Source organism: Psychrosphaera sp. F3M07, assembly GCF_018860345.1.
GTDB classification, from domain to species: domain Bacteria; phylum Pseudomonadota; class Gammaproteobacteria; order Enterobacterales; family Alteromonadaceae; genus Psychrosphaera; species Psychrosphaera aquimarina.
On sequence record NZ_JAHKPJ010000011.1, the window covers coordinates 115344 to 173014 of the forward strand.

General features: G+C 37.8%; 55 protein-coding genes and 1 tRNA gene (2 of these 56 cut by a window edge). 16 read left to right on the forward strand and 40 right to left on the reverse strand.

Translation table 11 applies throughout. The features are described 5' to 3' along the window. A protein-coding gene (locus KO505_RS04170; RefSeq protein ID WP_216054188.1) for a DUF3820 family protein crosses the window boundary here: on the forward strand, positions 1 to 37 show its end. It extends 185 nt beyond the left edge of the window; the window shows 37 of its 222 coding nt (coding positions 186–222); its start codon lies off the left edge, out of view; the stop codon is at positions 35 to 37. A 19-nt stretch (positions 38 to 56) separates the two neighbouring features. Here KO505_RS04170 and KO505_RS04175 read toward each other — a convergent pair whose 3' ends face one another. The 19 genes from KO505_RS04175 to KO505_RS04265 form a co-directional block, all read right to left on the reverse strand. Continuing rightward, a complete protein-coding gene (locus KO505_RS04175; RefSeq protein WP_216054189.1) occupies positions 57 to 1772 on the reverse strand; it encodes a tetratricopeptide repeat protein in 1716 nt (571 codons plus the stop codon). Then, positions 1772 to 2689, reverse strand: coding sequence for a lipoprotein NlpI (nlpI, locus tag KO505_RS04180; protein WP_216054190.1), 918 nt, complete (start codon positions 2687 to 2689; stop codon positions 1772 to 1774). Before nlpI ends, KO505_RS04175 begins: the two co-directional genes overlap by 1 nt. Before the next feature lie 175 nt (positions 2690 to 2864). Further along, positions 2865 to 3398, reverse strand: a complete 534-nt coding sequence (locus KO505_RS04185) for a DUF3750 domain-containing protein (RefSeq protein ID WP_216054191.1) — start codon at positions 3396 to 3398, stop codon at positions 2865 to 2867. A gap of 29 nt (positions 3399 to 3427) precedes the next feature. Then, complete coding sequence (locus tag KO505_RS04190) at positions 3428 to 3802, reverse strand: Fis family transcriptional regulator (RefSeq protein WP_216054192.1); 375 nt, start codon at positions 3800 to 3802, stop codon at positions 3428 to 3430. An 11-nt stretch (positions 3803 to 3813) separates the two neighbouring features. Next, on the reverse strand, positions 3814 to 4305 hold the full coding sequence (locus KO505_RS04195; RefSeq protein WP_216054193.1) for a YcgN family cysteine cluster protein: 492 nt from the start codon (positions 4303 to 4305) through the stop codon (positions 3814 to 3816). Positions 4306 to 4338: 33 nt separating this feature from the next. Continuing rightward, entirely contained in the window at positions 4339 to 5016 is a 678-nt protein-coding gene (locus tag KO505_RS04200) for a fumarylacetoacetate hydrolase family protein (RefSeq protein ID WP_252731637.1), read from the reverse strand. 24 nt (positions 5017 to 5040) lie between these two features. Continuing rightward, positions 5041 to 6063 carry a lytic transglycosylase domain-containing protein gene (locus KO505_RS04205; protein WP_216054194.1) on the reverse strand — a complete coding sequence of 341 codons (1023 nt, stop codon included), beginning with the start codon at positions 6061 to 6063 and terminating at the stop codon, positions 5041 to 5043. A gap of 41 nt (positions 6064 to 6104) precedes the next feature. Further along, a complete protein-coding gene (locus tag KO505_RS04210; RefSeq protein ID WP_216054195.1) occupies positions 6105 to 6386 on the reverse strand; it encodes a YcgL domain-containing protein in 282 nt (93 codons plus the stop codon). Between the two features lie 31 nt (positions 6387 to 6417). Next, the gene (gene rnd / locus KO505_RS04215) at positions 6418 to 7560 is read right to left on the reverse strand and encodes a ribonuclease D (RefSeq protein WP_216054196.1); all 1143 of its coding nucleotides are present in this window, start codon (positions 7558 to 7560) and stop codon (positions 6418 to 6420) included. A gap of 75 nt (positions 7561 to 7635) precedes the next feature. Next, complete coding sequence (gene fadD / locus KO505_RS04220; RefSeq protein WP_216054197.1) at positions 7636 to 9288, reverse strand: long-chain-fatty-acid--CoA ligase FadD; 1653 nt, start codon at positions 9286 to 9288, stop codon at positions 7636 to 7638. Positions 9289 to 9379: 91 nt separating this feature from the next. Further along, positions 9380 to 10234, reverse strand: coding sequence for an alpha/beta fold hydrolase (locus tag KO505_RS04225; protein WP_216054198.1), 855 nt, complete (start codon positions 10232 to 10234; stop codon positions 9380 to 9382). 3 nt (positions 10235 to 10237) lie between these two features. Further along, entirely contained in the window at positions 10238 to 11059 is an 822-nt protein-coding gene (locus KO505_RS04230; protein WP_216054199.1) for a class I SAM-dependent methyltransferase, read from the reverse strand. Between the two features lie 58 nt (positions 11060 to 11117). After that, positions 11118 to 11702: a Slp family lipoprotein gene (locus KO505_RS04235; RefSeq protein ID WP_216054200.1), complete on the reverse strand. Its 585-nt coding sequence runs from the start codon at positions 11700 to 11702 to the stop codon at positions 11118 to 11120. Between the two features lie 42 nt (positions 11703 to 11744). After that, positions 11745 to 12344 carry a TetR/AcrR family transcriptional regulator gene (locus KO505_RS04240; RefSeq protein WP_216054201.1) on the reverse strand — a complete coding sequence of 200 codons (600 nt, stop codon included), beginning with the start codon at positions 12342 to 12344 and terminating at the stop codon, positions 11745 to 11747. 135 nt (positions 12345 to 12479) lie between these two features. Next, a complete protein-coding gene (tsaB, locus tag KO505_RS04245) occupies positions 12480 to 13163 on the reverse strand; it encodes a tRNA (adenosine(37)-N6)-threonylcarbamoyltransferase complex dimerization subunit type 1 TsaB (protein ID WP_216054202.1) in 684 nt (227 codons plus the stop codon). A gap of 1 nt (position 13164) precedes the next feature. Beyond that, complete coding sequence (locus KO505_RS04250; protein ID WP_371819950.1) at positions 13165 to 15090, reverse strand: ATP-dependent DNA helicase; 1926 nt, start codon at positions 15088 to 15090, stop codon at positions 13165 to 13167. An 11-nt stretch (positions 15091 to 15101) separates the two neighbouring features. Continuing rightward, a complete protein-coding gene (locus KO505_RS04255; RefSeq protein ID WP_216054203.1) occupies positions 15102 to 15698 on the reverse strand; it encodes a DNA-3-methyladenine glycosylase I in 597 nt (198 codons plus the stop codon). A gap of 48 nt (positions 15699 to 15746) precedes the next feature. Further along, positions 15747 to 16973 (reverse strand): NADH:flavin oxidoreductase/NADH oxidase family protein, encoded by a 1227-nt coding sequence (locus tag KO505_RS04260; RefSeq protein ID WP_216054204.1) that lies wholly within the window; start codon positions 16971 to 16973, stop codon positions 15747 to 15749. 202 nt (positions 16974 to 17175) lie between these two features. Further along, positions 17176 to 17781 carry a peroxiredoxin gene (locus KO505_RS04265; protein WP_216054205.1) on the reverse strand — a complete coding sequence of 202 codons (606 nt, stop codon included), beginning with the start codon at positions 17779 to 17781 and terminating at the stop codon, positions 17176 to 17178. Between the two features lie 241 nt (positions 17782 to 18022). Here KO505_RS04265 and KO505_RS04270 point away from each other — a divergent pair, with 241 nt between their 5' ends. From KO505_RS04270 to bfr (KO505_RS04280), 3 genes are all read left to right on the forward strand, one after another. Further along, a complete protein-coding gene (locus KO505_RS04270; RefSeq protein ID WP_216054206.1) occupies positions 18023 to 18217 on the forward strand; it encodes a (2Fe-2S)-binding protein in 195 nt (64 codons plus the stop codon). Positions 18218 to 18378: 161 nt separating this feature from the next. Next, positions 18379 to 18843 carry a bacterioferritin gene (bfr, locus tag KO505_RS04275; RefSeq protein WP_216054207.1) on the forward strand — a complete coding sequence of 155 codons (465 nt, stop codon included), beginning with the start codon at positions 18379 to 18381 and terminating at the stop codon, positions 18841 to 18843. A 21-nt stretch (positions 18844 to 18864) separates the two neighbouring features. Further along, positions 18865 to 19332: a bacterioferritin gene (gene bfr / locus KO505_RS04280; RefSeq protein WP_216054208.1), complete on the forward strand. Its 468-nt coding sequence runs from the start codon at positions 18865 to 18867 to the stop codon at positions 19330 to 19332. Between the two features lie 75 nt (positions 19333 to 19407). Here bfr (KO505_RS04280) and KO505_RS04285 read toward each other — a convergent pair whose 3' ends face one another. The 10 genes from KO505_RS04285 to KO505_RS04330 form a co-directional block, all read right to left on the reverse strand. Beyond that, the gene (locus KO505_RS04285) at positions 19408 to 19602 is read right to left on the reverse strand and encodes a helix-turn-helix transcriptional regulator (RefSeq protein ID WP_216054209.1); all 195 of its coding nucleotides are present in this window, start codon (positions 19600 to 19602) and stop codon (positions 19408 to 19410) included. After that, positions 19599 to 20042 carry a hypothetical protein gene (locus tag KO505_RS04290; RefSeq protein ID WP_252731638.1) on the reverse strand — a complete coding sequence of 148 codons (444 nt, stop codon included), beginning with the start codon at positions 20040 to 20042 and terminating at the stop codon, positions 19599 to 19601. The genes KO505_RS04285 and KO505_RS04290 overlap by 4 nt, the downstream gene beginning before the upstream one ends. A 177-nt stretch (positions 20043 to 20219) precedes the next feature. Continuing rightward, a complete protein-coding gene (pnp, locus tag KO505_RS04295) occupies positions 20220 to 22328 on the reverse strand; it encodes a polyribonucleotide nucleotidyltransferase (RefSeq protein WP_216054210.1) in 2109 nt (702 codons plus the stop codon). 298 nt (positions 22329 to 22626) lie between these two features. Beyond that, positions 22627 to 22896 carry a 30S ribosomal protein S15 gene (rpsO, locus tag KO505_RS04300; protein WP_216054211.1) on the reverse strand — a complete coding sequence of 90 codons (270 nt, stop codon included), beginning with the start codon at positions 22894 to 22896 and terminating at the stop codon, positions 22627 to 22629. Between the two features lie 161 nt (positions 22897 to 23057). Continuing rightward, positions 23058 to 24008, reverse strand: coding sequence for a tRNA pseudouridine(55) synthase TruB (gene truB / locus KO505_RS04305; RefSeq protein ID WP_216054212.1), 951 nt, complete (start codon positions 24006 to 24008; stop codon positions 23058 to 23060). 2 nt (positions 24009 to 24010) lie between these two features. Then, complete coding sequence (gene rbfA / locus KO505_RS04310; protein ID WP_216054213.1) at positions 24011 to 24439, reverse strand: 30S ribosome-binding factor RbfA; 429 nt, start codon at positions 24437 to 24439, stop codon at positions 24011 to 24013. Between the two features lie 137 nt (positions 24440 to 24576). Beyond that, the gene (infB, locus tag KO505_RS04315; protein WP_216054214.1) at positions 24577 to 27213 is read right to left on the reverse strand and encodes a translation initiation factor IF-2; all 2637 of its coding nucleotides are present in this window, start codon (positions 27211 to 27213) and stop codon (positions 24577 to 24579) included. A 24-nt stretch (positions 27214 to 27237) separates the two neighbouring features. Next, the gene (nusA, locus tag KO505_RS04320) at positions 27238 to 28734 is read right to left on the reverse strand and encodes a transcription termination factor NusA (protein ID WP_216054215.1); all 1497 of its coding nucleotides are present in this window, start codon (positions 28732 to 28734) and stop codon (positions 27238 to 27240) included. Positions 28735 to 28757: 23 nt separating this feature from the next. Continuing rightward, positions 28758 to 29216, reverse strand: coding sequence for a ribosome maturation factor RimP (gene rimP / locus KO505_RS04325; protein ID WP_216054216.1), 459 nt, complete (start codon positions 29214 to 29216; stop codon positions 28758 to 28760). Between the two features lie 214 nt (positions 29217 to 29430). Then, positions 29431 to 29507, reverse strand: a tRNA-Met gene (locus tag KO505_RS04330). 299 nt (positions 29508 to 29806) lie between these two features. Between KO505_RS04330 and KO505_RS04335 the strand changes: the two genes are divergently transcribed. Continuing rightward, positions 29807 to 30877: a cysteine synthase A gene (locus KO505_RS04335; RefSeq protein WP_216054217.1), complete on the forward strand. Its 1071-nt coding sequence runs from the start codon at positions 29807 to 29809 to the stop codon at positions 30875 to 30877. An 87-nt stretch (positions 30878 to 30964) separates the two neighbouring features. Here the strand turns inward: KO505_RS04335 and KO505_RS04340 are convergent, their stop codons facing one another. From KO505_RS04340 to KO505_RS04355, 4 genes are all read right to left on the reverse strand, one after another. Continuing rightward, entirely contained in the window at positions 30965 to 31597 is a 633-nt protein-coding gene (locus tag KO505_RS04340; RefSeq protein ID WP_216054218.1) for a FecR domain-containing protein, read from the reverse strand. A 164-nt stretch (positions 31598 to 31761) separates the two neighbouring features. Further along, positions 31762 to 32832, reverse strand: coding sequence for an SMP-30/gluconolactonase/LRE family protein (locus KO505_RS04345; RefSeq protein WP_216054219.1), 1071 nt, complete (start codon positions 32830 to 32832; stop codon positions 31762 to 31764). A 652-nt stretch (positions 32833 to 33484) separates the two neighbouring features. After that, a complete protein-coding gene (locus KO505_RS04350; RefSeq protein ID WP_216054220.1) occupies positions 33485 to 34411 on the reverse strand; it encodes an electron transfer flavoprotein subunit alpha/FixB family protein in 927 nt (308 codons plus the stop codon). After that, the gene (locus tag KO505_RS04355) at positions 34408 to 35160 is read right to left on the reverse strand and encodes an electron transfer flavoprotein subunit beta/FixA family protein (protein WP_216054221.1); all 753 of its coding nucleotides are present in this window, start codon (positions 35158 to 35160) and stop codon (positions 34408 to 34410) included. Before KO505_RS04355 ends, KO505_RS04350 begins: the two co-directional genes overlap by 4 nt. A gap of 419 nt (positions 35161 to 35579) precedes the next feature. Between KO505_RS04355 and KO505_RS04360 the strand changes: the two genes are divergently transcribed. Next, a complete protein-coding gene (locus KO505_RS04360) occupies positions 35580 to 37376 on the forward strand; it encodes an acyl-CoA dehydrogenase C-terminal domain-containing protein (RefSeq protein ID WP_216054222.1) in 1797 nt (598 codons plus the stop codon). 104 nt (positions 37377 to 37480) lie between these two features. Here the strand turns inward: KO505_RS04360 and KO505_RS04365 are convergent, their stop codons facing one another. Further along, positions 37481 to 38308 carry a DHHA1 domain-containing protein gene (locus KO505_RS04365; RefSeq protein ID WP_216054223.1) on the reverse strand — a complete coding sequence of 276 codons (828 nt, stop codon included), beginning with the start codon at positions 38306 to 38308 and terminating at the stop codon, positions 37481 to 37483. Positions 38309 to 38528: 220 nt separating this feature from the next. On the opposite strand from KO505_RS04365, the gene KO505_RS04370 reads away from it, so the two are divergent. The 6 genes from KO505_RS04370 to KO505_RS04395 all read left to right on the forward strand — a co-directional run bounded on the left by KO505_RS04370 (position 38529) and on the right by KO505_RS04395 (position 45815). Next, positions 38529 to 40655 (forward strand): TonB-dependent siderophore receptor, encoded by a 2127-nt coding sequence (locus tag KO505_RS04370; RefSeq protein WP_216054224.1) that lies wholly within the window; start codon positions 38529 to 38531, stop codon positions 40653 to 40655. Between the two features lie 202 nt (positions 40656 to 40857). Further along, entirely contained in the window at positions 40858 to 41409 is a 552-nt protein-coding gene (locus KO505_RS04375; protein ID WP_216054225.1) for a GbsR/MarR family transcriptional regulator, read from the forward strand. A gap of 42 nt (positions 41410 to 41451) precedes the next feature. Further along, on the forward strand, positions 41452 to 42816 hold the full coding sequence (locus KO505_RS04380; RefSeq protein WP_216054226.1) for a cytochrome ubiquinol oxidase subunit I: 1365 nt from the start codon (positions 41452 to 41454) through the stop codon (positions 42814 to 42816). Next, complete coding sequence (gene cydB / locus KO505_RS04385) at positions 42809 to 43807, forward strand: cytochrome d ubiquinol oxidase subunit II (RefSeq protein WP_216054227.1); 999 nt, start codon at positions 42809 to 42811, stop codon at positions 43805 to 43807. The genes KO505_RS04380 and cydB overlap by 8 nt, the downstream gene beginning before the upstream one ends. 205 nt (positions 43808 to 44012) lie before the next feature. Continuing rightward, the gene (locus KO505_RS04390) at positions 44013 to 44828 is read left to right on the forward strand and encodes a hypothetical protein (RefSeq protein WP_216054228.1); all 816 of its coding nucleotides are present in this window, start codon (positions 44013 to 44015) and stop codon (positions 44826 to 44828) included. A 105-nt stretch (positions 44829 to 44933) separates the two neighbouring features. Continuing rightward, positions 44934 to 45815, forward strand: coding sequence for a chemotaxis protein (locus KO505_RS04395; protein WP_216054229.1), 882 nt, complete (start codon positions 44934 to 44936; stop codon positions 45813 to 45815). Positions 45816 to 45935: 120 nt separating this feature from the next. Here KO505_RS04395 and KO505_RS04400 read toward each other — a convergent pair whose 3' ends face one another. Both KO505_RS04400 and ylqF read right to left on the reverse strand, forming a co-directional pair. Then, the gene (locus KO505_RS04400; RefSeq protein ID WP_216054230.1) at positions 45936 to 46358 is read right to left on the reverse strand and encodes a thioesterase family protein; all 423 of its coding nucleotides are present in this window, start codon (positions 46356 to 46358) and stop codon (positions 45936 to 45938) included. 59 nt (positions 46359 to 46417) lie between these two features. Then, on the reverse strand, positions 46418 to 47350 hold the full coding sequence (gene ylqF / locus KO505_RS04405; protein WP_216054231.1) for a ribosome biogenesis GTPase YlqF: 933 nt from the start codon (positions 47348 to 47350) through the stop codon (positions 46418 to 46420). A gap of 201 nt (positions 47351 to 47551) precedes the next feature. On the opposite strand from ylqF, the gene KO505_RS04410 reads away from it, so the two are divergent. From KO505_RS04410 to KO505_RS04425, 4 genes are all read left to right on the forward strand, one after another. Beyond that, positions 47552 to 48214: an SDR family oxidoreductase gene (locus KO505_RS04410; RefSeq protein WP_216054232.1), complete on the forward strand. Its 663-nt coding sequence runs from the start codon at positions 47552 to 47554 to the stop codon at positions 48212 to 48214. Between the two features lie 126 nt (positions 48215 to 48340). After that, positions 48341 to 48835: a peptidylprolyl isomerase gene (locus KO505_RS04415; protein ID WP_216054233.1), complete on the forward strand. Its 495-nt coding sequence runs from the start codon at positions 48341 to 48343 to the stop codon at positions 48833 to 48835. Between the two features lie 116 nt (positions 48836 to 48951). Continuing rightward, positions 48952 to 49674, forward strand: a complete 723-nt coding sequence (locus KO505_RS04420) for a UDP-2,3-diacylglucosamine diphosphatase (protein WP_216054234.1) — start codon at positions 48952 to 48954, stop codon at positions 49672 to 49674. Positions 49675 to 49763: 89 nt separating this feature from the next. Then, on the forward strand, positions 49764 to 51440 hold the full coding sequence (locus KO505_RS04425) for a Zn-dependent hydrolase (RefSeq protein WP_216054235.1): 1677 nt from the start codon (positions 49764 to 49766) through the stop codon (positions 51438 to 51440). Between the two features lie 78 nt (positions 51441 to 51518). Here the strand turns inward: KO505_RS04425 and KO505_RS04430 are convergent, their stop codons facing one another. From KO505_RS04430 to KO505_RS04445, 4 genes are all read right to left on the reverse strand, one after another. Next, positions 51519 to 54056, reverse strand: a complete 2538-nt coding sequence (locus KO505_RS04430) for a TonB-dependent siderophore receptor (RefSeq protein WP_252731639.1) — start codon at positions 54054 to 54056, stop codon at positions 51519 to 51521. Between the two features lie 284 nt (positions 54057 to 54340). Further along, a complete protein-coding gene (locus KO505_RS04435) occupies positions 54341 to 54979 on the reverse strand; it encodes a DsbA family protein (RefSeq protein WP_216054236.1) in 639 nt (212 codons plus the stop codon). Between the two features lie 128 nt (positions 54980 to 55107). Beyond that, positions 55108 to 56142, reverse strand: coding sequence for a DUF4340 domain-containing protein (locus tag KO505_RS04440; protein WP_216054237.1), 1035 nt, complete (start codon positions 56140 to 56142; stop codon positions 55108 to 55110). Between the two features lie 56 nt (positions 56143 to 56198). Further along, a protein-coding gene (locus KO505_RS04445) for a GldG family protein (RefSeq protein WP_216054238.1) crosses the window boundary here: on the reverse strand, positions 56199 to 57671 show its 3' portion. Its footprint extends 423 nt past the window's final position; only the last 1473 of its 1896 coding nucleotides appear in the window; the start codon falls outside the window, past its right edge — the gene reads right to left on this strand; the stop codon is at positions 56199 to 56201.

A 57671-nucleotide genomic window follows, 5' to 3' on the forward strand; every position in this document is an offset into this window, starting at 1 on the left:
AGGCATGTTAAAGCCATTAATTGACGACAAACGATAATGTTAAATCTAGTGTTTGTTTATAGGGTAATATTTAATGCATTTAATCGCTTACTAGCAAGTTTATTACCCAATGATTTAGATTGTTGGTAATAATCTAAGGCCTTTTCAAGAGAAAACTCACAGCCCCAGCCCATTTCGTGGCACTTAGCATAAAAATATAAACCGTAAGGGTCTTTTAGTTTAGCCGCCTGTTGATACCAATAAGCTGACTTAACAATATCCTGTGGCAACCAACTACCGTCAAGATAACCGTGACCTAATAACAATTGAGCATTAACATTTCCCAGCTCTGCGGATTTTAACAATAAATTATAAGCATCTGTGTTTTGGCTATTTTCAATATGTCGTTGTGCTAACAGGGTCATTGCCGGCGTGTATTGTTGTTCAGCAGCTACTTCAAGCCACTTCACATACTCAATATCTAATAATTCAATTTGTGATTGTTCTGTTGCACGGCTTTTATTATTTAAATAATAAACCCAAAAGTTCATCGCGACAGGCAGTGTTTTTGTGTAATCGAGTGTCTGTTTTATGGTTTGTGCATATTCTGACGACAAAGGTAAATCTAAAAATTCCATAAAACTAGAAGATGCGTACTTTTTATACGCGTTAAACTCAGAACCAACACACGTTTTTGCGGGGAATAATTTATGACCCACCAAGCTTTCTAGTTGGTTTACACTCAACTTTTTTGGTGCAACAAACAAATTAGGACTTATCCATTTAGCTTCAGATACTGAACACAATTGCTGTTGTTGTTTTGCTTTTAGTTGATACTCATCAACCAACCCAAGCCAATGCGCTAATTCGTGTATAAATACACTGTCATTATCGAGTTTATCTAAATACATCAAACCACCTCGAGTATTAGCATCTCCTTGATCCACTATCACCATAAGATGGGTATAGTTAACAGGTGCAACATCGATAACATTGGTTAATGTTTGCGCTAACTGGTTTAAGTTACATTCAATCCGGTTATAAATATCAGGCTGACAAATAATTTGCAGTTCCATTGTCACTTGTGGTGGTAAAAAACAAATCGACAAATCACTCAAAGCGGAACGGGACAATGCCGTTTCAAACTGTTTGGCTTTACTTAGTAACGCAGTTGATTCCACTATCGCTTGGATTGTTATTTTACACTTGAGCTTAGGAATAACCTGGATTGCCTTATGGACAATAGTTTCTGACAGGTTTTCATTTAATGTTACTGCCACATTCCCAGAAGATTTGTTTAGTTCTGAACGGTCAAGAAATATAGATAATAAATTTTGTACTTGTTGATATTGTTGCGTTAACGACCCACCTAATCGGTTTAATACATTTAAATGTAATTGTTGAAAATCATATGCCGATTGCCATTGTTTTGCGTTCACTAATAGTTGGAGTTTTTCTAACGTTGCTTGTTTATGACCAAGGTTAATTGCTTGTTGTAACCAAACGTGTTGATTGTTGTTATTTTGTGCTTTTAATACGGAATACCATGAATATAGGCCATCAATATGATTTAAACTGGCGGCTTTTTTTAACCACAGTTCATCCTGCGTGAGTAAAAATAGTTGGTAGTTGGCATCGGCATTATCTAACTTTGCCGCGGTATAAATATATGATTGTGACTGAGTGAAATGATAATTGATTAATGAGGTAGAAAAAATAATGCTGTCGGCTTGCACCAACAGCAAAAATAGTAGGTTTACCAATAACCTGAAAGCAAAGATTACTCCATCCATTATTGGTTAGTAGGTAACAAGCCTAAATATTGTTGTTTATCTTTTTTATATAATTCATTTAACTCTAATCGAGCGTATTTGTGTTCCACAAATTCATGAACATTCGTAGACAACACAAGCCTAAAATAGTTTTTCGCCGATTCTATTTGATTGTTGATTAACTTCAACTTAGCTAAATAAAAATACCCTTCACATAAACGATCCACTAGCTGTCTACCGTCTGTAAGGTTTTCACCCATATTATTAATAAAGTCTTGTTCACTTAGGTTTCCTAAGTACAAAGCAACAATGTCATTTGCCCATTTAGATTTATCCAACATTTTGGAGTTACCCATCAAACGTAATCTGGCTTCTTTTGGATTACTTTCATATTCAGCTAAATATAACCAAATTGCTCTGTATGGGTCAGTCTGATCTTTGATAAAAAATAATTCTAAGTCTTCTATGGATAACCCATTTCGACCATAATAATGTAATGCAATCCCTCTATTTAGATGGGCATAACTATGATCAGGTTCTATCTCTAGTGCCGAATCGAATGCTTCAAATGCTTGGCTATACTGGCCAATTAAGGTCATGTGTATGCCAATGAAATTATACGCATCTGCATGATCTGGTTTTAATTCTAATGCTCTACGAAAATCTAATTGCGCTAAAGAACGTAACCCTAAACTGTCATATATTACGCCACGGTCATATAACATTTGTGCTAGTTTATCTTGATCTAATTTAACGTGATTGATGATTTGTGTCAGTTTGGCAATTGCCAATTCACTTTTATAATCAACAGCAAGCGGTTCTGTAATAACAACATTGTTTACAATATGGGGTTGGCTATTATCCAATACCTTAGGTTGAGTGGCACATCCAGCCAACAAACTTGTTGCGACAATTACAGCCAACAAAATGGGTTTCATATTCTCTCCTACCTATAGAAACCTATTAATAACATAAATTTTCTATGGTAATAAGTACTAAATCGCATCGGGTTCAATATGATACAACTTAGGGTTAAATGTTAACTTTTTAGTTAAACGACTAGTGTAAAGAAAGACAAGAAACTTAAGAAATCGTTCATCGTCCTTTATTGTTTTAATTAGAAGCAAATCCACTGCCAATCGCTCTAAATGGCATATCTAAATTCAACTCTGGAATTTGTAAGCCTATCCAAGTCGGAAACGTATTGCTGTTAGGTCCAGGGAAAAGGGTATATTCATTCGCCCAGGGATAACGCTTTACCGCCTCTTTGATTTTAGGAATTAATTTCGCAGCTTTATCTCCGCTAATAGATAATATTTTTTCTGGTTTTGCTCCATACCAATACCTATCTGGCGTTGCAGTTGTATATTCACGTAAAGCTGGCAAGCCTCTATTCACTCGCCAACCGGTAACCTCATATACGGTATATTCGCTAGCATCTTGTTCTTTTACTGCCACCCAGGTATGGATAGCAAACCAACCTCGCCAGCTAAACGCATCCGCCCCATAAAACTCGATAATCGCTTGTTTTTCTATATTGGGCTTGGCGGCAAGCCCAGATGATTCTCTACTCGCTGTTTGCCAATTCGTATTTGTACAAGCGGATAACAAACTAAGTAATAAAGTAATGAACACAAGTTTAGGCATAACAACTTCCATTTTAGATAGTAGATATATTAGGAGAATGAATAACGAGCTTTGATACGCTCTGCCCAATGACCATGATTATCATGTAAACAGCAATCTTCACTGTCATATTGGATCAGCTTGTCGAGTTTCTTCGTGTTAATTCCAATCGCATTAAGCTGTTTATTTAAAACGGATAGCGCCGACAATGGATTTACTTTAACTTGATTATCCAATGATAAAAAATGCGCTACTTGCTGTTTACTTTCGAACACACAGATCACCCGAAGGCTATTGGGGAAAGAGGCATAATTAACCACATGCGTTAACCATTTAAAACCAGGTACGTCTTCGAAATAGACTTCACATAATTCAGTTAAGATAGCTCTAATTTGATTGTCGATTTTTTTATCAGATTTACGCATACAAAGTTTATCTAATCAACATCCTGTAAAGGCCAAACAACGATAAAGTCTTCGTATTGCTGTTCTTCTACTAAGTTATCAAACACAACTTTGCCTCTTACAGACATACCCGCTTGATGCATTTTAGATTTTTTACCTTTGTGTAATAACGGGTGCCAACTCGGTAAACCTCGACCTTCTTGTAATCGTCGATAGCTACAACTACTTGGCATATAAAATACTTGATCTAAATTGTCCTGAGTTAATTGTACACAGCTAGGCACTAAGGTGGTACGTTCTGGATACACAGTACATTCACACTTTTTATCATTTAAAAACTGACAAGCAACAGAGGTAAAATGTAATTGTTCTGAATCCGACATAACATTGGTATCGACCATTTGGTCTTGCTCGTCATCGTCAATTAATTTATGTAAACAACATTTGGCACACCCGTCACATAATGACTCCCATTCGCTACGAGTCATTTGTTGTAATGATTTAGTTTTCCAAAACGGTTCCATCTTTTCTCTTTCTATACAAAGTTAAATTTAAATTCAACGTACAACTGAAGCAAATTGCCAAGTTTTCTCACCAGAGGATATCGTTAACGTTAATTGGTCACTATTTTTTAACGGTCCAACTCCAGCCGGAGTTCCCGTTAATACAACATCGCCAGGCATTAATGTAAAATGTTGACTCATCTGTGCAATCAGTTCATTTATAGGCCTGATCATATCTTTGCTATTACCGTTTTGACGGATTTGTTGGTTTACCGTTAATACTAAGTCACTATTTTGAGGGGATGTTATTTCTGATTTGTTAATAAATGGTGATATAGGACAAGCCCCGTCAAAACCTTTCGCTAGCTCCCAAGGTCGACCTTGCTGTTTTAACTTTGATTGAACGGTTCTTAAAGTTAAGTCTAAAGCTAACCCGTATCCCCAAATAGCATCTTGAACTTTGTTTGCTGTCACTTTTTTTAATGGTTTAGAGATTAACACTGCTAATTCCAACTCATTATGGCAAGGACCAGCTTGTTTAGGGATCTCAAAGCTAGGTTCAACTGAACACAAGGCGCTATTAGGCTTGATGAAAAATAGGGCCTCTGGACGTGTGACACTGTTTAATTCTGCAATATGATCAGCGTAGTTTTGCCCGATGCACACTACCTTCCCTGCTGGAAAAGGTAGGTACTTTCCTTGTATATCTTTATGATGATAAATCTGTTCCATAACAAACGTCCGATAGAAGTTGAGTTATAAAATTTTAGGGTAACCAATTCTATCAGCTAACGTGCCTACAGAAGTTACAAAGTAATATGAACGATTCCAATGCATCAAAGATTTATAGTTATCATAAGCAAGATATATACGACCTTGAGCGTCATCTGGTGTAATCAATACCGCGTCAATATCAACACTTGGTAACGCACTACCATCCATTCTTGTTACCCCTAATTCACGCCAATTTACCAATGATTTTTCCGCACCTTTCCAGTTATCTAACCATTGCCTACGACCTTTACTGCCTTTTGGCATGATCAATGACATATCAAAGCCGCTAGGAAGCTTCACTTGACGGCCCCAAGTTTTATTGTCGGACCAACCTTCCGATTTCAAATAATTGGCAATTGAAGCAAAAACATCAGCTTTATTATTCCAGATGTCTTTTTTACCATCGCCATCGCCGTCTGCGGCATAGGCTAAAAATGACGTTGGGATAAATTGACATTGACCCATCGCTCCAGCCCATGAACCTAAAAATTTATCTTCACTAATATGGCCTTGTTGTAAAATAGTTAACGATGCCCACAACTGATTTTTAAAGAATGTTTCTCTACGTCCGTCATAGCTCAAGGTAACCAACGAATCTATAATTGGCATTTTCCCTTGGATGCGACCAAAATTGGTTTCTAATGCCCACAGTGAAACAATAAAACGGGGTTGAACGCCATACTGTTCACTTATCTTGGTTAATAAAGGAAGGTTTTCTTTATATGCGTTTCTGGCCTTGGTAACTTTCCATTCAGGTACGCGTTTTGGTAAATAAGTATCTAATGTTTCAACAAACTCAGGTTGGTTTTTATCTGCTTTAACCACTCGTTTAAGGTAGTTTAAATCTTTTAATGTTTCATTAACAAAGTCGGAAGAGAAACCTTTAGCAACCGCTTCTTGTTTCAAATTTTCCACATATTGATCAAAACTTACTTTTGCAGCAAAACTGCTCGTTGTAGCTGATACAGAAAAAAACAAACCAGCTAACCAAAATTTAATTTTCATAATTCATCTCTATTTAATTTGTAACCATTACACTATGACGACTAATCTGAATAACCGTTCAACTCTTTATATTGATCTAATAGATTTTTTTCTGGCGGCGGCAATTGCAGGTAAAAACCATTATCAGTTAACTCACTTTTTACCTTAGCTAAGTCAGCTTGCCCTAATTTTTTTCTACCATCTAAATCTAACGTCATAAATAATTTAGGCGTTCCGATCAATGTCCTCAACGCTTCTGGCACTTTAGAAAAATCATCTGCTTTTTCAACATATAAAAATGCATCTGCTTTTTTTGAACATTTATAAATTGTACAAAGTTGCATCTAACCTCCTCACCTACTCTAGATTAACTATTTATAATGAATGCTGTTCATTCCACTTAAGAAGAACAGGCTTTAATAACTCATAACGCCATGATAATTCAAAGTCGGATACTTCAGCATAAGGTACTTGCCAAACCCACTTAATCCACTGATTTAACTGTTTCTTTGTGGCCAGTAACTCCATTGGTACATTTAATTCTACAGACCTTTGAGTGATCATTTGTTTCAGTGTTTTAAAACTTTGTTTATACGTTGGGTAGTCAGTTAGTCGTGGCACTTTTACAGGCCAAGATCCCTCAGGTATTTGCTTCGCTTTATCAACGCATAAAATGAGTGCTTTTCCATGAATACGCGTTTCATGAGGATTCAAGTCAGGGATCTTTTTTAAGATATTAATATCTGATGGGCGACGCTGTGCAACACTAAATAACGTTGCATCTTTTACCACAAACCCCAGTGCTAAATCTTTTTCTTGCGCAACACTTAATCGCCAATAAGCAAGTTCTTGTAGTGTCGCTAATTCTCTTGAGCTTAATTGCCAAGCATTACCAAAATCGAGAAACAACTGGTCAGTTTTTTTATCTTGCCATTTTTGTTTAACTTTTAAATTGGCTTCATCCAAGTTGTATTGTTGAAGACCAGCCTCAATCAATTGCTCGTTTAACTTATGATAAAGAGGCAGCAAATACTTCACATCGTTCATTGCATAATGTAATTGATTATCAGTAAGAGGACGTTTTAACCAATTGGTTCTAGCTTCGCCTTTATCTAACTCAACACCTAATTCTTGTGCAACCATAGCACCAAAGCCTAGCACTTTTCCTTGAAACAGAAATTGCCCTGCAATTTGTGAATCAAACAAAGGAGTCGGTAATCGTTTGGCATAATATTTAAAAACTTCTAAATCTTCATGACACGAATGTAATACTTTAACAATTGACTCGTCTGATAACAGCTGCCAAAAAGGTTCTAGGTCTAAATCGCATAGAGGATCGATTAAGGCTATTTCTCTGCCATCAAAAGCTTGGATTAATCCTAAGTGTGAACGGAAAGTTCTAGTGCGGACAAATTCGGTATCTAAGGCGAGTACATCGGCCTGTTTTGCTAACTGACAATATGTATTTAACTGCGCTTGGTCTTTTATATACAGATATTCACTATTCAACTTGTTCACACTATTTCCATCTAGAAACAAAAAAGCTGACATCAGCCAGCTTTTTAAAATTAAACTCAAAGTAGTATCGAGTTATCAATCTTTTAACAATCGGCGTAAAATTTTGCCAACGTTAGATTTTGGCAATTCGTCTCTGAATTCTATCACTTTAGGTACTTTATATCCCGTTAATCTTTCACGACAATGGGCAATTACATCTTGCTCAGTTAGTGATTGGTCTTTTTTAACGACAAATAATTTAACTATCTCACCAGAGGCTTCATTTGGTATACCTACAGCGGCACACTCTAAAATTCCCTCATGGGTGACAGCAATATCTTCAATTTCATTTGGGAATACATTAAATCCAGACACTAAAATCATGTCTTTTTTACGGTCTACAATGTACAACAGGCCTTGCTCATCGAGTTTAGCAATGTCACCTGTTGCGAACCAATCACCATGCATAACATGAGCAGTGTCTTCAGGTCTGCCTAAATAGCCTTTCATTACTTGAGGACCTTTTACCCATAACTCGCCAGCTTCACCTATAGCGACATCTTCACCTTCATCAGACATTAATCTAATATCGGTTGAAGGTGCTGGAACACCGATGCTTCCAGTGTATTTACCAATGGTATAAGGAACAAAGGATACAACAGGAGCACACTCAGTTAAGCCATAACCTTCAAGTAGATCACATTTAGTAGCTTCTAACCAACGTTCTGCTACAGCACGTTGAACTGCCATTCCACCGCCAATACTTAATTTTAATGACGAGAAATCTAATTCTGAAAATCCTGGTGTATTTAACAAACCGTTAAACAAAGTATTAACGCCACTAATTGCAGTAAATTTATACTTACTTAATTCTTTAACAAAGCCCGGCATGTCTCTTGGGTTAGTGATCAGTAAGTTAGTCCCACCATACTTTAAAAACAGCAAACAGTTAGCCGTTAATGCAAAGATATGGTAAAGAGGTAAAGCCGTTACTATGGTATCTTTACCTTCATCTAAACAAGGACCCAATAAAGCCGAAACTTGTTCTAAGTTAGCGACCATATTACGATGCGTTAACATTGCCCCTTTAGAGACACCTGTTGTTCCACCTGTATATTGTAAAAAGGCTAGATCATCACCGGTAAGTTGAACTGGTTTTAATGTTAAGTCTTTACCTTGATAAAGCACGTCTTTAAATCTAATTGCATTTGGTAATGAAAATGCTGGAACCATTTTTTTGACATATTTAACAACAAAATCAACAACAAAACCTTTAGCACCTAACATGTCACCCATATTAGTTAAGATTACGTTTTCAACTGGCGTTTTGGCTAAAATTTTGTCTAAAGTGCAGGCAAAGTTACTAACAATTACGATGGTTTTAGCATTACTATCAATTAATTGGTGTTCTAATTCTCTAGGAGTGTAAAGAGGATTTACATTTACAACCACACCACCGGCTCTATGAATACCTAATAAAGCAACAGGATATTGTAATAAATTAGGCATCATAACCGCGACAGCATCGCCTTTTTTGACGCCTAACGTGTTTTGAAGATACGCAGCAAAGTGGTCAGCATATTCACCTAATTCGGCAAAAGTAATACTTTTGCCCATATTAATATAAGCAGGTTTATCAGAGAATTTAACAATGCTTTGTTCATAAATATCTAACAAAGAACTGTAATGCTCAGGATCAATATCAGCTGGTACACCACTTGGATAATTATTTAACCACGTTTTTTCCAAAACAATCTCCTAACGAATTAATTTTTCAGCCAGTAACCATACTTCAACTGATCGGATGAGACAAATAATTTTCACTCATTCTGTATTTTTATTAACCAATAAAGCGTTTTATTTCCAGAGCTATCCCGATTGGTTCATCCATATGGCAATGATGTGCACCAATAACGTCTTTTTTAATTAGATTAGGATAGTATGATTTATACTTTTTATAACCTGATTTGACCATTTCGTAACCATCTTTGGCGACGAACAACATCACTGGTGCTGCTATATGTTGGATTATTGAAATTGATTGTTGCTCACTTAAACGAACTGGGGAGCTGGTTCTTAGGCGTTTATCGGTTTTCCACTCGAAGCCGCCCTCTGTCTCATCTATGTTTCGTCTTACCAATAATTCAGCAGAAGTACTTTTAATTTTTCCTGCATTCGCTCTCGCTTTTATAGCAACGTTGAGTGATATATGTTTGGTTTTTTGTTTTTTTGATTGCGCAATTCGACTGTCTAATGCTTTTCTAATTTCAGTTGCGCCTTCACTCTGAGTAACTAACCCCACTGCATCAATAACGACTAACTTTTTAACTAATTCAGGATATACCCCCGCTAAAACGGTTGCCAACATGCCACCGAGGGAGTGCCCAACAATAACAACTGGTTTATTTCCGTATTTAACGTCGATGATATTTATTAAATCCGATACCCAGTCTATAAAATGATAATGGGTGTGCGGTGGTCGATGGTAGCTATTACCATGACCCGGGAGATCGATAGCAGTCCAGTTATATTCTGGTAATTCATTCATTAGAGGGATAAAACTAGCGGCGTTATCTAACCAACCATGGATAGCCAAAATAGGAATTTGGTTCGGTTGATGTGTGTTTTCTAATGCCGCTATTATGCCACTTGGTAACTTAATATTGCCTTCGTTAATCAAATGTTTTGGAACCAATACTTAGTTAACCACTTTAATAAACTTAAGTGTCATACGGTCGCTTTCTCCGATAGCTATATACTTTTCTCTATCGGTATTTCCCATCGCTAACACTGGAGGCAATGCATAAACACCTTTTGGATAGTCTTTCGTGTCTTTCATATTGAGGTTCACTTCACTACGCTCAACAAGCTTAAATCCATTACGTTCAGCTGTTTCTATCACATAACGCTCATCTAAATACCCTTCACCAGCTGAAGATGCATTTTGTGATATTGCATTCCCTCTGTGTTGTACAATAGCTAAGATACCACCCGGCTTTAACACATCATGAATTAATTGAAGACCTTGTGCAAAAGCTCCAAATTCATCCCAAATATGTAAAGTACGAACTATATATGCAACATCGACAGGAGCTATGCCTTTTAGATCCATTAACTTAGGAGGTTCAAACTCAAAAAAGTTTACATCACCGTATATATCTTTATCAGACATTTTTTCAATGTAAGTTAAAGCATTTTTACTCCAAAATGCTTCTCTTTTATCTTGCGAGTTAAGGTTACCCGTAGCAAAAGTGACTGCGCTAAATTTTCCTTTATCTTTGACGTAAGGGGCAAGTATTTCACTATACCATCCTTCTCCTGGCCACATCTCTAAAACATGGTCAGTGGGTTTTGTGCCAAAAAATTCGATGGTTTCTTTTGGGTGCCTTGCTTTATCACGCGCTTTATTTTCATCACTTCGTATTGTAGACGCTAGTATTTCGTCAAGGTCGTTAGCAGAAGCAGAATTTATTAGTGCGTTTAGCCCTAATATAACCACGATAATTATCGATTTAAACATTTCAATCTTCCACTTAATTTTAAAGTTAACTTAAATACAACTAACAAAGATAATATCTTTAATTTTTAGATCTATTTGGTTTTGCTTGTCCCGTTGGCTTTTTAGTTTTCCCTTCGCCTATTATATATAAATGCCTTGCGCCACCTCGCCAATGCCAACGAGGGTAAGTACCATGCCAACCATAATGGAACTGAACTTGTGCCGTTGGTTCGACTTTTTTCCACAAATGAATATTTTTACTAACTATCGTAGGATATGAGTATTCATACTCTCCAATTTTTGCAGTTTCAGATTCTTTAAGTTGACCTAAAGCGGTTATTGCTTTGCCTTGGCTATACACAGCCGGATCAACAAATCCTTCAACTACAACACGAAAACGACCTAATGGTTCATCTTTGGTTTGTGGTCTTCCGTTTTTACTTGCTGGGTAATACAAAACGTCTAACTTGGTCACCGCTTTCTCATTCGAGACTTTGGCAATGACACCGCTCCATCTGGCCGTTTTTCCAATTAAATTTACGTTTGAGTTATCTAGATTTATAAAATCTGTGAGCTCAGTCCCTTCTGCAACTGCAACTTTTTCAGGGTAAGAAGCGCAACCTGTTAATACTAAAGCTAAACATGTTACTAAAAAGCGATTCATATATATCCTTTTAAACTTGAGTTGAACAATTCATCGATATTCTTATATGTTTTTTAATTGTTTAACATAATCTGATAAAGCGGATGTCAACTGAGTATATACTTCTCTGTCTTGACAACTTTTTACCATTTGTGGAATACCACTCATGGTACACATAAAAAACAACGATATTTGTTTGCTATCTACATGAGCACCTACATCACCATTATTTTTTGCTGTTTCAATACCTTGGCTGATAATTTTTTGAATTGAACAAAATAGAGAATCAACTCTATGTCGTATACTCTCATCAACAGAGGCGAGTTCTGAAGCTAAATTGTGCACTGGGCAGCCACAACACATCTCTTCATCGGAACCTTCTAAAGCAAGGCTTTCAACTACATTCGCTATTTCATTTATAGGGTCAGCTGAGATGGTTATATTGTTCCAGCGTTTAAGGAAGTTAACTTTATAAACTTCATCAAAGACAGCGTAAAGAAGCTCCTGTTTATTAGAAAAGTGATGATACAACGCGCCTTTAGATATTTGCGCTTCAGTTAAAATATCGGACAAACTAGTGCCTTTAAAACCTTTTTGATGGAAGATTGTCGCTGCAACTTCCACTATATTGGTTCGTGTTCTGTCCGGATCTCGTAACGCCATAAGGGTCTCTTTCGAAATAAACTGATTATAAGGTATGCAATAATTGCTTTGATTATATAAGGGTTTAAAGTTTATACAATACGTTATCTGTAGATAACCATTTATATTCGACAGTTAAATGATTATAAAGTTCAATTAACGTCCCGGTAATTTCTTCCAACTTACTTCATCTCGAACATAATTAGGTTGCGCAAGTTCAGCTGCAACTCCCGCACCTTTGTTAAATGCATCTAAAGCGAGGGCCATCATGAATTTTGCATCCGGCAGTTCAATAATGCTGGAGGTAGCATTAAAACAAGTTGAGAGTTGTTCATTATATGTCCCCCAACCGGTTCCCACACTCATACTATTTTGTATTTGAAAATCATCTTTTTGCAATAACTCAGGTTTGATGACTATTTCGTTATCAAGTAATTGCGCTAGACCGTTCATGTTCTGATAACAAGCCAAATAAATTTCCGACATACGTGCATCTATTGCTGCAACCACAGATTGAGCTTGATGTTGTTCAATCGCTTGTTGAGCCATCATTGCTAAATTAGATATGCCAGTGACAGGTAAGTCTGCACCAAAAGCTAACCCTTGAGTGACTGAAACGCCAATTCTAACCCCTGTAAAACTACCAGGTCCTTGACCGTATGCAATTCCATCGAGTTGTGACAAGGTTAAGCCAGAGTCTACTAATACTTGATCTATAAACGGCAATAATTTTTGTGAGTGCTGTTGAGGGCAAACTTCAAATACGGAGTTTATTTCACCATCATTATATAACGCAACTGAACATGCCTCTGTTGCTGCGTCTACTGCCAATATTTTCATTTTATAAACCTTTTAAGAATGTTTTTACTTTATCTAAATCACGAGTACGTTTCATATTGGGCAAGCTACGCATAAACACTTCTCCATACTGACGAGTCACTAATCTAGGGTCACAAATGACTAAAACGCCTTTATCCGTCACGTCTCTGATCAAGCGTCCAACCCCCTGCTTTAATGAGATCACAGCTTGAGGTATTTGCACATGTTGAAATGGCTCTAACCCTTTTAACTTGCAATCTTCCATTCGTGCTTGTAATAGAGGCTCGTCTGGAGAAGCAAAAGGTAATTTGTCTATCATCACTAATGACAACATATCGCCACGTACATCCACACCTTCCCAAAATGATCCAGTTCCTAATAACACGGCATTTTTTAATTTGGTAAACTGTTCCAATAACAAACGTTTGCTTGTTGTACCTTGAACCAATACTGGATATTTAATTTCATCTTCAATCATTTTCGCAACTAGCGTCATTACACGGTGGCTAGTAAAGAGTAAAAATGCACGACCTTTACTCGCTTCAATCAATTCTAAAGCTAATTCAGAAAAAGCTCTGACGGCGGCTTTATCATTAGGCTCGGGGAAATAACGAGGTACACAAAACATAGCCTGATTATTATAATCGAAAGGACTCCCTAAAATTTGGGTACGAGCATCTGGAATGCCTAACAATGAAGTATAATGTTCAAAATTATCATCCACAGATACTGTCGCTGACGTAAATACCCAAGTTGATTTAGACTCTTCAACAATTGCACCAAACTTATCCGCTATGGATAACGGTGTTATATGTAACGTGAAATGACGCTTTGTTGTATCAAACCAATAACTGTAGCCACTTTCTTGCGTTTGATTTACTTTTTCAAACTTACCTTTTAATTGCACCAAACGTTCAAAACAATTATCTATCGTTTCTGTCCGAGAAATGGCTAATTTGGTAACGTCATACAGAAAATTAAAGGCTTTTAATACATATTGAATGGCATTAACAATATCTTCAGATTTAGATTTATCACGCCAGTTACCACGTTCAGGATCTTCAGCAAATACCAAGCGCATATCTAAAATGTTTTTTTCCAACGTCATTGCCGCTTTATTTAATTGTGGCATATCGCGCAATTGAGATTGATATTCCGCTTGAATATCTTTACAAAGTTCGAACACCTGACGAGAGGAAAAATGCTCACCAAAATACTCCGAAGCTATGTCAGGTATCTGATGAGCTTCATCGAAAATGATAACGTCAGTATCAGGGATTAATTCGCCAAAACCTGTATCTTTTAAAGCAAGATCAGCAAAAAACAAGTGGTGATTTACGACTATCAAGTCCGCTTCCAATGCTTTTTTTCTAGCATTCATAACATGACAATCTGCAATATTGGGGCAATCTTTACTTAAACAGTTATCTACCGTACTAGTGACAAATGGTAAAACACGGCTGTTTTCTTCTATTGATGTTAATTCACCTATATCTCCACTGTCCGTTTCAGACGACCATTTACGTACATTCGATATATCACTAATAAAACTGGGGTCATCATAAGGAGGATGTTGCCCATTAACCTCTAAACGATTAATGCAAAGATAATTACTTCGCCCCTTTAACAAGGCTGTTTTCATCATAGGCCTTAACGCTTTTTTTACGAGCGGCAAGTCTCGATGAAATAACTGTTCTTGCAGCGCTTTGGTACCCGTGGAAACGATTACTTTTTTACCTGCTAATAATGCCGGTGCTAAATAAGCGAATGTTTTACCGGTTCCTGTTCCAGCTTCTACAACTAACTGGGCTTTATCTTTAATTGCACCTTGTACCGCAGTTGCCATATCCAGTTGCGCCTGCCTTGCTTTAAAACCAGGTATAGCTTGTGCTAACGCACCATGTTCAGAAAAACACTTAGAAATGGAATCACTCAACTCAATATTCACTTATTTATTGCTTAATTTGACTGGTTACACTCATGGTATGAGATGCAGGTAATTAAATGGTCGTTCACCATTCCCACGGCCTCCATGAATGCGTAACAGATGGTAGGTCCTACAAAATTAAAACCTAACTTTTTTAACGTTTTAGACATTAACCTTGATTGTTCGGTTTCCGTTGGAACTTCAGATTTAGTTTGCCAGCTATTAATAATTGGTGAACTGCCAACAAAACTCCATAAAAACTCACTAAAACTACCAACTCCATGCTCTGATTCGTAGCGCACAAAAGCCTTTGCATTCTTAATAATAGAATTAATTTTTAGTCGATTACGTATAATATTAGTATCTAGCATTAACGCATTTACTTTTTCATCATCAAACTGACTAATCAATTCAGGATTAAAATCAGCAAATGCATTTTTATAACCTTGATGTTTTTTCAAGATCGTTATCCAACTAAGACCTGCTTGTTGACCGTCTAAACATAGTTTTTCAAATAACTGTTGTGAATCATATTCAGGACGCCCCCAAACATTATCATGATAATCAATATATATTGGATCTTGCCCGCACCACGTACAACGGCTATCAGGTTTATTTTTAATCGACATGAGATCCCACAACTTGTTAAGAATGGCTTATTTATACCATATTATCGATTATCGACTCATTAACTTTTGGTAACGTTTAGTCAGTTTTGCGGTTCTAATTTGATCTAATATTAATGTAAATAATGGGGATAATTTTGCACTCGCAGCTTTTCCAGCTCCCACACGTCTCAAATTACGTTTAACAACGGCCATGATAGCCAATCCACGCAAGGTTTTATTTTTCCAAGTTATTTTTGGTATCGCAATCTCTACACTCTTACCTAACTGCCAGCGGTTAGGTAAGTCAGGCTGTAATGCAAGTCCAGTGGCAATTCCCACAAGGTCTACGCCTTGCGCTAGTACGGTTTTTGCGGTGGCAAATTTATAAATGCCGCCGGTGGTCATAATTGGCACCGTTGTACTCTTTGCAATAGTTTCAGCAAATGATAAAAAATACGCTTCTCTTTTTAAAGTGCGCCCATCCGCCGTTACCCCTTGCATTGCAGGTGCTTCGTAACTACCACCGGATAACTCAATCATATCAATATTTAACGCTTCTAGTGATTTAACCACAGCCAAAGCATCATTCTCATCAAAACCGCCTCGTTGGAAATCTGCTGAGTTTAACTTTACCGCAATGTTGAATGTTTCTGATACGTTAGACTTAATCGCTTTAATAACTTCTGTTAACAAGCGAGCGCGATTTTCTAGTGTCCCACCCCACTTATCATCACGTTTATTAACCAAAGGTGATAAAAATTGAGCGATTAAATAACCATGTGCTGCATGAACTTCAACCCCATCAAACCCTGCAAGTTCGGCTTGTTTTGCAGTATCAGCAAAACGAGCAATGACATCTTCTATTTGCTCGTCAGTCATCGGCGTTGGTTGCCCAAATAAGTCGGATAACTTCCCCATATCGAGGGCAACATCAGATGGTGAAAAAACTTTGCCTCCCATCTTTCTATATACTTGGCGACCTGGATGACTAATTTGCATCCACACTTTGCATTGATTTTGTTTGGCCGCTTTTGCCCACAATTTAAATTGTTCTAAATCACTGTTTTTATCTAATACTACGCCACCAGGACCTGTCATGGCTTCTTTATCTATCATGACATTACCAGTTAATAACAAACCAGCTCCGCCTTTAGCCCATTGCCCATACAAATTAATTAACTCGCGACTTGGTAATAGGTCACCATCGGACATATTCTCTTCCATCGATGCTTTAACCAGTCGGTTTTTAATTGTCGTTGAATTAGGAAATGTAAATGCGTTAAAAACAAGAGTCATTGAAGTAGTTCTTCCTTAAATTATACAGCTGAGCGAATTCATTTAATGCAGGAGGGAGTGAAGTTATTATACCAATATATATCGGTAGGAATATGCTTATTTTGTAAATTTATGTTGGTCGCGAACTTTAAACTCAAATAAAAAAGCCTTTGTTTCCAAAGGCTTTCATTACTGTTTAATTTATGCTCAACAGAGCGAAGAATTAAAGACCTTCAGCATTCTCAGATAAGTATGCAGCTACGCCCGCAGGAGATGCGTCCATACCTTTCTTACCTTCTTCCCAACCAGCTGGGCAAACTTCACCGTGCTCGCTGTGGAAGTTTAATGCATCAACCATACGTAACATTTCATCGATGTTACGACCTAATGGTAAATCATTAACTACTTGGTGACGAACTACACCTTCTTCGTCGATTAAGAATGATGCACGGAAAGCAACACCAGCTTCTGGATGCTCAGCGTCATATGCTTGAACGATTTCATGTTTAACGTCTGCAACTAGTGGGTAACCAACTTGGCCAATACCACCGTCAGCTACAGCTGTGTTACGCCATGCGTTGTGGCTGAATTGTGAATCAATTGAAACACCAATTACTTCAACACCGCGCTTTTTAAAATCTTCTAATCTGTGATCAAATGCGATCAACTCTGAAGGACATACAAAAGTGAAATCTAGAGGGTAGAAAAATACTACTGCTTTTTTACCTTTTGTTGCTTCTGCAAAGTTGAAGTTATCAACGATTTCGCCATTACCTAAAACAGCTGCTGCAGTAAAGTCTGGTGCCTGACGGCCAACTAAAACGCCCATGAAATTCTCCATATTATTTATCAATCGTGAATTGCTCATTCACTCGTTTGTTACACCTCAATTATATATAGATTAAATTGATTAAACCAAGGGCATTTCTATATGAATTTTCGATTAGTATTATCGAATTCAACTATAAGGAAATAAATTGAATAAATGTGATAAAAAACAAACAAAAAAACTTGCAAAACACCCAAATGAGAATTATTATCACTCGCATCAGTTTAGTGAGGTTATAAATATGTTCGTTTGTCTATGTAAAGGCATTACAGATTCCGATATCCAAAAGTTAGTGCTAGAGCACGGCGTTGGATCTATTCGTGAATTAAAACAACATGTTGCCTTAGGAAGCGAATGCGGTAGCTGTACAAAAGTAGCTCAAATGGTAATCGATAACACAATCATCGACGAAACGTTATTTAAAGATGTTGGTTAATCCAACGTTATATTCAAGTCTATCCCTTCTAGATATAAATCTAACTGCAAATCATTGTCATTATTAACTCGTTGTTTTCATTGATTTTTTTCAATATTTCTTTGTGTATTTAAATTCAATCATTATACTTACCTCATTATTTATAATGCTGAGGCAAAGTTATGCAAAGTACCTCCACAATACTAACCATGTTAAACGAAGTGTTAACCACTGAATTAACCTCAATTAATCAATATTTTTTACATGCCCGTATGTACAAAAATTGGGGATTTAATACTTTAAATGATAAGTGTTATAAAAAATCCATCATGGATATGAAACAAGCCGATAAGCTAATAGAACGAATTCTATTTTTGGAAGGCTTACCTAATTTACAAAGACTAGGCGCATTATCAATTGGTGAACATACCGTTGAAATGATCCAATGTGACACCGCCGTTCAGCTCACTCAAATCGAACAAATGAAAAGTGCTATTGCGTTATGTGAATCAGAAAAAGACTTTGTCACACGTGAGCTTCTTACTGAAATATTAGAACATGAAGAAGAACATTTAGATTGGTTAGAAACCCAAGATTACCAAATTCAAAGTATGGGTATTGATAAATACTTACAAGCTCAACTTTAACCCTAATTATTGGAGATTAAAATGAAAGGTAACCAAGACATAATTAATGCACTTAATGGCTTATTAGCCTATGAGTTAGCTGCTATGGATCAATACTTTATACATTCACGTATGTACGAAGATTGGGGATTTACAAAATTATTCGAACGTATCGATCACGAATTTGATGATGAAAAAGGCCATGCATCAAAATTAATCGAGCGTATTTTATTTTTAGAAGGGACGCCAGATATGGTGACTCGTGATGGGTTACATATCGGTAAAACCGTACCTGAGATGTTAGAAAGTGATTTGCGTGTTGAATTTGCCGTTGACCAAGCCCTTAAAGATACAATGGCTTTATGCGAAGTACACAAGGACTTTGTGACTAGGAATATGTTGCAAATACTCATTGACGATACCGAAACCGATCATGCATTTTGGTTAGAGCAGCAATTACGTTTGATAAAAACCATTGGTTTAGAGAACTACTTACAGTCTCAAATGTAGTTTAAAAATTAATAAAAAAACGTGAAATAAGTTTACACTATTTCACGTTTTTTTATGCCTATTACACATAGGCATTTAGGCTTCATCTTGAAAAATTTCTTCAATTGTCATCTTAAATAGCCTTGCAGCTTTAAAAGCCAATGGCAAACTAGGGTCAAACTTACCTTTTTCTATGGCGTTAATCGTTTGCCTAGACACTTCTAAATAATTAGCTAAATCGGCCTGAGTCCAATCTCGTTCCGCACGTAATACTTTAAGTTTGTTTTTCATTTATATCGACGACTCCCGACAAAAATAGCAATTAAGTTAGTAACACCCATCACTAATATCAAGTGTGAGATCTGTGCAGGGCCTGGGATGACATTAGTTACATCCAGATTGGAATAACTTAACCCAACGATTAGCCCTACTCCTAAGGTCCAAGCCATTGAGTTTAAATGTATCTCTTTTTGCATTTCATCCATGTTTTGGATATAAATTTTATTTGCGTAAATCATTCCGACACCAAGCAAAAAATTCAAAGTTATGGCAGCAATAGTTAGGCTTTCTAGTTGGTTCCATAAGAACTTAGGGCCAAAGTTAGCCAATGCCATTGATATTACCCAAGCTAAAGTCCACATTTTCACTCGGTTAATATTCTGCTTCGTCTTCCCTTGCCAATTTAACTCATTACTATTGTTATCTACATTTCCTCTTTTAATCTCGCTCATAAGTACAACCTCTTTGTCATTAAGTAAAATAAACTTTACTCAATATAACTCCATACAGTTAAAAGTCAAGTTAACTTGTCAAAAAGAACTCTTTGATTTACATACATAAGCTCTAAACGTTAAATTTTAGGCATAAAAAAAGAGAGCCTAAGCTCTCTTTCCTATTGCATCTTAAGTTTATTCAGCAGCAGGAGCTTCTTGCTCTACCGCTTCTTTCATACTTAAACGTACACGACCTTGACGGTCAATTTCTAGTACTTTAACTGCAACTTCTTGGCCTTCAGATAATACGTCAGTTACATTTTCAACACGCTCGCTAGAGATTTGTGAAATATGTACTAAACCGTCTTTACCAGGAAGAACGTTAACAAACGCACCAAAATCAACGATACGTGCAACTTTACCTTGGTAAATACGACCAACTTCTAAGTCTGTAGTTAATTGCTTAACACGTTCAATACAAGCTTCTGCACTTGCACTGTCTGTTGCTGCAATTTTAACGGTACCGTCATCTTCAATTTCAATTGTTGTACCCGTTTCTTCAGTAAGAGCACGGATTGTTGCGCCACCTTTACCAATAACGTCAGCAATTTTCTTCTGAGGAATTTTAACTGTGTAGATACGTGGAGCAAATTCAGACATTTCTTCACGGTGTCCGCCAATTGCTTCATCCATTACTGTTAAGATATGTAAACGAGCAGCTTTAGCTTGTACTAAGGCTTTGTCCATGATCTCTTTAGTAATACCTTCAATTTTGATATCCATTTGTAACGCTGTGATACCTTCAGTAGTACCCGCAACTTTAAAGTCCATGTCACCTAAGTGATCTTCATCACCTAAGATGTCAGAAAGAACAACAAAGTTACTGTCGTCTTTAACTAGACCCATCGCGATACCAGCAACAGACGCTTTAATTGGAACACCTGCATCCATAAGTGCTAATGAAGAACCACATACAGAAGCCATTGAAGATGAGCCATTAGATTCAGTGATTTCCGATACTAGACGAACTGTGTACGGGAATTCTGCTTGTGAAGGCATTACGGCTAATACACCACGTTTTGCTAGACGACCGTGACCAATTTCACGACGTTTAGGTGAACCAATAAAGCCAGTCTCACCAACACAATACGGAGGGAAGTTATAGTGAAGCATGAACGGGTCACGTTTTTCACCTAACAATGAATCGATGATTTGAGAATCACGTTCAGTACCTAAAGTACAAGTTACGATTGCTTGAGTTTCACCACGAGTGAACAAAGAAGAACCGTGAGTACGTGGTAAAATACCAGTCTTAACGTCAAGAGCACGGATCATGTCAGGTTCACGACCATCGATACGTTTTTCGCCCGCTAAGATGCGTGAACGTACAACGTCTTTCTCTAAGTCATGTACTAACTCAGAAACTTCTTTTTCGTTAAACGCTTCGTCACCAGCTTCTTCAGCTAATTTAGCAATAGTTTCAGCTTTAACAACACCAACAGCAGCGTAACGCTCCATTTTATCAGCAATTGCATAAGCCGCTGTAATACCGTCTTCAGCTAGAGCTTTAACTTTGTTTTTAAGTTCAGTATTCTCAACTGGTGCAGACCATTCCCATGCAGGAGTGGCAACTTCAGCAGCAAATTCTTTAATTGCGGTAACAACAGCTTGCATTTGCTCGTGTCCGTAAACAACCGCACCAAGCATGGTTTCTTCAGATAACACAGCGGCTTCTGATTCAACCATTAATACTGCGTTTTCAGTACCAGCAACAACTAAATCTAAGTCACTTGCTTTTAATTCTGTTTGAGAAGGATTCAAGATGTATTGACCATCTAAGAAACCAACACGAGCGGCACCAATTGGACCGTTAAATGGAATACCAGAAATTGAGATAGCAGCTGAAGCACCGATTAGTGCAACGATATCAGGAGCGATTTCAGGGTTAACTGACATTACAGTACAAACAACTTGTACTTCATTTTTGAATGCATCTGGGAATAAAGGACGTAATGGACGGTCAATAAGACGTGCGATTAACGTTTCTTCTTCTGCAGGACGACCTTCACGTTTGAAGAATCCACCAGGGATCTTACCGCCAGCATATGCTTTTTCTTGATAATTAATTGTAAGTGGGAAGAAATCTTGCCCAGGACTAGCTTCTTTTTTACCAACAACTGCAACAAATACAGTTGTGTCGCCAATGCTTGCCATAACAGCAGCACTTGCTTGACGTGCGATTACGCCCGTTTCAAGAGTGACCTCGTGTTGACCATATTGAAATTTTTTAATAATTGGAGTCACGTATTTTTCCTTTAATTTTCATTTTGATCCAGCTTTATCATAGGCTGTCTTAATGACAGATATATTTCATTTTGAAATATGACCAACACCTACTGGATCTTGTTTTTGTCGTTTAAATTCGAGGCATATTATACGTGGGAATTGATGATTTACTAGTTTTTATCAAAAGCGAATAAGGAAATTTAACGGTTATTTTAATAATTACTCACAATGTTATGTAGATTGCGATACCTGAGTATGTTTTGGGCACAAAAAAAGGAGCATAAATGCTCCTTTTTATTAATTATGTAAACATCGATTAACGACGTAAACCTAATTTTTTGATTAATTCTTTATAAGCTTCAAGGTTTTTACCTTTGAAGTAATCTAATAATTTACGACGTTGGCTAACTTTACGTAAAAGACCACGACGTGAGTGGTTGTCTTTCTTGTGCTCTTTAAAGTGGCCTTGTAATTTATTGATATCAGCTGTTAATAAAGCAACTTGAACTGGTGTAGAACCAGTATCGTTTTCGCCATTACCGTACTCTGCTAAAATTGCTGCTTTTTCTTCAACGCTTAGTGACATAAGTCTCTCCAGAAAATAATTAAGTTATGTTCGCCGATCACTAACTCAGCCAACAAAGGAACCCTCTATACAAAAGAGGAGCGCGCATTCTACTTGTTTAACGTTATTTTGCAAGTCTTTATAAAGTGAATTAAGTAAAATGCTAGGTTATTACAAGCTAATTATAAAAACTGCTCAGTAACAACTAATCGTTTTACTTTTGCTTCACCAGAAACGATAGAAACAACCCCAACAAACTCATTGGTCTCTTCGAGGTAGACTTTAACGTCCTCCGCATCATCCATTTGGTATGGCACGGTTTGTCCAAAACGTAACGTTCTAACATCCTGCTCAGCTAACCTAATAGAAGGCAACTTCAGCAAAGCGGTATCCATAGGTAATAAGTGACTATCTAACGCGGTATAATCAACCCCATTTGCTTCATCACCATTGATAAAATTATCATCTTTTAGTTGCTGAATTTGATCAACCGTCAACATTTTATCGATGGGATAATCGGCTACTTTTGTGCGTCTTAACGCTTGAACATGAGCACCACACCCCAATAACTGACCTAAGTCATCTATCAAGGTTCTGATATAAGTCCCTTTTGAGCAATGTACTTCAAAATCAGCCTCATCACCTTCAAACCGCAACAACTCAAAACTATATATAGTAATTGGACGAGCTTCACGCTCAACAGTAATACCTTGCCTAGCCAACTTATATAATGGCTGCCCGTTATGTTTTAGGGCTGAAAACATAGTCGGTATTTGTTTAATAGGCCCAGTTAAACTAATTTTGTGATCGAGAATTTGCTGTTCCGTGATATTCACTTCACGCGTTTCAACCACTTCACCTTCCGCATCACTGGTGTCCGTTCTCTGACCAAATTTAGCGGTAACTAAATATGTTTTATCCGAATCCAATAAATACTGACTAAATTTAGTAGCCTCACCTAAACACACTGGCAACATACCCGTAGCAAGTGGATCTAATGCTCCGGTATGTCCGGCTTTAGCAGCACCATAGATAGCACGTACTTTTTGTAAAATATTATTGGAAGAACTACCTTGGGATTTATCAACTAAAACAATGCCTGAGATTGCTCTTCCTTTTCTACGTCTTGCCATTCTTACTCGTCGTCCGTGCCATCTGTTGAAAGATCTGCTGGATTATCGCCACTTTTTGCACGTAAACCTTGGTCTTTCGCTATTGCTTCATCAACTTTACGAGCCATAGTAATACCAGTAACCAAACTGTTGTCGTAACTAAATTTGATTTCTGGAACGATTCTTAATCGCATACGTTTACCAATTTCTGAGCGGAAGAAACCTTGCGCTTTATTCAAAATTTCAATCGTTTGTTTGATCTTTTCTTCATCATCTTCTTGGCCTAACAGTGTTACAAACACTGTTACATAGGCAAGGTCTCTGGTTACGTCAACAGAAGAAACTGTTACCCAACCAACTCGCGGATCTTTAAAGTCACGCTGTAACAACATAGCAATTTCTTGCTGTACTTGTTGTGCAACTCTATCTGTTCTAGAAAAGTTTTTTTGCACTTTTCTCTCCTAATTAATTCATCATTTTGATGATAACAATTTAATATAATTATTGACTAAATTGCTATGGTTTAATAGCTAGTTTTGAAGTGAAAAAGGGGAGCTACAGCTCCCCTTTTTTATAAGCATATTGTTGTTTAAGAAATAGTACGTTTAATTTCAACTACTTCGAATACTTCAATTTGGTCACCAACTTTAACATCATTATAGTTCTTAACGCCGATACCACATTCCATGCCGTTACGAACATCTTGAACATCGTCTTTAAAGCGACGTAATGACTCAAGCTCACCTTCGTAGATAACAACGTTATCACGTAATACACGGATTGGAGCGCTACGTTTAATGGTACCTTCGGTAACCATACAACCAGCGATTGCACCAATCTTAGGCGATTTAAACACATCACGAACTTCTGCAAGACCAATAATTTGTTGTTTAAACTCAGGTGCTAATAGACCAGACATTGCTTGTTTAACTTCGTCAATTAACGAGTAGATAACGCTGTAATAACGTAAATCGATATCTTCTTGTTCAATCAAGCGACGCGCTGTTGCATCTGCACGAACGTTAAAACCAACAACGATGGCATTAGAAGCTTGCGCTAAAGATGCATCAGTTTCAGTTAATCCACCAACGCCACTACCAACAATGATAACTTTTACTTCATCAGTTGATAAGCTTGTAAGTGCTTCAGTAATTGCTTCCAAAGAACCTTGTACATCGGTTTTAAGTACAATATTCAACTCAGATACATCACCTTCTTCCATGTTCGCAAACATGTTTTCAAGTTTCGCTTTCTGTTGACGAGCAAGTTTCACTTCACGGTATTTACCTTGACGAGAGTTAGCAACTTCACGAGCTTTACGCTCATCACGTACAACAGTTGCTTCATCACCGGCAGCAGGTACACCAGAAAGACCTAATATCTCAACTGGAATAGAAGGACCAGCTGATAAAATTTCTTTACCATTTTCGTCTTTCATTGCTTTTACGCGGCCATATTCAAAACCACATAAAACGATGTCGCCTTTTTTCAGCTCACCTTCTTGAACAAGAACAGTAGCAACTGGACCACGCCCTTTATCAAGACGAGATTCGATAACAACACCATGTGCAGCACCGTGATCAACCGCTGTTAATTCTTGTACTTCAGCAATAAGGTTAATTGCTTCAAGTAGCTCAGGGATACCTTCACCCGTTTTAGCTGAAACGTGGATAAACTGTGTATCTCCGCCCCAATCTTCAGGGATAACGTCTAATTGAGCTAACTCATTTTTAACGCGATCAGGATCTGCCGCTTCTTTATCTATTTTATTAACCGCAACAATTAGAGGTACATTAGCTGCTTTCGCATGCTGAACCGCTTCTTTTGTTTGAGGCATAACGCCATCATCTGCAGCAACCGCTAATATAACGATATCCGTCGCTTTAGCACCACGGGCACGCATTGACGTAAACGCAGCATGTCCTGGAGTATCTAAGAAAGTGATCATGCCGTTGTCGGTATCAACATGGTATGCACCAATGTGTTGAGTAATACCACCCGCTTCGCCATCAGCAATATTGGCTTTACGAATATAATCAAGTAATGATGTTTTACCGTGGTCAACGTGACCCATTACAGTAACAACTGGTGCACGAGAAACTGCATCACCTTTACCAGAATCACGTTCAGCTAATACTTTAACTTCAAGTTCATTTGATTTCGTTAATACAAACTTATGACCCATTTCTTCAACAACTAAGGTTGCTGTTTCTTGGTCTAAAATTTGATTAATAGTAACCATTTCACCCATTTTCATCATAGTTTTCACTACTTCAGTACCTTTAATAGACATACGAGATGCCAATTCAGATACAGAGATAGTTTCACCTATGCTAACCACTTGCTCTACTGGTGCAGTTGGTTTTTGGAATGCATGTTGGTTTTGTGGTTTATTCTTACGTCTACGACCAGTTAACTGTGCAACTTCATCAGCCGTTGCTTTACCAGATTTCTTACCTTTACGACGTTTCTTTTCTTCACGTTTATCTTCGTCGTCTTCAGCTAACTGTGCATATACAGAAGAGTGAACATGAAGGTCATCTTCATTTTCATGTTCTAATTTGTATTTACGTTTCTCTTCTTCTTCAGCCCAAGCTTTTTCGTTCGCTTCAGCCATTTTTTTAGCTTCTAACGCTAAACGCTCAGCTTCTTCTTCCGCTTTTTTCAACGCTTCCTGCTCTAACGCTAAACGAAGTTTTTGTTCTTCGTCAGTTTCACCAGGTTTTTTAACTTTTTTAGTTGACGCTTTAGATGCATTGTCCGCTTTACGTTTGGCATCTGCTTCTTTTCTAGCGGCAGCTGCTTCTTCTTTTTTCGCTTTTGTTTCAGCTTCACGTTTAGCACGTGCATCTGCTGCGGCTTTCGCTTCAGCTTCGGCTTCGGCTTTCGCTTTCGCTTCAGCTTCTTCAATTGCTGCTAACTCAGCGGCAGTACGTTTAACAAACGTACGCTTTTTACGAACTTCAACTTGAACGTCTTTAGATTTACCTGAACCACTATTTACACTTAAAGTCGTTTTAACTTTACGCTGTAATGTCATTTTTGTTGGCTCAGCGCCTTCGCCACCATGGGCTTTGCTTAGGTGTTCCAAAAGCTGTTTCTTTTCGCCTTCATTAACCATATCACCAATTTTTTTAGTAATACCTGCATCTGCGAACTGAGAAACCAATTTCTCAATTGGAGTACCTACATCTTGTGCTAGTTTGTCTAAACTCACTTCTGTCATATTCTTAACTACCTCCATTGAGCCTTAAGCTTCATCACTAAACCAAACAATATTACGAGCAGCCATAATCAATTCACCGGCTTTTTTCTCGCCTAGTTCTTCAATATCTGCTAAATCGTCTGTGCCTTGCTCAGCTAATTCTTCTAAATTTGTAACGCCTCTGCTTGCTAATACAAACGCTAAATGACGGTCAACGCCTTCTAGGTTTAATAGCTCTTCAGTAGGCTCTGAATTTTCTAATGACTCTTCATTCGCTAACGCTTGAGTTGTTAACGCTGCTTTTGCACGAGTACGTAGCTCTTCAACTAAATCTTCGTCTAAACCATCAATTTCTAATAGTTCAGCTACTGGTACATAAGCGATTTCTTCCAATGAAGAGAAACCTTCTTCCACTAACATAGTGGCAAAGTCTTCATCAAGTTCTAGGCCTTTCATGAATACTTCTATTGTTTTACTGTTTTCTGCTTGGTGCTTTTCAGCCATATCAGCAACAGTCATTACGTTTAATTCCCAGCCAGTTAATTGACTTGCTAAACGTACATTTTGACCGCTACGACCAATTGCCATTGCTAAGTTATCTTCTGCAACTGCGATATCCATTGATTTACGATCTTCGTCAACAATTATTGACGCTACTTCAGCAGGAGACATTGCATTGATAACAAATTGTGCATGGTTATCGTCAAATAATACGATATCAACACGTTCACCGTTTAATTCACCAGAAACAGCTTGTACTCGAGCGCCACGCATACCAACACACGCACCAACTGGGTCAATACGACGGTCATTTGATTTCACAGCAATTTTAGCACGAGAACCTGGATCACGAGCAGCAGCTACGATATCCAACATCTCTTCACCAATTTCTGGAACCTCAATGCGGAATAATTCAATTAGCATTTCTGGTTTAGTACGGCTTACAAATAATTGCGGGCCACGTACTTCAGGTCTAACTGCGTATAAATATGCACGTACTCTGTCACCTGGACGGAACGTTTCACGTTGGATCATATCTTCACGATATAAAACCGCTTCTGCATTGTTACCAAGGTCTAACGTAACGTTGTCACGATTTACTTTTTTAACGATACCAGTAATTAATTCACCAATTTGGCCACGATAAGCATCAGCGATTTGTCCGCGTTCAGCTTCACGTACTTTTTGCACTATGACTTGTTTCGCCATTTGTGTCGTAATACGGTCAAATTTAATCGATTCAATTTGCTCTTCAACATAATCACCAAGTTGAAGTTCTGGTTGATCATACTGTGCAGCCGAGATACTCATCTCTGCTACAGGATTTTCCATTTGATGATCATCAGGAACCACTAACCAACGTCTGAAAGTGTCGTATTCACCCGTTTCTTGGTCAATCTTAACGCGCACTTCAATTTCAATTGGGCTCTTCTTTTTCGTTGCAGCTGCTAAAGCAAACTCTAACGCTTCAAATATTTTTTCACGTGGTACGGCTTTTTCGTTCGATACCGCTTCTGCCACTAATAATAGTTCTTTTGCCATTATTATCTCGCTCCTTTGTATGATCAGCCAAATTTAGCAATTAAATTTGCTTTCGAGACATTATCAATTAATAAAGAAAACACTTGATTATCAACTTCAACATTTATCATATCGTCTTCGATTGAAACCAATGTGCCTTTGAAATTTCTACGTCCATCTTGTGGTACGTTTAGTTTAACACTTACCTCTTCGCCTACGACTGCAGCAAAATGTGCAAGTGTAAACAATGGGCGATCAACACCCGGAGATGAGACTTCTAAGCTGTACTCATTCGTAATAGGATCTTCCACATCTAAAATTGCACTGGCTTGACGGCTAACGTCTGCACAATTGTCCACAGTTATCCCATTTTCATGGTCTATAAATATACGTAAAGTAGAGTGACTACCTGCACGCACAAATTCAATGCCTAATAAGTCAAAACCTAAGGCACTTACTGCAGGAGTTAACATTTCGGTTAAACGCAGTTCTAGATTGGTCAAATTACCTCTCCTATTGCTAAAAACAAGTACAAAAAAAGGGCTATAAGCCCCAGTTCCATGAGCTCAACTTATATTGAACTCACAATACAAACTGTCAAAGTAGCAGGTTAAAAACCTAAAACGCCCCGAATGTACGAGGCGAACAACTACCTTTATAATTTACGCATTAATTAAGCTCATAACTTCTTAATTAAAAATCCAATTCTTACTAAATTGGTTGCGGGAGCTGGATTTGAACCAACGACCTTCGGGTTATGAGCCCGACGAGCTACCAGACTGCTCCATCCCGCGTCCGTAAATTACTTGGCTAACTTTTTAAAGTCTAATTCCAAAGACTAGCAGCTGAATCACTCACTTTGATATTTACTACAAAGTTATTAACCCAGCGTTATTGCGGGGCATTATACTGGCTATATGAATAGATTCAAGTTAATAGCCGTCTATTTGCAAAATATAGTTGTTAGTTTGCTAAATAGCTGATCAATTTGTTTAAATAAAGCCAACTTGCCCCTACACTTTGGCTGCAGAATGTAAGCAGTTAAGTTAAAATCTCATCCAGAACATATAAAATTGAATATAGGCACAAATATATGCATCGCAGTTCAAGTAATTTATCTGAATTAATAGGCAAAACGCCACTACTTAAAATTCAAAGTTTAAGCAAATTAACCGGTTGTGATATCTATGTTAAGTGTGAATTTTTAAACCCTGGTGGTTCCGTTAAAGACAGGGCAGCACTGCAAATGGTGAAAGACGCCATTGAATCGGGTGAATTAACACCGGGGATGTCAATTGTTGAAGGTACAGCTGGAAATACAGGCATTGGCTTAGCTATTGTTGCAAAATCGCTTGGTTACGACCTTGATGTTGTAATGCCTAAAGGCCAAACCAAAGAAAAAGAAGAAATGATTGAGTTGCATGGTGCAAAATTACATCTTGTCGATGCCGTTCCTTTTTCAAATCAAGCTCACTTTTACCATACAGCTCGTCAAATGGCAGAACAAAACCCAAAATACTGGTGGGCAAATCAATTTGAGAACTTAAGTAATGCCAAAGCTCATTTTGAACATACTGGGCCAGAAATTTATCAACAAACTGATAAAGAAATAGATGTCTTTGTATCTGTTGCTGGAACTGGTGGTACGTTAGGTGGTATATCGAAATACCTTAAATCACAAAACAGTAATATCAAAACCGTTGCTGTCGATCCCGATGGTTCAGGCATTTTAAATTATTTAACCCAGGGCAAATACATAGCTACAGAAGGTGGTTCATTTACGGAAGGCATCGGTATTATGCGTTTGGTTGAGAATTTTAAACAAGCTAAAATTGATTATGCTATTAATTTGCCTGACAAAGATATTGTCACTGTTGCTAACTATGTACGCCAACAAGACGCGTTAGTGTTAGGAAGTTCAAGTGCCCTAAACGTCACAGCAGCGCTTTATAGCGCATTAAAATTTGGGCCTCTTAACGGCGGTAAAAAACAAACAATTGTAACCATAGCTTGTGACTTAGGCGAACGATCGAAATCGAAGTTATATAACTCAGAGTTTTTACAATCAAAAGACATTAATGTTGAGCAGCAAAATATCCAACAGCTCATCACTAAATATCAAGACAATGATGATTTATTAAAAACCGTACATTTTGGTCAGTAAGCATAAATACTCAATTGGCTATAAATAATAAGGCCAGTGAAGTCACATTGATTTCACTGGCCTTTTTTCTGTTAGATTCTGAATGTGTTAAAACGTTATGGTTTTTACCGCTCTGTCTACTTTCTTTTGCGGCCATACCTTAGCTGCCGTTGGCGCTTGGCCGGCTTTAATAGTTGTGCCCTGACCTGGGGTTGTTAAAACCGTAGTACCAAATTCATTGCTGACTACAATTTCATGTTCACCACCAACAAACAAAACATCAACAGCATCTTCTTCTAAGTACCCACCCCAAAAATCAGTGCCTCGAATACCAATACTTCCCATAGGCGTTTTAACGGTAAAACTAGGGTTTGACACTTTTGTTACAAGACCTGTAACGGTACGAAATACACCTTTAACTAATTCAAACTCTGCAGATGGTGTTTTATCATCTTCACTCCACTTATAACCCTTGATTAACATCTCAGAGTTACTTCCTAAGGTGGTAATGGTGCCATCATTAAACTTCACCGACGCTTTCGCATCTTTTGCTGTGGCTATTTTATCAAGTTCGGCTAATGTTGATTTACGCTTAGCTGCGACAATGTTATCCGCACTAATAATACTTACATCACCTTTTTTTGCTAAAACGGTGGCAACGGTTTCTTTCGTTGTAGCTTGAGCTGAAATTGCCATTGTTAACGTAAATAACGCCATTATGTTTCTTATTTTTATTTTCATACACATACCAATTAACGCAAATTTGAAAGTTGATACTATCTATTTATGAACTAAACACAATAAAAAGATAGTGGAAGTAGATCCGACCAGACAAGCTCAAAGTACATTTATTTTAATCAAGACATGTACTATTCATTTAATAAACCGCAATTATGTATTGGAGGTCAATCCAAATTAAAAATAGCCGCATTTGGCATATCTAAACTGCCTAAGATTAATGAGCCTTTATATTCAATTACACTAGTGATGCTATAGAGGGTTGTTGGGCTTTGCAGGTTAGTTATCACCTCCCCATTTAAATTTACTCCAATAACAAAGCCATATTGATTAATTGGTTGTATCCAATGAGAAGGAAAACCCCCGATTAATTTTCGTATGAATGGGTAATAAGCCATTTGCTCTAATAAGGGTTCTCTTAAATGGATCAAGGGGATCCAGAATGTATCCTTTCCATTAAATGTTATATTGTCGGGCATAGCTGGTAAATCCTTTAAAAAGATATCTCGCTTTCCTTTTTGGTCTCCTTTTAACCACAATCTATGTATTTGAGCCTTGCCCGTTTCATTGATCAGTACATACTCGTCTTTGGGTCCTAACGCGACGCCATTAGCGAAAAACAGATCTGATATATGCACTTTGGTCTCGCCTGTATCAGGTGAATAACTTAATAAACGACCTGTCGCACTCCCCTCTATAAAATCATACTCAACTTGGGAATGTTCAAATCGCTGAGACGCATCGGAAAACCAAATTGTGCCATCTTCCGCTATATCTAAATGGTCGACGAATTTCATTTTTATACCATCCACCATATTTACTAACACAGAGATCTCACCTGCCATTGAAATGGATAACAGACCTTTAACCGCATCAGCCACAATTAACTCACCAGTGTTAGTAAACTTCATACCGAGTGGTCGCCCACCCGTATTAGTAAGGAGATGTACATCAGAATGTTTGTTTTGATCAATGATAAAGCTAATAATTCGGCCATCAGCAAAACCTGTATAAAAACGTCCATTTTCCGATAAAACAATATCTTCTGGACCTGAGCCTAAGTTTTGTAAAATAAGCTGACTTTTATCTAATTTAGTATTTTTGGAAAAAACACCTGATAACTTTGGGTTTTCTGTTGGTTGCCAAATAATGGGGTGAATTGAAGAATTAAACCACAGTAAAACGAATAAGATAAAAAATGTGACGGTTAAGACTGCAACTACCTTTATAGATTTCATTTATTTTATTGTTTCTAAAAATAGTAATACAAATACAGTATAGGATTATGAAATAAAAAATAGAGGGTAACTGGAATAATTGCTGATATGCAAAAAGTGTATTTGTTAAATAAAAAAATATCCAGAATGCCTTTAACTTAGAACCTGAACCCTATGAGGGTATTGTGGAGTGTTGTTACTATTTTCAGGTTACCCTTTTTTACACCATTAACAGTGCTTGGGGGTCTACACAACAAATATTAAGTCACATTCCTTACGTGTTATATCGGCTCAGGACTAGAATCGGGTTCTCATTCTGGATGTTAATTTTTAGACTAAAGTTAAAACATAATACACCTGAACGCCTTGTGTTCAGTGTGGGAACCGGTTTAGTTACATCAGGCTTCTCAATACAAGTTGAGCTTGCACAACAGCAGCTTAAGTAGGTTCCTAAAATATAATTATCGGCTTCGGTTAATTATGACTACCCCTTAGTCCGTATTAATATTTCATCCGAAAACAACTTATTAATACACTTTAATCAAAGCATTACTCATGCCAAAAACATTGATTACTTTTTAATTCACTACTTGATCAATATTCAACCTACTGATTTTAAAAATAAAAAAGGCTGTTAAAAAACAGCCTTTTCTCTACTAAATTAAAAATCGCTTTATAATTTAGCTTCTAATTCTGGTAAAGCGTCAAATAAATCTGCTTCCAACCCATAATCGGCAACTTGGAAAATTGGCGCTTCAGGATCTTTATTAATAGCAACGATCACTTTAGAATCTTTCATCCCTGCTAAATGCTGGATAGCACCTGAGATACCAACAGCAATGTACAAGTCTGGAGCAACGATTTTACCTGTTTGGCCCACTTGCATATCATTTGGAACAAAACCAGCATCAACTGCTGCTCTTGATGCACCAATAGCAGCACCTAATTTATCAGCAATGCCATCTAATAATTTGAAGTTGTCGCCATTTTGCATGCCGCGGCCACCAGAGATAACAATACTTGCCGCCCCTAGATCAGGTCGAGCTGATACCGTTAATTCATCTTTTACATGACTAGAAATTCCTGCATCGGTTACATTTGAAAGCGTAACAATTTCAGCACTGTTATCTGAACCCGCTGCATCAAATGCTGTCGCACGTACGGTAAGTACTTTTTTAGTATCTAAGCTTTTAACCGTTGCAATCGCATTACCGGCATAAATTGGACGGACAAATGTGTCTGCACTTTCAACATCAATAATGTCAGAAATTTGCGCAACATCTAACAAAGCAGCAACTCGAGGCATAAAGTTTTTACCTGTTGTTAACGCTGTTGCCATAATAGTGTCATAGTCAGCTGCGATTTCTAATACTAACGCACTTACATTTTCTGCAAGTTGATGTTCATAAGCCGCATTATCTGCAACTAAAACTTTATTCACACCTGTAATTTTTGCAGCTTGCTCAGCAACTGATTGACAATTTGTACCTGCAACTAAAACATGGACATCACCGCCAATTTTTAATGCGGCTGTAACGGTTTTATTCGTTTCTGTTTTTAAGTTTTTATTATCGTGTTCTGCGTAAACTAAAATGCTCATGAGATCACCTTCGCTTCAGTCTTTAATTTCTCTACTAATTCATCAATAGAACCAACCATGATACCAGCTTGACGTTCTGCTGGCGGAGTCACTTTTAGTAACGAAGTACGAGCCGTTAAGTTAATGCCAAAATCTGCAGCAGGTTTAACGTCTAACGGTTTACGTTTTGCTTTCATGATATTAGGTAATGATGCATAACGAGGCTCATTTAAACGTAAGTCTGTTGTCACAATAGCAGGAAGAGTTAACGCAACCGTTTGCAAACCACCATCGACTTCTCGAGTCACATTAACTTTGTCGCCTTCAACAACCACTTCAGAGGCAAACGTGCCTTGTGCCATACCTGTTAGTGCAGCTAACATTTGACCGGTTTGATTATTGTCACTATCTATTGATTGTTTACCTAAAATAACAAGTTGAGGTTGTTCTTCTTCAACTATTTTCTGTAACAATTTAGCAATGTTAAGAGCATCTAATGATTCGTCAGTTTCAATTTGAATAGCGCGGTCTGCACCTAGTGCTAATGCCGTTCTTAATTGTTCCTGACAGGTTTTATCACCAACAGATACAACGATGATTTCTGTTGCAGTTCCAGCTTCTTTAAGGCGAACCGCTTCTTCAACTGCTATTTCACAAAAAGGGTTAATCGCCATTTTTGTATTGGTTAAGTCAACATCAGAATTATCGGCTTTAACACGTACTTTGACGTTGTAGTCAATAACGCGTTTTATTGGGACTAATACTTTCATTAAAATCACTCACTTTTTTTAATTTTTATATCTGTTGTATTCAGAATGCAGAACAATTTACTTTATTTTTCACATAATTCAAACGGTTGTTTAAATTATTTTTATTCTTAACACTTAATGACAAAAATCATAATTGTTTAATAGCTGACTGTGTTATATAGGCAAAATAGTCTGCTTTGTCATTAATTTACCAACATATTATCAACTTAAATGGATTTTAAATAACTCTATTCAATAGTCGATATGTTTATTAGCAAGTTGAATATTTCGCTAAATGGTAAATATACTTTACATTGATTAAATTACCTCCACATCAATCGCAGTGATCCCTCCAATTAATTCTGCCGTATTTCTTTGTAATTACATCCAATTTACTGCTAGTCTGACCAGCAAGATATCAACAGAATGAGAAAATAAAAATGCCTGAATATAAAGCCCCGCTTCGCGATTATAAATTTGTCATGCAAGAATTATTAGACTGTGAAACGCACTACACGACCCTTGGATACGAAGATGCTAGCCTAGATATGGTCGATGCAATCCTCTCTGAAGCTGGTAAATTTACCGAACAAGTCATCGCACCATTAAACCAAATAGGTGATCAACAAGGTTGTACTTGGACAGATGGTGTCGTAACAACACCAGATGGTTTTAAACAGGCATATCAACAGTATGTTGACGGCGGCTGGCCGACTCTATCATTGCCTGAAGAATTTGGTGGACAAAACTTACCACATTCCATTAATACCGTAATGGGTGAAATGATGTCTGCGGCCAATCATAGCTTTGCCATGTACCCAGGCTTAAGTCATGGTGCAATAGCCACCTTGATGGCACACGGTACTGACATCCAAAAACAAATGTTTTTACCTAAGTTAGTTGAAGGCAGCTGGACTGGAACTATGTGTTTAACCGAAGCGCATTGTGGTACTGATTTGGGCATGTTACGCACAAAGGCCGAATTAAACGATGATGGCTCTTATCGCTTAAACGGCAGCAAAATATTCATCTCCGCAGGTGAACATGACCTTTCTGACAATATCGTTCATATCGTTATCGCCAGAATTCCAGGGTCTCCGGAGGGTACTCGAGGAATTTCGCTATTTGCAGTTCCTAAATTTAATATCTCAGACAATGGCGATATTGAAGATCGGAATGGCGTTAATTGTGGTTCTATTGAGCATAAAATGGGGATCAATGCTAACGCCACTTGTGTGATCAATTTTGATAATGCAAAAGGTTATTTAATCGGCGAGATCAATCGTGGTTTAAATTGTATGTTCACCTTTATGAATGCCGCTCGTTTAGGCGTAGCCAACGAAGGCGTTGCTGCATCTGAAGCTTCATTCCAAGGAGCATTAGCCTATGCTAAAGACAGATTACAAATGCGTTCTATGTCTGGTGTAAAAAATCCTAACGGACCTGCAGATCCAATCATAGTGCATCCAGATGTAAGGCGTATGCTGTTAACTCAAAAAGCCTTTGCCGAAGGGGGACGTGCTTTAACCTCGGATTTAGCCCAACTTGTCGACATAACTCACGCAAGTAATGATGAAGAACAAAAAGCACAAGCTGAAGCAAAACTTGCCTTCTTAACACCTATAGCTAAAGCCTTTTTAACTGAAACCGGTCTAGAATCTACTAGTCACGGTATTCAAGTGTTTGGTGGGCATGGCTTTATTAAAGAATGGGGCATGGAACAATTATTACGTGACACCAAAATCAGTTGTATTTATGAAGGGACCACTGGCATTCAAGCACTCGATTTATTAGGCCGTAAAGTTTTAGGTTCTAAAGGAGAGTTATTAAAAGGGTTTGCCTCTGAAGTTGTTAGCTTTTGCCAAACTAATGCGACAAATCCTGCATTAACGAACTATTGCCAAACATTAGGCGGTTACCTGCAAGAATGGCAAACCTCCACGATGGACATTGGTCAAAAAGCAGCAACTAATCCAGATGAAGTTGGCGCCGCATCGGTTGATTATCTAATGTACTCAGGTTACATAACCTTAGCTTATTATTGGGTGAAGATGGTGGCATGTGCACAACAAAAACTGGATGAAGGGACAAAAGAAAAAGACTTCTATTTAGCTAAGATACAAACTGGTCAGTTTTATTTTGACCGAATATTACCAAGAGCTAAAGGTCATGTTGCCTGTATCAACGCCGGCGCTGATAGCATGATGGCTATAGATTCAGAGCATTTTGTTTTTTAAATAACAGACATAGAATAAATAATAAGGCCGCGTATTAAAGTATATTACGCGGCCTTATTTATCCTGTTAATAAACTCGTTATACAAAACGAAAAGCGATAACGGTTAATCAACCTTAGGGAAGGTAATTGGCGGTTTTTCTATTGAAAAGCCAGCAGCATGAAAGTGGCCGCCTCCTCCAAATTTATTGGCAATTGCAGAAACATCAATACCGTCCTCGGCTGAACGTAAAGAGTAAATACGTTTATTTTCTGTTTCAAAATACATAGCCGCAAACGGATGACCTTGACATAACTCATTACCCAGATCACTAATAAGTGTGGTGGTATTAACACAAGGAACTAGATAACCACATAAGGTGATCATCTCTGGCGTTTTCTTCATTGCACGTTTAATTTCCATTTGTTGATAAGCTAAGATCGTTCTACCCTGCTCTATAATTGGCAAAACAGCTTCATCCGTTAACAACTCCCCCCAAGTTTCGAAACTCATTTCAATCAACTGCAAACCCGCTGAAAACTCTTTGCTATCCGGTAATTTCCATTGCCAAATATCACGGTCTTGAATATAAGCAATTAACTTAGGTACAGGTAAGTCTTTATTAAAATATTCCCACGCTAAATATGCGCCACTTTTACTCATGTCAAATTGGCAAAAATCCAAACCTTCCAATGCGGCTTGTGCGGTTTTGTGATGGTCGATAACAATTAACGAAGCTGCTTGTTCGTGCATCTTGATTAACGTTTCTCTAGAGTATGCAAAGTCAACAATGTAAACATGTTTTCCCGTTACATCAGGGGCATCGTCATCATGGCGAGCCGGTAACCATTCATGTTCATCCTCACTGTGCTCTCGTTGCAAAAATACATTTACAGCCAATGCTGCACCAAACCCGTCTGGACAACTTTTATGATAAATACACAAGTGAGACATTAATATTCCTATATACAAAACTAACGATTTCAAGATCAAGGCTGCAATTCTGAAGTAAAACCTCGGCAACAGCCAGATAAAACCCTAATTATTTGTTATCTTGTTAAATTAAAAATAATTATTTTTATAATTCAATAAGATCCACTTTGTCATCTTTAACGTATAACATAACTATACAATCGTATTTGCTTTCAATATTGTAAATTTATTAGGATCTGTTTTGAGAAAATTAACGTTATCCACATTTTTGACTTTATGCTCATTGCCATTACTCGCAAGCGTAACTACACCAGAAGATGCTGAAGATAAAATAACAACATCTAAAGATTCTGCTTTACCTGCAATTCCTCAAGCCACTCGCCCACCTGAACGAATTCGGGTTATTGGCAGTCGAGACTCTGGACTGGAGCTAAGTTCAGAAAAGATTTTAAAAGTGCCAGGTGCTGGCAATGACCCAATTAGAGCAATTGAAAGTTTACCTGGCGTTGTATTAGCTAACGGATTTGCGCCAGCAGTACGTGGCAGCTCACCAAACGACATGTATTATCAAACCGACGGGGTGCCTGTTGGTTATGTTTTTCATAATGATAGCTATAGCAGCTTTCATCCTAATCTAATTAAAAGCTTTGAGTTAAAAACCGGTGCTTGGGAGTCTAGTTTTTCAGACTCAATTGGCGGTGTTATCGATACCACTTTACGAGACCCTGAAATTACTGAATTTAATGGTGTTGCTGATTTTAGTTTTTTACGTGCAGGCATTTTAGTTGAGTCAAAACTAACTGACACCTCGGCCTTTTATTTGGCAGCTAGACAAAGTTTAATCCATATATATTTGGATGCATTACTCGACGAGGAAGACTTTGAATTTACTCAAGCGCCAATTAACAATGATTATCAATTTAAATACATTAATTATTTAGATGACAATAATAAAATTGTTGTGCAAGCAACTGGCGCAAATGATGATGTAGGCCTGTTGTTTTCGGATGACTCAACGGAAGTAAAACAAAACCCAGAATTAACGGGTGGTATTGGATTTGAAACCTATTACGACAACCAAAGCATTGTTTGGACAAACGAATCTGACTACGGTCAAACTCAAGTCTATTTAAACAGACTGGTACGTAACTCAGACTTTTTTGTTGGACAAATCATTGAGCTCGACGCGATTACTACCGACACTATGTTCAAAGCAATCAATACTCAACTTGTTGGTGAAGGCACGTTAAACTCCGGTTTTGAGCTAAGACAGCAAAACATTGATTATCAAGTTAAAGGCAAAAGCTCTCCTTGTAATAATGAATTTGAAGTCTGTGCTCCATCTTATTATTCCCCCACCGTTTCTGAAGACGCTGAGATTGATATTAATTTTATCAATGTATTTGCCGACTATGATTTAGATTTAACCGACACTGTCATGTTACGTGTAGGTGGTGCAGTTAATAACAATGACTTTAATGACGAAACCATTGCGGAACCAAGAGTCATGCTTAAATGGCAAGCACTTGACGAGTACCTATTTAAGTTCTCCTATGGTCAACACCACCAATGGTTCAGACAGTATAAGTACCTATCAGAAACATTTGGTAGTTTGAATTTAAAACAGGTTAAATCACAACACTATGTCATTGGCGTTGAATACGAAGGTTATTCTGACTGGGCATGGCGTATCGAAACATACTACAAAGATATGGAAGATCTGATTGTAAGTAATCCAGCTAATCAAGTTACTGCCTTGACTGATGCATCTGTTAGCAACGATTTAGCGCAGGCTGATAATTATTTAAATGCGGGGGCGGGTACCGCTTACGGTGTTGAATTTTTGTTAAATAAAGCGATTTCTAATAACTGGTATGGTTGGTTAAGCATTGCGTACAGTAAAACAGAACGAACCAATCAACTGACTGGTGAAAAACTCAATTATGAGTTTGATAAACCTTGGATTATCAACATAGTCAGTAATTATGAATTTAACGATAGATGGCAACTAGGTGGTCGCTGGCGTTTTCAAAGTGGATCTTTATACACCCCGATAAATGGCGCAACACCAATCTACCCTTTAGTTGATAATATGCCAGATAGCAGCCAACCTCCTATATTTTACGATCCTAATGAAGGGGCTATTAATTCACAGCGCTTAGATGATTTTCACCGCTTAGATATACGTTTAGATTACAAAACTCAGTGGTGGGGAAAAGACACAAATGTGTATTTCGAAATCCTCAATGCATACGGCAAACAAAGCTTATCCGGTTATGAATATAACGAAGATTATTCTGAAAAAGAGCCTGAGTATCAATTCCCAGAATCACCAATTCCATCCATCGGTATTCAAATTGAGTTTTAATAACTTAACTTAAACAAACAAATATCACTTATCTAAGGCTAGTTTATCTAGCCTTTTTAATACCTGCCTAAAAATTGTATATACCTAGTTCCAAGTTAAATTTCATCCGTAATAAATAGAGTAAATATTTAAGATAAAACTTGATCTAGGTCAATTTAAGTTTTAAAGTTTCAGAAATTACTGAAACTTCAGAAGAGTCGATATGTTATTAAGTCCAAAGTTAGAAACGTTTGTAATGCATTGTGGCGAAATGGGTAGTCGTTGGGGCTTTAACCGTACCGTTGGACAAATGATCGGATTGATCATTGTTAGCGAACATCCAGTCAGTGCAAATGATTTAGCCGAATCTTTAAATATTTCCCGTGGCAATGTCAGCATGGGAATTAAAGAGTTACAGTCTTGGCGTTTAATCCAAGTGCAACATATTCAAGGTGATAGAAAAGACTATTATGCGCCGGCTGGCAGTATATGGGATTTAGCGACTCGTGTGTTTGAAGAACGCCGTAAACGAGAAATGGACCCAACATTATCTTTATTACGCTCAAGTATTTTGGACCAACCCGCCAATCAACAAGAAATTTACGCCCAAGAGAAAATGCATGAAATTCACGACTTGCTTGAATCTGTAACGATGTGGGCAAGTGAATTACAAAACATGAGTCCAGATAAATTAAAAACCTTAATGAAGCTAGGTGCCGGCGTTGGCAAAGTATTAGACATGAAAGATAAATTTCTGAAATCTGGTAACAATTAATTATCGAATTCCCTATTAATTAACTCGCAGTACGAGGCCCAAATGTTAGACACTTTGATGTTATCTCGGATCCAATTTGCCACTAATATCAGTTTTCATATTTTATTTCCAACCATCACCATTGCCCTATGTTGGTTTTTACTGTTTTTTAAAATTCGTTTTGATCAAACAGGTGATCCAATTTGGATGCGAGCCTATCGATTTTGGGTCAAAATTTTTGCTTTAACTTTTGCATTAGGTGTTGTGAGTGGCATTACCATGTCGTTCCAATTTGGCACTAACTGGCCAGGTTTTATGGAAACAGTAGGGAATATCGCGGGGCCATTACTAGGTTACGAAGTATTAACGGCCTTTTTCTTAGAAGCGACTTTTTTGGGTATCATGTTATTTGGCATCAAACGCGTCCCTCCTAAGATACATACACTAGCTACCGCGATTGTTGCTTTAGGTACAACCCTTTCTGCCTTTTGGATACTGTCGTTAAATTCATGGATGCACACACCTACCGGTTATGAAATGAGAGATGGTGTTGCCTTTCCTGTTGACTGGTTTGCCATCATCTTTAACCCGTCCTTCCCTTATCGTTTTTTCCATATGCTAATTGCATCAGCAATCACCGCTTCATTTTTAATTGCGGGCATCAGTGCATATCGATTATTACGTGGAGACAACAAACGAGCGCCTAAATTAACGTTAAAAGTAGCGTTAACCGCCGCTATGTTACTTACCCCGCTACAAGCTTTTGTCGGTGATTTACATGGGTTAAATACTTTAGAACATCAACCACAAAAAATTGCGGCCATGGAAGGAGTCTGGGAAACAGAACAAGGTGCTCCACTGTTATTATTTGCCATTCCAGATGAAGAGACCCGCAGTAATCATTTTGAAATTGGTGTGCCCTACATGGCTAGTTTAATACTAACTCATGATATGAATGGTGAAATTAAAGGGCTTAATGAATTTGTAGGCAAACACCCGCCAGTTAAACCAGTTTTTTATTCATTCAGAATTATGGTTGGTTTGGGGTTGTTCATGTTACTAACCGCTTGGGTTGCTCGTCTCACTTTATACAACAGAAATGAACTGCCTCCATGGATGTTAAAAGTACTCGTAGCTTTAAGTTTCTCTGGTTGGGTTGCCACTTTAGCCGGTTGGTACGTTACTGAAATTGGCCGACAACCTTACCTCGTTACCGACATATTAACCGTGAAACAAGCGGCTACCGACATCGCATCATCAAATGTCGCAATATCTTTGGCCTTATATTCCATTGTGTATATCGGTCTATTGTATGCGTATTTACACACCATTTTTGTGATGGCTCGTAGAGCGGTTGAAATCGAAGAAATAAGCGACAATGAAATGAACAAATCAACACTAAACACATTGGAGAATAACCATGTTTGATCAAAACACACTGGCGGTGATCTTCGTTGGGTTAATGGGATTATCGGTATTAATGTATGCCATATTAGATGGTTATGATCTCGGCGTTGGAATGTTAATACCAACTGATAATAGTGAACACGCTGATATCATGGTGGCATCCATAGGGCCTTTCTGGGATGCCAACGAAACTTGGTTAGTGTTAGCGGTTGGATTGTTATTAATTGCCTTCCCAGCTGCGCACAGTTTCACGCTTAAAGCCCTTTATTTGCCAGCAACCTTTATGTTAATTGGCCTTATTCTGCGTGGTGTTGCCTTTGATTTTAGAGCTAAAGCGTCATTTAGCCATCAACCAACATGGAACAAAATATTTAAGTTAGGTTCGTTAATTGCTTCATTAACACAAGGTTATATGTTGGGTATGTACGTAAACGGATTTGATACATCAATAACAGGTTATTTATTCGCAACCCTTAGTGCTATTGGAGTTAGCTCGGCTTACTGCTTTATTGGGGCAACGTGGTTGGTTATGAAAACCGAAGGGGAATTACAGCTTAAATCGATAAAGGTGGCGCAACGCACACTTATCATCGCATTTATAGGCATTGCTGCGGTATCCGCTACCAACTTACTATTTAATCCCGACATTTATGTAAAATGGTTTACTTTCCCTAACATCCTATTTTTGATGCCTATACCTATTGTATGTGCTGCCTTATTTGCATTGGCTTTTGTTTTATTAAGGCGTTTACAAAACAATCCAGAACACGGCGCAGGTTTACCCTTTTTCCTTTGCATTTTAATATTCACATTAAGCTTTGCTGGATTAGGTTTTAGTTTCTTCCCTTATATAGTGCCAAATCAATTAACTATTTGGCAGGCCGTGGCTGCGCCAGAATCCCTTAACTTCTTGTTATATGGCGCAATCGTCGTGGTCCCAACGATCTTAATGTATACCGCTTATTCATATCGAGTTTTCTGGGGTAAGGTACAAGAGTTACGGTATTATTAATGTCATCAACTTTTATTCCCCCTAAACCTTAAATGGGGTATATCAGTTAAAAGTAATAATCATGTCACCTCAGCATAAATGATTGAGGTGACATGACGTAAATAAAATGACAGATAAATAATAACAACAGACCTAAAGTTATAATTGACTTTTATCCCTCGCTAACGAATGCTGATGTTTTAATTGAACTGAAACTACATTCGTTATGATCTTAAATTCTATTCGACTTACCTTACTTTCCTCATTATTGGCATCAGTTACTTTTTCCGTTAGAGCCGATACATTATCTGACTTAAAAAATGTATTAACTAACTTACATGATGATGGCGCATTAGCTGTTGAGTACACCTCCAAATACACACAAAACCGTGGTAAGCAGTCTGATTTAAAAACCAAAAAAGGGTTTATCACATTATCTGCAAGTTACAACGAAAAAGGCTTACAGGTAGCGTATAACAAAGAAATACTCGATAAAGTCGCACTAGAAGAAACACTCAAAGAACAAGATGAAAACGCCGACACGCCTACGTTAAATGCCATGTACCGCGTAGAAAGTTCTGATTTATTAGAGATGATGTCTGCAGCCCCATCATTATTACGTTTTATTAATAAAGCTAAATTTAAGACGGAAAAACAAGTTCAGTTTCAAGATACACAAGCCACTGAACTTATGTTTGATATGCCATTGGAAAGCATCATCACAGACCAAGAAACCCGAGATCATGTTGACGACTTTAAAGGGCAGTTCCGCTTGCTCGTCAACAGCAACAATATCCCCATTGAAAGCGAATTGACCTTCACAGGTAGTGGCAGTGCTTATGTTTTTTTTAGCATAAAACTCGCGCAAACAATTACCAATCAATATCAACTCTTGGGCAGTAGACTGGTTAATACAGGGCAATCTTATAGCAGAAAACAATCATCTACTTTTGGACAGTCTGATTCAAATGGCGAAAAGAAATTAACTATTTTGGCTGATAATAATGAATTTGAGAGGAAGGATTTAACCTGTAAGTTATAATTTTTGGAGCATATCAATTATGGGCAATTACTGACTTATCCTATAAAATTCCGTTATCATTTTAACTATTTATAAAAAGTTAATTTTCAGAGGAAAGGTTTAAATATGCAGTCCAAATCTAGCCAGTCACAAGGGTTATTGCTTTTTAAATTAACTCAATTGCAAAATTTTGCATTAGGTACTTTGAAGATACAAGAAATTGTTCCTTATCAAGCGCTTACTCAAATACCTAAATCAAACCCTAATGTACTTGGGGCCGTACACATTAGAGGCAAATCCATTGCGGTTATCGACATGGCCGCTGCCGTTGGTTACCCTCCCATCTTAGAAGCCGATAGAGACTCTGCGGTTATTTTAATTACTGATTGTAGCCGTATAACGGTTGGTTTTTTAATAAGAAAAGTAGAACGTATTATTGAATGTAATTGGAAAAGTATTGAGCCTCCGCCTCAACAATTAGGCCATAAAACATACATTACAGGTATTACACGCTATGAAGACACGCTAATTCAGTTACTAGATATTGAATTACTGCTCGCACAAATTCTTCCTGATGACGCCGATACCGCAATTGAAATTACAGGCGTTCAAAAAGGGTTATTGCAAAATTCACATATTTTACTCGTTGATGACTCCGCAACCGCACGTAAACAGTTAGAAAACGCGCTAACAAATATCGATGTACCGTTTAAAGTTTGTAACAATGGCAATGATGCATTAGCCGTTATGAAAGCTTGTGCGGCCGAAGACAACCCAATTGATATCCTAGTCAGTGATATAGAAATGCCGGGGTTAGATGGATACGAGCTTGCATTTGAAGTTCGAGATACTAGCTTTTTAGCCAACACCTACATAATTCTTCACAGCTCTCTTTCCAGCAGTATGAGTGTCACCCGGGCAACCGAAGTGGGCGCTGACGTGGCATTAACAAAATTTGAAGCACAAGAACTTGTCAATGCCATGTTACGGGGAGCGAGTAAGAAATAGTTCTTAATCTTTTTTCCATTAAAGAATAAAAAGCTGCTGCACCTGTGACATCATCAATAATACCTAGTGAATTAGTGGTAATTTATTAACTAGCTCTGGAGTTTTAATTCCAAAACAAAATTATATTTCTTCACCAGTCGCGTTCAAATGCGACTGCATTCGTTCTAACAAAGCGCCTTCAATTGGTACTGCTTTGCCTGTTTTCTGATCCAACACGACAAATGTAATGTCCGCATCGGCTACCGCAACGTCAGTGCCTGCAATTGTGATCTTTTGATTAAACACAGCGCTTTTACCCCCCACTTTAGACAAAGAAGTTTCAATGTTTAAAGTATGTCCCATCGTGGCAGACGCTCTATAATTAATATTGATATTCACAATGACCCAAGCCAAACCTAAAGATTGGAAAAACTCAATATCGCCACTTTCTTCTAAATACTCCCAACGAGCTTCTTCTAAAAACTCTAAATATCGCGCATTGTTCACATGCTGATAAATATCTAAATGAAAACCGCGAACTTTGATTTGAGATGTGTGACTCATTTTATTCCTATCTTAATGTTCAATACCGAATTTGGCATGAATATGCCTTGATAATACTTTTATTTATTACGACGTTTTTTCTTTTTCTTATTATCTTCAAACGCTTGTTTCTTTGCTAAACGTTCCGCTTCTTGAATTTTACCAATGGCTTTCGCCTCTATGCCTTGCTCAACCGTTTCCAAAGTAATGGCACCTAGCGTACCTGAGCGGTAATCATTTAATATGATCTCAGACACTTTATATAAGTCAGCAATACCGCCTTTACGTACACATGCACGATTAACGGCTATCGCATCCATCACCTCTATTGGAGTAGCTGGCATGTCTTTTAATTGGTAACGTTCAATTAATAGTTCTGGGTAATGTTCCATCAAATATTCAATGGCGTAATAGGCTATGTCTTCTTTTTCAGTAACGGTATCTTTAATGCCGCCTGTGATAGCTAACCTATACCCGCAGTCTTCTGGCTCTAATTTAGGCCATAAAAATCCGGGCGTATCATGCAATACAATATTGTTGTCTAAACGAATACGCTGTTGGGCTTTAGTCACACCCGCTTCGTTACCCGTTTTCGCAATAATACGGTCCGCCAAAATATTAATAGTGGTGGACTTACCTACATTTGGAATACCACAAATCAGCGCACGCAATTGTTTATCTTGGCTAACTCGATGTGGCACCATTTCTGAGATGACATTTAATAAATCTTTAATTTGTTTTGTATCTTGTGATGTGACAGCAATTGCCGTGATACCACGTTCTTGCTGTAAATGTTCTAACCATCGTTGGGTTTGAATTGGATCAGCCAAGTCACTTTTATTTAAGATTTTAAGTACCGGAGTATCACCTCTAAGTTCTGGAACTAAAGGATTTTCACTAGAAAATGGAATTCTGGCATCAAGTATTTCTATGATCACGTCTACCTGAGGCATGATCTCTGCAATTTCTTTACGAGCTTTGTGCATATGGCCCGGAAACCAGTTAATTGCCATTTTATCTCCGTTCTATTTATCCGAAATGATTTCGAACTTAAGTTAATTGCCGTGATTTTACCGTGTTTATCTCACTTCATAAACGACTAATTGATTGTTTTAACTTTTACTTATAAATATTAGTCATAATTGTTGCCGAACATTGAAAAGCAGCCCACCTACCACCACAATAATAACCAAGTAAAATAATGGAAATGAATTATGAAAACAGCAGTTATTACCGGCGCTAACCGTGGTATTGGTCTGGCGTTAAGCCAACAACTTGCAGCCAAAGGTTGGGATATTATTGCAATTTGCCGTTCTGAATCTGAAGAGATAGAGGCTATTGCCAGCATGGTTATTTCAGGAATTGATGTCACTAACCCTGAAGATATCCAACAGATTAAAAAAGTCATTGGCGATCAACAAGTCGATTTATTGATCAACAATGCAGGTTTATTAAAAGACGAAGTGCTTGGAAAAATTGATTACGACTCATTACGTGAACAGTTTGAAATCAATGCATTATCGCCATTACAAGTCACGGAAGCATTAATTCCAAACATGGTGGTGGGCAGTAAAATTGCAAACATCACGAGTAGAATGGGCTCTATCGCAGACAATGACTCTGGTGGTCGATATGGGTATCGCGCGTCTAAAGCAGCTTTAAATGCAATTGGTAAATCCCTAGCAGAAGATTTAAAAACTAAAGGCATTGCTGTTGCGCAATTACACCCGGGCTGGGTACAAACGCGTATGGTTGAATTTAGTGGTTTGATCACAACAGAACAATCTGCAGCAGGTTTAATTGAACGCATTGAACAATTGGACTTATCAACAAGCGGTGGCTTTTGGCATTCCAATGGCGAAGAGCTGCCTTGGTAATCCCTTAATTTAATAATATCAATTATATAAAAAACGGTCGTGTTTATTACTGTACAACCCTATAAATCAAATGGGTTATTGGGTACAATCCGGCACAAAATTAAAATCTAATTATTAGGAAATATTATGGTTGTTTTAACAACAAACTTTGGCGACATCAAAATAGAACTATTCGCTGAAGAAGCACCAAAAACAGTAGAAAACTTTTTAAACTATGTAACTTCTGGCTTTTATGACGGCGTTATCTTTCACCGCGTTATTCCTGGTTTCATGGTTCAAGGTGGCGGCATGTTACCTGGCATGGAAGAAAAAGACGGAAATGCATCTATTAAAAATGAAGCCAACAACGGTCTTAAAAATGACCGTGGTACATTAGCGATGGCGCGTACACAAGAGCCTCATTCAGCTTCTTCACAATTCTTCATTAACAGTGCTGACAATGCCTTCTTAAATTTCCGTTCAGAAACACCTGATGGTTGGGGCTACTGTGTATTTGCAAAAGTAGTTGAAGGCATGGACGTTGTAGATAAAATCTCTGCAGTTGAAACAGGTCGTTCTGGTTACCACCAAGATGTACCAACTGAAGAAGTTATCATCGAAAAAGCGGTTGTTGTTGAATAACACTTATTCGGTTGTTACATAAAAGTTGAGTAACAACAACTTATAGGGCATCGTTGTGATGCCCTTTTTTATATAAGCTTATTTATTTTTTTAAATCACAGAAATTAAGAAACAATATGTCGTCTATTTTAGTCATCGCTGATTTACATTTAAGCTCTGAACGTCCAGACATTAGCCAATGTTTTTTTGATTTTTTAATTGCAGAATCAAACCAGCATAAAGCCTTATATATTCTTGGTGACTTGTTCGAATCTTGGGTTGGCGATGATGATATCAATTCTTTCACACTGAAAATTGCCCAAGCAATAAAAGATTTTTCAGCCCACACGCCTGTTTATTTCATTCACGGTAATAGAGATTTCTTGTTAGGTAAAAAATACGCAAAACGTTGTGGCATGACTTTGTTAAGTGAAAGTCATAGGATTGTCGACTTTAATAAAAGCATCTTATTTATGCATGGCGATCAGCTGTGCTTGGACGATGTGGAATATCAAAAATTCCGCAATAAAAGCCGTACTTGGTGGTGGAAAACGCTGATGTTGTGTTTGCCCTTATCTTTTCGTAAAAATAAAGCGGCCGAATATCGAGCAATGAGTAAATTGAGTCAGATGGATAAATCCGACGATATAATGGATGTAGCAGAACGCGAAGTACAACGAGTGGTTCAAACATCAAACTGTGATTGGTTAATTCATGGGCATACTCACAGACCAAACATACACCAACTTGATCAGCATAAACAACGCATAGTTGTCGGCGATTGGTATACCCAAGGTTCGGTTTTACTATTATCTAATAACGGCGCAGAACTAAAGTCCTTGCCATTACCGACAAATTAAATCACATTTCAACTACGCGTGTTATTAAACACCCAATCAAATCCCTTAAATACAAAATAAAAATTATAAACATTCATAGGAGACAATTTGTGAAATTATCAACTTTATCCCTAGCACTAGGTTTAGTGGCTTCTTTAGCACTTACTGGATGCGGACAAAATTCTACACCAAACTCCCAGCAAGAAGCCGCTAAGGTATCGCCAAACACGTTAAAACCAGAGTTTCAATCTCGTCTTGATATATACACACCGGTAACATTAACCGCTGATTTATCACATTTATCGGCAAACCAAAAGAAAATGGTGTTTTTGTTAATTGATGCATCAAAAATAATGGATGCGTTATTCTGGCAACAAGCTTATGGCAAAAATAAAGCTGAGTTTTTAGCGGGTATTTCTGATGAAAAGACACGTATTTACGCCGATGTAAACTACGGACCTTGGGACAGATTAAAAGGAGATGAACCATTTTTAGTCGGTCAAACTGAAAAGTCGTTAGGGGCACAATTTTACCCAGAAGATATGACCAAAGAAGAGTTTGAAGCCGCTGACATTATAGATAAAACTGGGTTGTATTCGGTCATTGAACGTAATGATAAAGGACAGTTATATTCAATACCTTATTCTGTTTATTATCTAGAAGAGTTAACTAAAGCCTCTGAGTTATTACTTGAAGCTGCTAAATTGGCTAAAAACAAAGAGTTTGCTAATTACTTAACATTGCGTGCGGACGCCCTATTAACCGATAATTATCAACCATCTGATTTTGCTTGGATGGACATGAAGTCGAATCCAATTGAGTTAGTTTATGGCCCAATTGAAAACTACGAAGACATGTTATACGGCTACCGTGCCGCATTTGAAGCCTATGTGTTAATCAAAGATATGGCATGGAGCGAGAAGCTAGTTAAATACGCAGCGACTCTGCCAGCGTTACAAAAAGGTTTACCTGTTGATGCTAAATACAAAGCCGAAATGCCGGGGTCTAATGCAGAATTAAATGCCTATGACGTTGTGTATTACGCTGGTCATTCTAATGCAGGCTCAAAAACCATTGCGATTAACCTACCAAATGATGAAGAAGTGCAATTAAAAAAAGGAACACGTCGTTTACAACTTAAAAATGCCATGCAAGCTAAGTTTGACAAAATATTATTACCAATTGCCGACTTGTTAATTGTGCCAGAACAACGTGCAAATATTACTTTTAATGCATTTTTTAATAATACTATGTTCCACGAAGTCGCTCACGGTTTAGGGATTAAAAATACCATTAACGATAAAGGCACCGTTCGTCAATCGTTAAAAGAACATGCATCGGCTTTAGAAGAAGGTAAAGCCGATATTCTTGGACTTTACATGGTTACTCAGTTGTTTGAACAAGGCGTGATCACAGAAGGTAAACTAGAAGATTATTACACAACCTTCTTAGCGGGCATCTTCCGTTCAGTGCGTTTTGGCGCATCAAGCGCTCATGGTAAAGCCAACATGATCCGGTTTAATTACTTTGCAGAAAACAATGCTTTTAAACGAAATGAACAGGGTTTATATAGTGTTGATATGGCTAAGATGCGTGAAGCAATGAATGGATTATCTAACTTAATCTTAACCCATCAAGGTAACGGGGATTATCAAGCCGTCGCTAAGTTAGTCGCTGACAAAGGCGTCATTAAACCACAATTAAAAGCCGACTTAGAACGATTAACCACGGCAAACATTCCAGTTGATATTGTGTTTGAACAAGGTAAAGAAGTATTAGGTTTGTAACTTTCTACTTTTTACATACTGAGAAAAAATAAAGGCTCCTTACGGAGCCTTTTTTATGCTTGTTGAATAAACTCTAAATTAGAATTTATATTGAGCCTTCATGTAGTAGTAACCACCGTTGTAATCAAATGGACCACTTTCATAATAAACACCACCAAGTTCCGCATAAGAATCTTTTAACTTCTCAGCTTCTTGGTCAAATAAGTTATTAGCACCAACAGACAATATTAACGAATCAGTTACAGAGTAGCTAACTTCAGCATCTAACGTCATAGCAGCGCCAGCAACCTCAGAACCCCATTCAGATGTATCATCCGCATGCGTAGCATAGTATTCGCCATAGAAGTTACCACGAACCGTTAAGTTCACTTTATCCCAGCTTGGCGCGAACGTTAATGTTGCACGGTGAGCAGGAATACCATCTTCTAAACGACGTACTTTACCTTCGTTTGTCGTAGCAGGATTAAACTTATCTACATTAGTATCAGTCCAGTTATACGCTAAGCTCACCATAGTGTCTGCGCCCATGAATTCAGTTTCATAGTTGGCTACTAAATCGATACCTTGTGTTGTTGTATCAAAGTCATTTGAATAGTAAGTTACCGCTGAGATTAATTCAGGGTTTTGTACACCTGCGGCTTCTAGAGCTGTATAGTCTTCTGCTTCAACCGATATTTGGCTTGATTGAGCTAAACGTCCAGTTACTTCAATTGTGTAATAGTCAACTGTGATTAACAAACCGTCATTATCGTAAACACCACCAAAGGCAAAACTTGTTGATTCTTCAGGCGTTAACTCTTTACCACCATAAAATGCGGCTAGTGGGTTTGTAGGTGGAGCGATAAACGTCTGAATTAAGTCACCGCCAACAATTGATGTTTGAGTGTTAACCACATTAGCTTGTCCAACTGTAGGAGCTCGGAAACCTGTGCTATGTGAACCACGAACAGAAAATTCTTCATTTAATTGATATTGTGCCGTTACTTTATAATCTAACGTGCTACCAAAAGTAGAGAAGTCTTCGTAACGTAAAGCGGTACCAAGAAGGAAGTTATCATTTACAAACGTTTCTAAATCTAGGTAAGCAGCAATATTATTACGGCTATTTTTACCCGCAGATTCAGGACCAAAGCCTTTAAATCCATGAGAACCGATGTTAAATCCTTGATCCGCATAAGGTCCTGCAACCCAAGATGACTCTTCACCTGCCGTAATTTCAAATGACTCTTCACGCCATTCTAGACCCGTTGCAACATTAACTAAGTTAGCCATACCAAAATCAATAGCTTTGACTAAGTCTAAGCCAACTGTTGTTTCTGACTGCTCATAAGCACCAGTTTCAAAATCAGTCGGAGACGCTAAACCTAATGAAGGGTTTAATGAATTTTTCAGATTAAAGGTCGCTTTATTGTTACCCATAACCGCAGAAACATCATACATCCAACCTGACATTTCACCTTTTACACCAGCGGCAAAAGACATATCTTCAATTGAACCACCAAACAATGGAGTATAACCGCCAGGCTTAAGTTGGTTCATAGAGAAACAGTTTGGATCGGCAAGCATAGCTGCATATTCTGGCGTACTTAACACGTTACCTACATTAGCAGGTACAGTAGCACAGCTTGATTGGTCGCCATTTACGGCACCAACTAATAATGTTTCACCACCATCAACCGAGAATACATTGCCACGATTATGTGGGTTACGGTAATAAAAACCACCAGTTACATCACGTGACGATACATTACCAAATGCATATACTTTGGTATTTTCATCTAAATCAATACCTGAGTTTACGAAGATAGTGTAATCATCTTTGATCTCTGGGTTACCCCAAATTTGTGCTGGATCTTCAATCGACGTATTACCAGCCGCTTTAATTGCAGCCGCATCAGGACGCTGAACACTTCGGCTCGTTGCATCTGCATTTTTTAATTGGAAACTTGCATTGATGAAACCATTTTCAGTTAATGGTAAACCAATGTTACCGTCAATAATGGTAGCCGCACCGTCACCTTCGTAGTACTCACCCGTTTTAACTGAGATTGAACCACCTTCTGAATCGTCTTTTAATACAAAGTTCATTACGCCAGCAATCGCGTCTGAACCGTATTGAGCAGCAGCACCGTCACGAAGCACTTCAACTTGTTGTAGTGCTACGCTTGGAATAACTGAAATATCTGGACCTTGAGCACCATCGTTTACACCGCCCCCTTGGAATGCGATAACAGATGCACGATGACGACGTTTACCATTTAATAATAGTAAGGTGCTATCAGACGGTAAGCCACGTAGGTTCACTGGACGAATTAACGTAGCAGCATCACTGATTGGTTGGGCACGCACGTTAAAAGATGGAACGGTTGACGCTAACATATCTAACATGTCAGTTGCGCCATTACGACCCAACTCGTCACCGCCAATGATATCGATAGGGACTGGAGAGTCATTTACTGAACGAGGTGCTGCGCGCGAACCGACAACTGCAATACGCTCTACGTTTTCTACTTTATCGCCTTCTTCAGCAAAAGCAGAAGTTGACGCAGCAGTTAAAGCTAAACCTGACACTAATGACAGTTTAACCATTTTTGATAGTGGTGATAGTTTAAACATATTTATTCCCATATTCATGTTGGTATTTTTTTGATTTTTATAATTATTATTTGGTGCCTAATAGTGAACTTCACATTAAGCTAATTAATAAAGTACTAGTGATCGTGAGAATTACAACTAAAAACGTGCAGGAATTGTTACTTTGAGTAAAAAATGCATGATTTGTGTAAATTTTATACCAAATCATGAAAAACATGGGATGGATTTAATGTTTTCAAAGACAGACTACGAGTCTGCCCTATTGCCGAGTTTGGCTTTTTGAGCTGAGTTTTAATTAAATTAGTTTAAATTACGCCATTAGATACATTTTCTAACATAGTTAAAATGTGTTCAACAGGTTGCGCGCCTTCCATTCCATAAGCTTCATCTATGATAAAAAACGGAACAGATTGAATGCCTAATTCTTTGGCTAAGGCTTCATCTTCTTTAACTTGTGCACTGTAACCATCTGAGTTTAATACTTGCTCTGCTTTATCTTTATCAAGACCAGCCTTGGCTGCGATAGTCAACAGTATGTCACTTTTGCTGATCAGTTCACCTTTTGAGAAAAAACTCTCAAACAATAAGTTTTGTACTTCCTGTTCTTTGCCACTTTCACTGGCTAAATGAATTAACCGTTGTGCATTAAACGTATTAGTCGGTTTATTATTATCAAAATCAAAATTGAGGCCTATTTCAGCGCCTTGTTTGGCCATATCATCACAGGCAAGTTCAGCCCACTTTAATGGTTGATCATATTTTTTGGCTAATAACTCGTATTTATTTTCTTGGTAGGTTAATTCAGCGTTTGGATCTAACTCAAAACTACGCCAGATCACTTCAACATTTTCTTTGCCGTCAAATTTTTCTAGCGCCATTTCAAAACGGCGTTTGCCTATATAGCAATATGGGCAAGCGATGTCGGACCAAATTTCAACTTTCATTTTAGCTTTCATAACATTAATTGAGTTAATTTATTTATATCGTTTTTTTGTTATGCAAAGACTGTGCACAAAAAAAAAGCTATTAGTAAATACCAATAGCTTTTGTATACATATACTCAAAAAACTAATTATTCCAAATAATCGTTTAACGGCTTACTCACTTGTTTGAAATCAAACTCAGATATTTGTAATAACCATTTATCGTTATTTTTTTGTAACCAATAGGTGGGGGTTTCATCATCCGTTTTAAATAACTTCAAACTCATTTGTTGATTAGGTAACGCTTGATGAGCAGCTTTATCAACATAATTTAAAGTAAGCGTCTGATAAACCGGCATCTGATGCGACTCTCCAAGCTGCACGTCTTTAACCGTCAGGTTAATAATATTGCGTACTAAGCCTGTTAAAATGGAGTCATATTGTAATTTTTTACCTTCGACAGTCTCCACTAATTCGAAATTATCTTTTAACCTGACTTTATCATTCTCCTCAGATATTACAGTCAGCTCGTCAGTAACTGTAATGTCTGCACTCTCATCATCTGATTCTTTACGAACAATTGAAAACGAGTTTTCAGGCAAAGTAATTTCAACTTGCCTTATTTGTGCATATTCTATTGGCACTATGTCAGGCTTTAGCCAATCACTGCTGGCTTCTGGTAAATCGATATCCAAGTCAACTAAGTAGGTTTGTGACGAACCCGCTAGCCGAACGTAACGTCCACTTGCCGAAGTACTTTCGTTACCCAACAATATTTGAATGGATTGTTCTTTAGACTCAAGAGTTAATAAAGTTGCTACACTGGTTGGCTTATCTATGTTTTGTAATCCTAAGCGACTAAAATATTTATCTTGTTTGGTTTTTAACTCGATAATCTTCGCATCTTTTAGGCTTTGCAATAACTTAGATAATTGAGCGGTATCCACTGGGTAATCAAATTTATTTGATAGCAGCCATTGTCCGTTTACTTTTTTAACACTCATTAAGTCGTCATTTTCAGCCGTTTGCATTTTAATTACTTCAACTAAACTTGCGTCAAATTCAGTTAACAGCTGGGTCTTTTCAAAAGACTGTACGCCCTTATTTTTAGCGATAAAATAACTGCTAAAAAGTAATACAAAAACTCCAAATATTAAGGTTTTAATTAACAAATTAACGTTCACTAATAACTCCTACTGGTTTAATACTGTTTTATTAACCTTATCCACTTAACGCTATATTATTTTACTTGGTAAGATGCAGACATTTTGAGGCGGTAACGTCTTGCAAATATTGCCAAACCAAAAGTTAATAACAATGGGAATACAACAATATTTAATAACTTCACCGTCGTTCCTAACGACTCTATGTCCTTATTAAGCTGATGTTGCACTTCTCTTAGTTGTTTTCTTATCTCTAATTTTTTTGCAACAAATGACGCCAGAGCATCTTCTTGTTCTACAGTTAATACCAAAGCACTATTATCCATTTGCTGATTTTGTAACTGAGCTAATTGGCTTTCGGTTTCTTCTAACTGCTGCTGTAATTGTTGCTCTTGTTCTCTGAACTTAGCTTCAGCCTCAACCGTTAATTGTTCTACCACATCAAACGGGCGTTGGTATTGACCTCGTCCACGAATAGATAATAACGCTGAGTTGCCACCTAAATTATCCACGGCATTGATAACAAAATCGCCGTTATTGGCAAAAGGCTGTAATATAGTTTCGCCAAAGAAGTTACTGCTTTGCACCCAAAATCTGTCGGTTAATAAGTCCGTATCAGCAACCACTATCAGTTGGATATCATCTGACGATTTTATCCAACCTTCTTCATCAATGCCCTCTGGCAAAGAATCAAATGCAGTATTGGCTGAACCACTGACTCTAGCCGCCAAAATTAGGTCGGCGTTTCTTGCCTCAAAAGCATTTAACAACAATTCTGGGTTTTGCCCTGCCATTTGGTATTTAGCAATGTCAGTAAAGTCTGCATATTCAGAACTGGTCATTAATGGCGATAACGTTGTAGTCGCCCCCTCTACTGAACGCAATGCCCCTGCACTGGCAACATTAATACTGGATAACGACGTGGTGACGACATCTTGTCCATTAATGTTGTCTTTATCTAAACCTATGTAACCTATATGTCTGCCCGGTTGTCCGTCTGGCATTCTAATTTCAAGGCCTTTAGCCGCATCTAATACAATGGCTGAGTCATCAAAATCAATGCCCCAAGCGCTAAATAAACCAGCTAAGTTAGATGTTGACGGGGTGGGCATGCCCATCATGTTTGCCCCTTGTTGATCAGAATCGGCTGTTGGGTCAACAAACACTAACGTTTTTCCACCATTTAAAACATATTGATCAATCGCGAATAACTGAGCGTCCGTTAAGTCTTTTGGATGCACAAGCATTAATACTTTTGTATCTTCAGGAATCGTTTCAGCAGTTGGTTCTAGTACTTCTACTTGGTACAACTGTTCTAACTGAGATAACACCGCCCATTGTGGTAATGCTTGAGGCTGACCCATTTGCATTGCCATGGGATTTGGATTCATCCCTCCTTGGATTGGTAATGAAGATAATACTGACACTTTTACGGGCGTTGGATCCGACAACCTATGCACTAACTTACTCAGTTCATATTCCAATAAACTTTCTTGGCTAGGGTCAAAAAACGCAATGATTTCTTTGTCATCTAATGAGTTTGTTCCGGC

Coding starts and splice junctions, on each gene's coding strand:
- KO505_RS04175 (WP_216054189.1), bottom strand. CDS start 1,772: ATGGATGGAGTAATCTTTGCTTTCAGGTTATTGGTAAACCTACTATTT.
- nlpI (WP_216054190.1), bottom strand. CDS start 2,689: ATGAAACCCATTTTGTTGGCTGTAATTGTCGCAACAAGTTTGTTGGCT.
- KO505_RS04185 (WP_216054191.1), bottom strand. CDS start 3,398: ATGCCTAAACTTGTGTTCATTACTTTATTACTTAGTTTGTTATCCGCT.
- KO505_RS04190 (WP_216054192.1), bottom strand. CDS start 3,802: ATGCGTAAATCTGATAAAAAAATCGACAATCAAATTAGAGCTATCTTA.
- KO505_RS04195 (WP_216054193.1), bottom strand. CDS start 4,305: ATGGAACCGTTTTGGAAAACTAAATCATTACAACAAATGACTCGTAGC.
- KO505_RS04200 (WP_252731637.1), bottom strand. CDS start 5,016: ATGGAACAGATTTATCATCATAAAGATATACAAGGAAAGTACCTACCT.
- KO505_RS04205 (WP_216054194.1), bottom strand. CDS start 6,063: ATGAAAATTAAATTTTGGTTAGCTGGTTTGTTTTTTTCTGTATCAGCT.
- KO505_RS04210 (WP_216054195.1), bottom strand. CDS start 6,386: ATGCAACTTTGTACAATTTATAAATGTTCAAAAAAAGCAGATGCATTT.
- KO505_RS04230 (WP_216054199.1), bottom strand. CDS start 11,059: ATGTTTAAATCGATAATTATCGTGGTTATATTAGGGCTAAACGCACTA.
- KO505_RS04235 (WP_216054200.1), bottom strand. CDS start 11,702: ATGAATCGCTTTTTAGTAACATGTTTAGCTTTAGTATTAACAGGTTGC.
- KO505_RS04240 (WP_216054201.1), bottom strand. CDS start 12,344: ATGGCGTTACGAGATCCGGACAGAACACGAACCAATATAGTGGAAGTT.
- tsaB (WP_216054202.1), bottom strand. CDS start 13,163: ATGAAAATATTGGCAGTAGACGCAGCAACAGAGGCATGTTCAGTTGCG.
- KO505_RS04255 (WP_216054203.1), bottom strand. CDS start 15,698: ATGTCGATTAAAAATAAACCTGATAGCCGTTGTACGTGGTGCGGGCAA.
- KO505_RS04260 (WP_216054204.1), bottom strand. CDS start 16,973: ATGACTCTTGTTTTTAACGCATTTACATTTCCTAATTCAACGACAATT.
- KO505_RS04265 (WP_216054205.1), bottom strand. CDS start 17,781: ATGGGCGTTTTAGTTGGCCGTCAGGCACCAGACTTTACTGCAGCAGCT.
- KO505_RS04270 (WP_216054206.1), top strand. CDS start 18,023: ATGTTCGTTTGTCTATGTAAAGGCATTACAGATTCCGATATCCAAAAG.
- bfr (WP_216054207.1), top strand. CDS start 18,379: ATGCAAAGTACCTCCACAATACTAACCATGTTAAACGAAGTGTTAACC.
- bfr (WP_216054208.1), top strand. CDS start 18,865: ATGAAAGGTAACCAAGACATAATTAATGCACTTAATGGCTTATTAGCC.
- KO505_RS04285 (WP_216054209.1), bottom strand. CDS start 19,602: ATGAAAAACAAACTTAAAGTATTACGTGCGGAACGAGATTGGACTCAG.
- KO505_RS04290 (WP_252731638.1), bottom strand. CDS start 20,042: ATGAGCGAGATTAAAAGAGGAAATGTAGATAACAATAGTAATGAGTTA.
- rpsO (WP_216054211.1), bottom strand. CDS start 22,896: ATGTCACTAAGCGTTGAAGAAAAAGCAGCAATTTTAGCAGAGTACGGT.
- truB (WP_216054212.1), bottom strand. CDS start 24,008: ATGGCAAGACGTAGAAAAGGAAGAGCAATCTCAGGCATTGTTTTAGTT.
- infB (WP_216054214.1), bottom strand. CDS start 27,213: ATGACAGAAGTGAGTTTAGACAAACTAGCACAAGATGTAGGTACTCCA.
- nusA (WP_216054215.1), bottom strand. CDS start 28,734: ATGGCAAAAGAACTATTATTAGTGGCAGAAGCGGTATCGAACGAAAAA.
- KO505_RS04335 (WP_216054217.1), top strand. CDS start 29,807: ATGCATCGCAGTTCAAGTAATTTATCTGAATTAATAGGCAAAACGCCA.
- KO505_RS04340 (WP_216054218.1), bottom strand. CDS start 31,597: ATGAAAATAAAAATAAGAAACATAATGGCGTTATTTACGTTAACAATG.
- KO505_RS04345 (WP_216054219.1), bottom strand. CDS start 32,832: ATGAAATCTATAAAGGTAGTTGCAGTCTTAACCGTCACATTTTTTATC.
- KO505_RS04350 (WP_216054220.1), bottom strand. CDS start 34,411: ATGAGCATTTTAGTTTACGCAGAACACGATAATAAAAACTTAAAAACA.
- KO505_RS04355 (WP_216054221.1), bottom strand. CDS start 35,160: ATGAAAGTATTAGTCCCAATAAAACGCGTTATTGACTACAACGTCAAA.
- KO505_RS04360 (WP_216054222.1), top strand. CDS start 35,580: ATGCCTGAATATAAAGCCCCGCTTCGCGATTATAAATTTGTCATGCAA.
- KO505_RS04365 (WP_216054223.1), bottom strand. CDS start 38,308: ATGTCTCACTTGTGTATTTATCATAAAAGTTGTCCAGACGGGTTTGGT.
- KO505_RS04375 (WP_216054225.1), top strand. CDS start 40,858: ATGTTATTAAGTCCAAAGTTAGAAACGTTTGTAATGCATTGTGGCGAA.
- KO505_RS04380 (WP_216054226.1), top strand. CDS start 41,452: ATGTTAGACACTTTGATGTTATCTCGGATCCAATTTGCCACTAATATC.
- cydB (WP_216054227.1), top strand. CDS start 42,809: ATGTTTGATCAAAACACACTGGCGGTGATCTTCGTTGGGTTAATGGGA.
- KO505_RS04390 (WP_216054228.1), top strand. CDS start 44,013: ATGATCTTAAATTCTATTCGACTTACCTTACTTTCCTCATTATTGGCA.
- KO505_RS04395 (WP_216054229.1), top strand. CDS start 44,934: ATGCAGTCCAAATCTAGCCAGTCACAAGGGTTATTGCTTTTTAAATTA.
- KO505_RS04400 (WP_216054230.1), bottom strand. CDS start 46,358: ATGAGTCACACATCTCAAATCAAAGTTCGCGGTTTTCATTTAGATATT.
- ylqF (WP_216054231.1), bottom strand. CDS start 47,350: ATGGCAATTAACTGGTTTCCGGGCCATATGCACAAAGCTCGTAAAGAA.
- KO505_RS04410 (WP_216054232.1), top strand. CDS start 47,552: ATGAAAACAGCAGTTATTACCGGCGCTAACCGTGGTATTGGTCTGGCG.
- KO505_RS04415 (WP_216054233.1), top strand. CDS start 48,341: ATGGTTGTTTTAACAACAAACTTTGGCGACATCAAAATAGAACTATTC.
- KO505_RS04420 (WP_216054234.1), top strand. CDS start 48,952: ATGTCGTCTATTTTAGTCATCGCTGATTTACATTTAAGCTCTGAACGT.
- KO505_RS04430 (WP_252731639.1), bottom strand. CDS start 54,056: ATGTTTAAACTATCACCACTATCAAAAATGGTTAAACTGTCATTAGTG.
- KO505_RS04435 (WP_216054236.1), bottom strand. CDS start 54,979: ATGAAAGTTGAAATTTGGTCCGACATCGCTTGCCCATATTGCTATATA.